The organism is Halorubrum sp. CSM-61 (assembly GCF_003781945.1).
In the GTDB taxonomy this organism is placed as follows: domain Archaea; phylum Halobacteriota; class Halobacteria; order Halobacteriales; family Haloferacaceae; genus Halorubrum.
Genome location: NZ_RJJW01000008.1, coordinates 110,911 through 166,891 on the forward strand (window position 1 = coordinate 110,911; position 55,981 = coordinate 166,891).

General features: G+C 55.2%; 45 protein-coding genes and 2 pseudogenes (1 of these 47 cut by a window edge). 21 read left to right on the top strand and 26 right to left on the bottom strand.

Going from position 1 to position 55,981, the window contains the following annotated elements; all coding sequences use genetic code 11:
• A protein-coding gene (locus tag EDM04_RS14390; protein ID WP_007992633.1) for an amidohydrolase family protein crosses the window boundary here: on the bottom strand, positions 1-664 show its 5' portion. 449 nt of this gene lie to the left of the window's left edge; the window shows 664 of its 1,113 coding nt (coding positions 1-664); it begins with the start codon at positions 662-664; the stop codon falls past the left edge of the window.
• 272 nt (positions 665-936) lie between these two features.
• On the opposite strand from EDM04_RS14390, the gene EDM04_RS14395 reads away from it, so the two are divergent.
• The 3 genes and pseudogenes from EDM04_RS14395 (at position 937) to EDM04_RS14405 (ending at position 2,882) form a co-directional block, all read left to right on the top strand.
• Positions 937-1,728, top strand: a complete 792-nt coding sequence (locus EDM04_RS14395; RefSeq protein WP_049897337.1) for an IclR family transcriptional regulator — start codon at positions 937-939, stop codon at positions 1,726-1,728.
• A pseudogene (locus tag EDM04_RS19175) lies at positions 1,727-1,865 on the top strand (aspartate aminotransferase family protein); the annotation flags it as partial. The gene EDM04_RS14395 and the pseudogene EDM04_RS19175, both read left to right, overlap by 2 nt.
• Before the next feature lie 186 nt (positions 1,866-2,051).
• Positions 2,052-2,882 (top strand): annotated as a pseudogene (locus EDM04_RS14405) (IS5 family transposase).
• 238 nt (positions 2,883-3,120) lie between these two features.
• Here EDM04_RS14405 and EDM04_RS14410 read toward each other — a convergent pair.
• The 5 genes from EDM04_RS14410 to EDM04_RS14430 all read right to left on the bottom strand — a co-directional run bounded on the left by EDM04_RS14410 (position 3,121) and on the right by EDM04_RS14430 (position 8,326).
• On the bottom strand, positions 3,121-4,008 hold the full coding sequence (locus EDM04_RS14410; RefSeq protein ID WP_241154934.1) for an apolipoprotein A1/A4/E family protein: 888 nt from the start codon (positions 4,006-4,008) through the stop codon (positions 3,121-3,123).
• 113 nt (positions 4,009-4,121) lie between these two features.
• Positions 4,122-5,108 carry a hypothetical protein gene (locus EDM04_RS14415; RefSeq protein ID WP_123623303.1) on the bottom strand — a complete coding sequence of 329 codons (987 nt, stop codon included), beginning with the start codon at positions 5,106-5,108 and terminating at the stop codon, positions 4,122-4,124.
• A 232-nt stretch (positions 5,109-5,340) separates the two neighbouring features.
• Entirely contained in the window at positions 5,341-6,315 is a 975-nt protein-coding gene (locus EDM04_RS14420) for a deoxyhypusine synthase (RefSeq protein ID WP_007997362.1), read from the bottom strand.
• A gap of 119 nt (positions 6,316-6,434) precedes the next feature.
• Complete coding sequence (locus EDM04_RS14425; protein WP_123623305.1) at positions 6,435-6,788, bottom strand: MarR family transcriptional regulator; 354 nt, start codon at positions 6,786-6,788, stop codon at positions 6,435-6,437.
• A 545-nt stretch (positions 6,789-7,333) separates the two neighbouring features.
• Positions 7,334-8,326: a hypothetical protein gene (locus EDM04_RS14430; RefSeq protein WP_123623364.1), complete on the bottom strand. Its 993-nt coding sequence runs from the start codon at positions 8,324-8,326 to the stop codon at positions 7,334-7,336.
• A gap of 1,074 nt (positions 8,327-9,400) precedes the next feature.
• On the opposite strand from EDM04_RS14430, the gene EDM04_RS14435 reads away from it, so the two are divergent.
• Positions 9,401-10,726, top strand: a complete 1,326-nt coding sequence (locus EDM04_RS14435) for an orc1/cdc6 family replication initiation protein (protein WP_050033705.1) — start codon at positions 9,401-9,403, stop codon at positions 10,724-10,726.
• 280 nt (positions 10,727-11,006) lie between these two features.
• The gene (locus EDM04_RS14440; protein ID WP_050033715.1) at positions 11,007-11,564 is read left to right on the top strand and encodes a hypothetical protein; all 558 of its coding nucleotides are present in this window, start codon (positions 11,007-11,009) and stop codon (positions 11,562-11,564) included.
• A gap of 16 nt (positions 11,565-11,580) precedes the next feature.
• Here the strand turns inward: EDM04_RS14440 and EDM04_RS14445 are convergent, their stop codons facing one another.
• From EDM04_RS14445 to EDM04_RS14465, 5 genes are all read right to left on the bottom strand, one after another.
• On the bottom strand, positions 11,581-12,372 hold the full coding sequence (locus EDM04_RS14445; protein WP_050033706.1) for a hypothetical protein: 792 nt from the start codon (positions 12,370-12,372) through the stop codon (positions 11,581-11,583).
• 15 nt (positions 12,373-12,387) lie between these two features.
• Positions 12,388-12,876: a hypothetical protein gene (locus tag EDM04_RS14450; RefSeq protein WP_050033707.1), complete on the bottom strand. Its 489-nt coding sequence runs from the start codon at positions 12,874-12,876 to the stop codon at positions 12,388-12,390.
• Between the two features lie 74 nt (positions 12,877-12,950).
• Positions 12,951-13,493, bottom strand: a complete 543-nt coding sequence (locus EDM04_RS14455; protein ID WP_050033708.1) for a hypothetical protein — start codon at positions 13,491-13,493, stop codon at positions 12,951-12,953.
• 19 nt (positions 13,494-13,512) lie between these two features.
• On the bottom strand, positions 13,513-15,330 hold the full coding sequence (locus EDM04_RS14460) for an SWIM zinc finger domain-containing protein (protein WP_123623306.1): 1,818 nt from the start codon (positions 15,328-15,330) through the stop codon (positions 13,513-13,515).
• A 65-nt stretch (positions 15,331-15,395) separates the two neighbouring features.
• Positions 15,396-15,650, bottom strand: a complete 255-nt coding sequence (locus EDM04_RS14465; RefSeq protein WP_050033709.1) for a hypothetical protein — start codon at positions 15,648-15,650, stop codon at positions 15,396-15,398.
• Between the two features lie 527 nt (positions 15,651-16,177).
• On the opposite strand from EDM04_RS14465, the gene EDM04_RS14475 reads away from it, so the two are divergent.
• From EDM04_RS14475 to EDM04_RS14495, 5 genes are all read left to right on the top strand, one after another.
• Positions 16,178-16,774, top strand: coding sequence for a hypothetical protein (locus EDM04_RS14475; RefSeq protein WP_050033710.1), 597 nt, complete (start codon positions 16,178-16,180; stop codon positions 16,772-16,774).
• A 434-nt stretch (positions 16,775-17,208) separates the two neighbouring features.
• The gene (locus EDM04_RS14480; RefSeq protein WP_123623308.1) at positions 17,209-17,403 is read left to right on the top strand and encodes a hypothetical protein; all 195 of its coding nucleotides are present in this window, start codon (positions 17,209-17,211) and stop codon (positions 17,401-17,403) included.
• A complete protein-coding gene (locus tag EDM04_RS14485) occupies positions 17,384-19,828 on the top strand; it encodes an AAA family ATPase (protein ID WP_164471145.1) in 2,445 nt (814 codons plus the stop codon). The genes EDM04_RS14480 and EDM04_RS14485 overlap by 20 nt, the downstream gene beginning before the upstream one ends.
• A 168-nt stretch (positions 19,829-19,996) precedes the next feature.
• On the top strand, positions 19,997-22,582 hold the full coding sequence (locus EDM04_RS14490) for a PD-(D/E)XK nuclease family protein (protein ID WP_123623312.1): 2,586 nt from the start codon (positions 19,997-19,999) through the stop codon (positions 22,580-22,582).
• Positions 22,579-25,428: an exodeoxyribonuclease V subunit beta gene (locus EDM04_RS14495; RefSeq protein WP_123623314.1), complete on the top strand. Its 2,850-nt coding sequence runs from the start codon at positions 22,579-22,581 to the stop codon at positions 25,426-25,428. Before EDM04_RS14490 ends, EDM04_RS14495 begins: the two co-directional genes overlap by 4 nt.
• A 32-nt stretch (positions 25,429-25,460) precedes the next feature.
• Here the strand turns inward: EDM04_RS14495 and EDM04_RS14500 are convergent, their stop codons facing one another.
• Both EDM04_RS14500 and EDM04_RS14505 read right to left on the bottom strand, forming a co-directional pair.
• Positions 25,461-26,156 (bottom strand): nucleotidyltransferase family protein, encoded by a 696-nt coding sequence (locus EDM04_RS14500; RefSeq protein WP_123623316.1) that lies wholly within the window; start codon positions 26,154-26,156, stop codon positions 25,461-25,463.
• The gene (locus EDM04_RS14505; RefSeq protein WP_123623318.1) at positions 26,153-26,827 is read right to left on the bottom strand and encodes a helix-turn-helix domain-containing protein; all 675 of its coding nucleotides are present in this window, start codon (positions 26,825-26,827) and stop codon (positions 26,153-26,155) included. The genes EDM04_RS14500 and EDM04_RS14505 overlap by 4 nt, the downstream gene beginning before the upstream one ends.
• Positions 26,828-26,993: 166 nt before the next feature.
• On the opposite strand from EDM04_RS14505, the gene EDM04_RS14510 reads away from it, so the two are divergent.
• From EDM04_RS14510 to EDM04_RS14525, 3 genes are all read left to right on the top strand, one after another.
• Positions 26,994-27,923, top strand: a complete 930-nt coding sequence (locus EDM04_RS14510; protein ID WP_123623320.1) for a hypothetical protein — start codon at positions 26,994-26,996, stop codon at positions 27,921-27,923.
• A gap of 941 nt (positions 27,924-28,864) precedes the next feature.
• Positions 28,865-30,295, top strand: coding sequence for a lamin tail domain-containing protein (locus tag EDM04_RS14520; protein WP_123623324.1), 1,431 nt, complete (start codon positions 28,865-28,867; stop codon positions 30,293-30,295).
• On the top strand, positions 30,292-30,591 hold the full coding sequence (locus EDM04_RS14525) for a DUF3006 family protein (RefSeq protein WP_123623326.1): 300 nt from the start codon (positions 30,292-30,294) through the stop codon (positions 30,589-30,591). Before EDM04_RS14520 ends, EDM04_RS14525 begins: the two co-directional genes overlap by 4 nt.
• Before the next feature lie 10 nt (positions 30,592-30,601).
• On the opposite strand, the gene EDM04_RS14530 is transcribed toward EDM04_RS14525, so the two are convergent.
• Positions 30,602-31,477 (bottom strand): hypothetical protein, encoded by an 876-nt coding sequence (locus EDM04_RS14530; protein ID WP_123623328.1) that lies wholly within the window; start codon positions 31,475-31,477, stop codon positions 30,602-30,604.
• A 470-nt stretch (positions 31,478-31,947) separates the two neighbouring features.
• Here EDM04_RS14530 and EDM04_RS14535 point away from each other — a divergent pair, with 470 nt between their 5' ends.
• Complete coding sequence (locus EDM04_RS14535) at positions 31,948-32,361, top strand: TRAM domain-containing protein (RefSeq protein WP_394338987.1); 414 nt, start codon at positions 31,948-31,950, stop codon at positions 32,359-32,361.
• Between the two features lie 225 nt (positions 32,362-32,586).
• Here the strand turns inward: EDM04_RS14535 and EDM04_RS14540 are convergent, their stop codons facing one another.
• Positions 32,587-33,474, bottom strand: coding sequence for an SDR family NAD(P)-dependent oxidoreductase (locus EDM04_RS14540; protein WP_123623330.1), 888 nt, complete (start codon positions 33,472-33,474; stop codon positions 32,587-32,589).
• 298 nt (positions 33,475-33,772) lie between these two features.
• Between EDM04_RS14540 and EDM04_RS14545 the strand changes: the two genes are divergently transcribed.
• The 3 genes from EDM04_RS14545 (at position 33,773) to EDM04_RS14555 (ending at position 34,932) form a co-directional block, all read left to right on the top strand.
• Positions 33,773-34,054, top strand: a complete 282-nt coding sequence (locus tag EDM04_RS14545) for a helix-turn-helix transcriptional regulator (protein WP_123623368.1) — start codon at positions 33,773-33,775, stop codon at positions 34,052-34,054.
• A 156-nt stretch (positions 34,055-34,210) separates the two neighbouring features.
• Positions 34,211-34,513, top strand: coding sequence for an AbrB/MazE/SpoVT family DNA-binding domain-containing protein (locus EDM04_RS14550; RefSeq protein WP_095638097.1), 303 nt, complete (start codon positions 34,211-34,213; stop codon positions 34,511-34,513).
• Positions 34,513-34,932, top strand: a complete 420-nt coding sequence (locus tag EDM04_RS14555; RefSeq protein WP_123623332.1) for a PIN domain-containing protein — start codon at positions 34,513-34,515, stop codon at positions 34,930-34,932. Before EDM04_RS14550 ends, EDM04_RS14555 begins: the two co-directional genes overlap by 1 nt.
• 66 nt (positions 34,933-34,998) lie before the next feature.
• Here EDM04_RS14555 and EDM04_RS14560 read toward each other — a convergent pair whose 3' ends face one another.
• From EDM04_RS14560 to EDM04_RS14570, 3 genes are read right to left on the bottom strand one after another with little or no spacing between them, the layout of a single operon-like run.
• The gene (locus tag EDM04_RS14560) at positions 34,999-36,042 is read right to left on the bottom strand and encodes a restriction endonuclease (protein ID WP_123623334.1); all 1,044 of its coding nucleotides are present in this window, start codon (positions 36,040-36,042) and stop codon (positions 34,999-35,001) included.
• Positions 36,039-36,725, bottom strand: a complete 687-nt coding sequence (locus tag EDM04_RS18845) for a hypothetical protein (protein WP_241154931.1) — start codon at positions 36,723-36,725, stop codon at positions 36,039-36,041. Before EDM04_RS18845 ends, EDM04_RS14560 begins: the two co-directional genes overlap by 4 nt.
• A complete protein-coding gene (locus EDM04_RS14570) occupies positions 36,725-37,066 on the bottom strand; it encodes a hypothetical protein (RefSeq protein ID WP_123623372.1) in 342 nt (113 codons plus the stop codon). The genes EDM04_RS18845 and EDM04_RS14570 overlap by 1 nt, the downstream gene beginning before the upstream one ends.
• Positions 37,067-37,924: 858 nt before the next feature.
• Between EDM04_RS14570 and EDM04_RS14575 the strand changes: the two genes are divergently transcribed.
• Positions 37,925-38,725, top strand: coding sequence for an SWIM zinc finger domain-containing protein (locus EDM04_RS14575; RefSeq protein WP_123623336.1), 801 nt, complete (start codon positions 37,925-37,927; stop codon positions 38,723-38,725).
• 12 nt (positions 38,726-38,737) lie between these two features.
• Here the strand turns inward: EDM04_RS14575 and EDM04_RS14580 are convergent, their stop codons facing one another.
• The 7 genes from EDM04_RS14580 to EDM04_RS14610 all read right to left on the bottom strand — a co-directional run bounded on the left by EDM04_RS14580 (position 38,738) and on the right by EDM04_RS14610 (position 50,639).
• The gene (locus EDM04_RS14580) at positions 38,738-39,910 is read right to left on the bottom strand and encodes a tubulin/FtsZ family protein (RefSeq protein WP_123623338.1); all 1,173 of its coding nucleotides are present in this window, start codon (positions 39,908-39,910) and stop codon (positions 38,738-38,740) included.
• Between the two features lie 186 nt (positions 39,911-40,096).
• Positions 40,097-40,456, bottom strand: a complete 360-nt coding sequence (locus EDM04_RS14585; protein WP_123623340.1) for a hypothetical protein — start codon at positions 40,454-40,456, stop codon at positions 40,097-40,099.
• Positions 40,457-41,951: 1,495 nt separating this feature from the next.
• Positions 41,952-45,671 carry an ATP-binding protein gene (locus tag EDM04_RS14590; RefSeq protein WP_241154933.1) on the bottom strand — a complete coding sequence of 1,240 codons (3,720 nt, stop codon included), beginning with the start codon at positions 45,669-45,671 and terminating at the stop codon, positions 41,952-41,954.
• A 470-nt stretch (positions 45,672-46,141) separates the two neighbouring features.
• A complete protein-coding gene (locus EDM04_RS14595) occupies positions 46,142-47,377 on the bottom strand; it encodes a phage integrase SAM-like domain-containing protein (RefSeq protein ID WP_095638103.1) in 1,236 nt (411 codons plus the stop codon).
• 22 nt (positions 47,378-47,399) lie between these two features.
• Positions 47,400-47,927: a hypothetical protein gene (locus EDM04_RS14600; RefSeq protein ID WP_095638104.1), complete on the bottom strand. Its 528-nt coding sequence runs from the start codon at positions 47,925-47,927 to the stop codon at positions 47,400-47,402.
• Positions 47,924-48,460: a helix-turn-helix domain-containing protein gene (locus EDM04_RS14605; protein ID WP_095638105.1), complete on the bottom strand. Its 537-nt coding sequence runs from the start codon at positions 48,458-48,460 to the stop codon at positions 47,924-47,926. The genes EDM04_RS14600 and EDM04_RS14605 overlap by 4 nt, the downstream gene beginning before the upstream one ends.
• Before the next feature lie 502 nt (positions 48,461-48,962).
• Positions 48,963-50,639: a transposase gene (locus tag EDM04_RS14610; RefSeq protein ID WP_123623342.1), complete on the bottom strand. Its 1,677-nt coding sequence runs from the start codon at positions 50,637-50,639 to the stop codon at positions 48,963-48,965.
• A gap of 154 nt (positions 50,640-50,793) precedes the next feature.
• Between EDM04_RS14610 and EDM04_RS14615 the strand changes: the two genes are divergently transcribed.
• The 3 genes from EDM04_RS14615 to EDM04_RS14625 all read left to right on the top strand — a co-directional run bounded on the left by EDM04_RS14615 (position 50,794) and on the right by EDM04_RS14625 (position 53,739).
• Positions 50,794-51,786, top strand: coding sequence for a hypothetical protein (locus EDM04_RS14615; protein WP_123623344.1), 993 nt, complete (start codon positions 50,794-50,796; stop codon positions 51,784-51,786).
• 216 nt (positions 51,787-52,002) lie between these two features.
• On the top strand, positions 52,003-52,386 hold the full coding sequence (locus EDM04_RS14620) for a hypothetical protein (protein WP_123623346.1): 384 nt from the start codon (positions 52,003-52,005) through the stop codon (positions 52,384-52,386).
• Between the two features lie 180 nt (positions 52,387-52,566).
• Positions 52,567-53,739 carry a Fic family protein gene (locus EDM04_RS14625; protein ID WP_123623348.1) on the top strand — a complete coding sequence of 391 codons (1,173 nt, stop codon included), beginning with the start codon at positions 52,567-52,569 and terminating at the stop codon, positions 53,737-53,739.
• A gap of 258 nt (positions 53,740-53,997) precedes the next feature.
• Here EDM04_RS14625 and EDM04_RS14630 read toward each other — a convergent pair whose 3' ends face one another.
• Positions 53,998-55,674, bottom strand: coding sequence for a transposase (locus tag EDM04_RS14630; RefSeq protein WP_123623350.1), 1,677 nt, complete (start codon positions 55,672-55,674; stop codon positions 53,998-54,000).
• Positions 55,675-55,981 lie beyond the last annotated feature (307 nt).

Consider the following 55,981-nt stretch of genomic DNA (forward strand, 5'->3'; position numbering starts at 1 on the left):
GAAGCGCGCGATCCATCGCCTGCCACGTCGACGGGAACCGCGTCATCATCGTTCCGGCGGCGTTGTGCATCTTGATCGGCAGTCCAGCCCGCTCACACGCGTCGTAAAGCGGGTAGTAGGACTCGTGACCGAGGAGTGGATCGACCGACCCGCTCGGGATCATCACCGCCGCGATGCCGTCCTCGTCAGCGCGACGTTCGACCTCTTCGGCCGCCTTCTGTGGCTTCTGCGGGGCGACGAGGGCGGCTCCGTACAGGCCATCGTCGGGGTCGACGATCTCGTCGAGGAGCCAGTTGTTATACGCCGTCGCGAGCGCGGCGGCGAGGTCGTCGTGGTGAACGGCCCCGAGATAGAGGTTCTGCGTGGGAGTGATTATCGCTTTGTCCCACTCCACGAGGTCCCGCCCCGTTTGGATGTCCTCCTTGGTGCGGACGGTTTCGGAGTCGGCTTTCCCGATCGTCACCGAGTACACCATCCCGTGGGCGGGATAGACGCGGCCGAGGTACCCGTAGTCGTCGCCCTGCTGGCTATTCAACAGCTCGTCGAACGGGCTCTCGAGGTACGGGAGGATGTCTTCTTGCCGCTCCGTCAGGTGGAAATCGGTGTCGACGATGACCTCCAAGTCGTCGATCGACCGGATCTGCCGTTCCGTGGTCGAACTCATACAAACCACATGGTCGATCGCAGTTATATACTCCGAGGCGATTCACGACGACGGAACGCGTCTTAGAGGAAATCTAACGGCTCCGTACGCGTTCTCCCTTCGTCGACCCCCGTGAGAGGGAACGTGTCCGGGACACACACCGATCCGAGCAGCTGAGGGCGAACGAGAAACGACGGGACCCGTTCGAAATGGTGTACTCTTTCGGGAAACGATATTCAGATCTGTTTCTCATTGGCGAAAATATTTGTGCTTGCCATACACTGGATCATCCGATGGAGAACTGGAAACCAGGCGGTATCGACCCTGAATCGAGAGGATCGACGATACAGAGTATAGACACGTCGTTCGCTATCGTTACGGCCCTCCGCGAATCGGACGGGGCAGGTGTGACCGAACTCGCCGAGAGGACGGGACTCTCGAAGAGTTCAGTCCACAAGCACCTCCGGTCGCTGATGAAACACGGTTGCGTAGTGAAGGAGAGCGAGGAGTACCGGCTCGGGCTTCGGTACCTCGATCTGGGCGCACACGTGCGGGAACAGTATCCAGGTTCGACGGAGATCAAACACAAACTCCGCGATCTCGCGGCGGAGACGGGAGAGAGCGCGCAATTCGCGGTCGAAGAGCGCGGCCACGCGGTCGTCCTCTACCGTGAAGTCAGTCACGGAGGCGTTTATTCGCGGGGTCGAGAGGGCCGCCGCTTCTGTATGCACCAGACGGCCGCGGGAAAGGCGATCCTCTCGTGCTACTCTGACCAGTGGGTTCGCGAGATCGTCGACCGTCACGGCCTCCCGGCGGCGACGCCACAGACGATCAGCGACGAAGTGGCGCTGTTCGACGAGCTCGCGGATATTAGGGACCGTGGCGTCGCGTTCAACAGCGAGGAGAGCACCGAAGGACTCCGATCGGTGGCCGTTCCCGTTACGGGACCCGACGGTGGCGTCCTCGGTGCGCTGGCCGTCGCGGGACCGACACACCGTCTCACTGGCGAGCGATTCGAGCGGGAACTCCCGGATCTCGTCCGAAGCGTCGTGAACGAGGTCGAGTTGAACCTCGCCCATTCGTGACGTCCCCGCGTTCGTCGGCGGGACGCGCGATCGAATACATTGAATCGCACGACCTCCTCGATCACGCAACGGAGATCGGGACGTATATCGGGTCACGGTTCCGGAGGCTTGCCGAGGATGTCCCCGAGATTTTCGACAGAGAATTCCGCGAGTACGCGAGAAACCTCCCCTTGAAGTGGGAGGAAATCACGGCGACAATATCATTCTTTAGCGTGATTGTGAGCCCGTTATGGTGTCGGGAACACTGGCTGTGTTGAATCGCCATACGGAGGCGAGGTAGGCCGCTAAATCAAAGGAGTTGAATCGGGAGAGTTCCGTTGACCATGACGCAAATCTCCCGCTTCATCGGGGAGGTTGTACCGGTTGCTCAAAGAGTTACTGGCGATGGAGGCGAATCCGCCGCCCCGGATGGTGGCGGCGGATTCGCCGACTACGCACTCGTTTCCCTTCACTGTCTGCGGATTTACCTCGATTCGTCGTACCGCATGACGATCGACCTGCTCAAAGAGATGCCACAAATAACCGGGGAGATCGGCCTCAACGCGGCCGATCTCCCCGCGCCGTCCACGTTGTGTAAGGCGTTCGACCGGATCAGCATGAGCGTGTGTCGAGTGCTGCTGCGCCAGTCGGCGCAGCTGCACGATCTCTCTGAACACGCCGCGATCGACGCCACGTTCTACGATCGCTCACCAGCTAGGCGCCACTACTGCCAGCGAATCAGCTACCGCGTTCAGAAGCTCAAAGTCACGAAACTCGTCGATACAGCGTCTCAAGCCGTCCTTGACGTTCACTGCTCAACGAACCGGGAGGGAAGTGACGCCGATCTTGCTGAGCAGATCGCCCGCCGGAATATGGGCGATCTGCGGTCTCTCGCGGCCGATAAAGGCTACGACAAGCAATCGCTCCGCGAAGGATTACGTGAGCTCGGGATCAGACCGCTGATCAAGCACCGCATCTTCGCACCGTACGACCACGCACACAACGCCAGAATCGACGATAATCACTACAATTAGCGCTCTATGACCGAAACTGTGAACTCGGCTGTGAAGCGCTCGCTCGGCTTCGCCGTGCGAGCGCGATCATGGTTTCGTGAGTTCCGCGAAATCGCGTTGATGTGTGTCGTCTATAACATCAACCGCTTCGTCAAACAGTGAATATCTACGCCTTATAGCGATTCAACACAGCCCATTGAGGATTCCCGGCATCTCGTTCAGGTAATCTTCGAGCTTCCGGAGTGGTTTGTTGATTTCCTGAGGGTGTCATAGAACGAGTAGCACACCAAAGAGCAGGGTGAATGCTGAGGTAGATGAGCTCAGCGACCCTGCAAGATGATCCTTCGATAGATTCGTTCTTTAATTCCGTGGAAACCGAGACGTTAGCGCTGCTTGATAGTCACTCGAAGTCATCAAGCGATGTTTGCTCCAACTTCTCCTGAACGTCATCTACGAACCCGTCCACCTTCCGTTGGAGCGCCTGTAAGGACTTCGAGACCACCCTCCATTCGTCTTTTCTCCCTGCCTGAACTTTCTCGATGTGTTCATCCAGTCCCTGCCGCTGGTACTCCGTGAGGATGGTCTCCGTGTGTGCTCGCAGCTCGTTTTTTAGGTTGTTATCGAGGTCAATCCACAGCGGGTGAGCATCCTCAAGGAGATCGTCGGCGTCAAACGTGTTCTGTTTGAGTGCGACGTGAACAGTGGATTGGAGGATGCTGATGGTGAACTGGCGGTAGTCATCATCACCAGTCCCCACGTCAAATGGGAAGTAGTCCGTTGGCAGACGGCGTGTGTTCGTGAAGATGGGAAATTCGTCTTGGAGATCAACGAGATTGAATTCGTAGTTGTCTAGCGTCCGAATGATGTACTGGTTCGCGTCCTCATCGAAGTGAACGACCGCAAAATCGTTCTCAGGTAGGTGTGGGTTTTCGTCGAGGTCTTCGAAGGATGAGTACGAGAATTCAGCGTCGAAGTCCTCTGTGGCATCGGCGGCGGAGACGATACCGCGAGTCAGCAGAACTTCGGGTGAGTGATGCATTGACTCATACTTCTGGTTCTGTTCCTGCTTAATGAAGTACGACTTACAGTCGATGATGATAGAATGGTTATGGGCGCGGCTGGTGAGAATCAAATCTGGATTCACCGAGTCGCCCTCATGGACGAAGCTCGGATCAATGATGTCAACGGTGTAGCCTAGGTTCCGCAGAGCGTCGGGGAACGTCCTGTCGAGCTGGCACAGCCCAATCCACGCATTAATCTGGAGGGTGTGATCGGAGAGGTTCTCCATCACACTCATTCTTCCACCTCCATTGTAGCGTTCGAGTCATAGTGCCGTTGAAGATTCGAGTAGATGCGGAGAGCGGTGTTCCCACATGCCTCGTCGCCGAGGTAGAGTCGTAGCTACTTGGGACAAATCTCAATCGTGTATTTGTCGTTATTGTGGAGATCTACGCCTTTTATTTTCCAGTACTGGTCATCGAGCTTGGTCTTCGCACCCCAGAGTCGAAGCGGGTTCTTCGCCGTAATGATATTCTCGATGAACTGCCGGACGTCTTCGATCTCGTTGTCCAGTTCGATCACGAGTGGGGTACCGTCCATCCCCGTCCCGTGTTCCTGAGATTCGTATGAGAGCCGGTGGTTCTCCTCGATCTTCCGCAGAAGCGTTGCGTATCGCTCCTTAATCTCAGCTACGGTGTCAAGATGGAGTTGGATAGAGTCGCCTCCACTAGTGGTGAACCGTCCGTTGTGGGTTACTCGCTCTAAAATGAACGAGCCGTTCACGTTCCGTTTGATGCCGACGCTGGAGAGGGAGAGGAAGCTGGATAGTTCGTCATGACTGTCGAGAATGTCGAACAGAGTTCCGGTTCCACGACCGCTACTGCGCACCGAGAGATCACCGAAGTCCAGCCTCTCGTCGATGTAGTCTTCGGAGAACACGTCGTCAGCGTCGTAACTGACGCCCACGTCGCGGAACTCACCCATGTCCATTACCTCACGCTGTTGCTCGATCGGCATCCACGTGTAGTCGAGTCCGTTGCGGACGCCGCTCACCATGTCTTGGACGACTTTCTTTGCGTCCTCAGATTCTTCGAGGGTGTAGAGCGTCCAGAATCGAGAGTCCTCGTGATCGAGGAAGAAGGTGTACTTGGTAGCGTTGCGTTGGATGATGAGTTCTTGTAAGTCGAAGTCTACCTCGCGAGCCTCTGTTATGTCCACTCTCTCGTGGAGTTCCTCCGGAGTGACATTGGACTCAATGAGGAAGGTCTTGAGCATTGTCTGCCCGGGTTGCAATTCTTGTTCTTCCACCAACTCGTCGTACGTACCCTCGATGGTGTGCTGGAAGACGTCGAAGAGGTCTCGTCTGCTCTGGATAGACGAAGTGGACATCAGCGTTCTCGTATTTGATCCTAGTTTACTAGGTGTGTTAGTAATTGGCAATCCACGGTGAAAGTGGATCCATTACGGCACGTGGGTGTTCTCTTGTTGGTTTGTGGAAGGGCTATTTAAATTCGTGGTGGGTAGGGAGAGACAACGCACAGTAACCCGCTTCTGGTCGTGATTATTGCGCTAATCCCCGCCACTCGATATCATATCAGACCCGCAACGGGCGTGTGAGAGGTTATTGTTTGAACGCTTTCGCCACAAGCAGTGGGAAGACAAGTGTAGCCTCTGCTTCCACTTGTGTGTAGTTCGTCTGGTTTTCTTTGATCTTCCCCCAAGAAACAGCCTCGTTCGGCGGTGCACCCGATAATGACCCATCACCCTCCATCCCCGTTGAAATATACACCACGTAATCCGCTCCTCCTCGAAAGAGGTTCGTCATGATTGCATGGTGTTTCGGTACTCCACCCCCCACCGCGATGAGCCCCGTCGAGTCCGCCAGCAGCCCATCTTCAATTAGCGAGTCATAGTCGTCCAAAATCTCAATACCCACTTCTGAATCGTACCCTTGACGGTAATAGTAGAGGAAGTTCCCGACCTCGGAGTCCGTCAACGCTGGACAGTACACCGGTACGTCGTTGTCCGCGGCCTGCTTCAGAACCGAATCCTCATCCTCAAGAGTTTCACCTAACTCGCGTGCGAACGACGTTGGTGTTCTCACTTTCTCCTCTGCGAAAAAGTCCTCAAAGAAATCATACAGATACTCTTCCAACCACACATACCGGTCAGAAGGAACGAAGAGATTCCCGAGCCGATTGATCCCACGCTCACGGAGCGATGCCTCGTCTGCGTCCCATTTTCCCATCTTGAATGGCTTTGCCGTCTTGATCACGTCCTCGGTCAGCGATCCAGACGTCGTAATAACTACGTCCACATACCCCTCTCGAACGAGATACGCGACGGTCTCGCGCAGCCCCGACGAGATGATGTTTGACGTGAACGTGAGGTAGACAGTGGCGTCCGCCTCCTGCATACGTTCGGCGATGTCGATTGCCTCTGCGAGCTGCGTCGCCTGGAACCCCGTTGTCCCATAGGCGTCGAGCATCTCGTCAAAATCAAATTCTCCACGAAAGTCGTAGCCACGAACATCCGGCGTGTCAGGTTCCTCATCACTCCCAGGAACGACGTCGCTGTGAGAGTCATCTTTGTCCATACTACTGGATAATCTGACGCCGGTTTGAAGAACTCGGAATCGGTCTCCAAGCCGTTGATGAAACCCTCAACAATTGAGAGTTGGTGACTAAGAGCCGTCAGAAGCCCTTGAGAACAGAGTCACTCTTCCTCGTACGCGAGGTTCATCAGCCATTGGGAGAAGGCGTCTGCCTGCGGATCGACCTCTTCCTCACCGATGAATGGCGAGAGCATGTCACCCGCCATCAGCAGTGAAAAATCACGATCAGATGCCGTTGGTTCGAGATAGTAGGTCCGCTGACCTTCGTACACCGTTTCCTCACGCTGGATCAGCTCGGCACTCTCAAGCCCTTCGACTAGTCGGCTTCCTTTCCGCGAAGAGACACCCAGCTCTTTCCAAAAGTCGCTCTGGTGAATCCCACCTGTCTCACGGACCAGTTCAAGACCCGCACGTTCGTCCTCCGAGAGATCGGCTTCACCCTGTGACGCACTCATATTCCAACAGCTAACGTGTATCCATTATAATCGTTCTTTCTGTCGCTAACACTCGTTATGAGATTGGCCGTGATTGCTGTGCTGATCAGGTCGATCCACCGGAGTGAATCCCTCAATAGTCCCCGGCAGAGTCGAACACGTCGGTGAAGTCCTGAAGAATATCTTGTGACGACTTTCCATCAGCACGAGATGGAATTGGATCCTCCCAGCATTCGACCTCGAGTGTTTGTGTATCCGATATCTGATGCGGATCAGTCGTCACGTTGAGAATTGCCGTGTGATAGATAGCAAGGAGTCGGTGATCATGGACACTCACGTGATCGATGCCAGCTCGATTCAGGACTGCTGGAATATCCGTGGGACTAGAGAGAGATACCGAGACGGTTGGAGAATCCGGGTCACCCATACCAACGATTCTCACATCAGACAGATAAACTACCTGTGCTGGAGAGCCTCAAGGGACTCGCGTCGAGCGTTGAGAAACACCCACGTTTGGGCCGACGTCGACCGTAACGTGTCTCACCCCGTCACGTCGCCAGACGGACTTATCGGTCGGCATTCGAGCGTGTGTGGTACGACTGTCCAGACTTGAATTCGGTCAGTTCCTCGATCCGCGATTCGAGCTCTTCGACTTCATCGCGGAGCTGGTCGGCGTCGTCAGCATCGCTCGCCGCAAGTTGGTCTTTCAGCCCTTGGAGTCGCGTCTCCTTGCGGTCTTCGTCCACCTCGGCTTTCCGAACGTACTCGGTTTCTTCAATCTCGTAGACGTCGCGTTCAGCGACATCAGTCACCTCGAGGGCGTCGTCAACCTTCCCGCGATCAACGCTCACCACCCGATCACGGTCGATCCCGGCTGATTCGAGCGTGTCCAGCACCTCCTCGTCATCTTTGAGCGAGCGGTTCGTCCGAGCCGTCCGCTGGACCGAGCCGTACGATCCCGAGACCGGTCGGTCGTGGTGGAGTCGGTCTAAGAGCGTGTCCGCGATCTCCTTGCGGAGGTCGTTGGCGTTCCGTTGAACGTCCGAGAGCAAGGTATACAGGTCGATGAGTGTCCCTGTCTCGACCCCTTCGAGCGCTGTAACCTCGTGGCGTTCCAGCGCGTCGACGAGCAACAGCGCATCCGCGTAGACATCGAGATCAGGTTCTGTCCGTTCGTCGGAAGCAGGCTCAGAGGACGGGCCCTCGTCCAGTAACAATGAGGTGGTTGGTGCTTCAGTCTCGATGATCACACCTCGGTCGTCGTTCACCTCGAATCGTGGATGGAGACTCAATACCGTCGGGTATGGATCCGCATCGGGTGGGAGTCGATCAAGGTCGAACCCATCGGTAGAGTCGGAGACACGTCGATATAGTGTCTCGAACTGGTCTTTTTGAAGCGGTCGCGACTCACCGCTATCTGAGAATCTGATGATGACACGGTGTTCCTGGACGCCAGTTATCTGAAACCGGTCGTTCGAGAGTGGTGTCCGGAGCGTCGCTCCTTCCGGGAGGTCATCTAACCGCTCAAGGAGATTGTGCCAGCTGACCCGAAACGACATATTCGTAGTGAGAGAGCGCGATGATAAATGTCTGAGGTTGTTGACAGAGATTATCGATGGATTCGTCATTGGGTGGTTATAGTCACTTTTTGGTTGTGGTGACGGAGGTGAAATATAACAGGAAGATACGACTGGGTCCACGGATTCAAGATATTTTACCACTAGACGCACCCCTCTGTCGACTTGTTCAACAAAACCACCTGTATATAGAGGGTCACCTCTATCGATTTGTTTCGCGAGGAGTTACCCATAGGAGATCGGTATTGAATTAGTGGAGAGAAGTTCTTTCCACGCCCTAGTGGGAGGTTTCCATTGCTGATCAAAATTGAGCATAGGACCACTCCTACACGTAGTCGGGGGATTCACCACGACCGTGTCCCTAGGACCACACACCCACCCCTATCGATTTGTTCTAACGAGAAAGAGTGGTGAGGTGGGTCAATCACGGGGGAGCCAAGGTGGATATGGTTAATCAGAATAATATCCTTCGGCTAAATCCATCTTTATAAATTCGATTCTGTTATAATTGGTGTGTAGAAAGGGGGTTGAACAAATCGATAGGAGTGGGTGTAGAGTAGTTAGTCGAAGAAATAAAAGGAGCAACAAGACATCACTCACCACAGTGTACAAGAACTCCGATCCTGGTCTTCGTCGCTTGGTTTCTTGACTTCTTATTTAATATCCTATTAGGAGGTGAATATAGCGACGAAGAGTGATTAGAACAAATCGATAGACGTGTGTTCTTCTATCTAGCTAGTAGCTAGAACTAGAAAGAAGAAAAAGAGAAGGTGGAAGAGACTCTCAATTTTGCCCCAAATCGTGACGTAGATGAGACGTTAGTCCAATCTGGAATTCTGTCACCCCTCCCTTCCTTGGAGGCTGGAACAAATCGATAGGGGTGAGAGGGTGTGTGGGTATTCTTTTGAATCGGTTGAGACGATAACCCCTAACAAATCGTCGGAGGTTACGGAGAGGAACAGCGTAAACCTCTAATACCGTGGATTTGACGGTCATACCGGCAGAAAAGAAATCGACAGGGGAATCTTTTAGTATTTTGGTAGAGTGGGTCCCAATATGCCCACGGATCCTGGTCCCGAGGGAACCTCCGAGTCCACGGGTTCTATCAAAGATCTCATTCTCGAGCAGGAAGAAGCCGCGAGTCTCATCAAGAACCGGTCGCTCCTTGAGCCGAACGAGATCGTCGACGAAGAACGTATCGTCGGTCGTGACACACAGCTCACCGATATTACTCAGCACCTTCGCGTCGCAATAAGTAACGAGCGACCGCCGAATCTTCTCCTCTATGGTCCTTCTGGAACCGGGAAATCTCTTATCATCAACGCTGTCTGTCAGAACATCGTCGAACTCTGCGAAAGCCGTGATATCCGGTTCGGCGTCATCCAGATGAACTGCCAGAACGTGGGAACCCTCGGCGCAGCTGTCTACGAACTTTCCCGAAAGGTGGCGAACGACATCGGAACAACTGTCGATGTCCCGGAACATGGAGTTCCAAACAAGAAAAAATGGCGCGAACTCTACCGTCTGATCAACGACCACTACGATACAGTTGTATTTATTCTCGATGAACTCGATATGCTCGTCGGTCGTCGAGATAAAGACGAGCCCGCTTTTTCGCGCCTTCTCTATCAGCTCTCTCGTGCTGGAAGCACCGACGAGATTACTGCCCAAGTCTCTGTCACTGCCATCACTAACGACACGAAGATGATGGAGAGTGTGGGAAGTCGCGCTCTCAGTTCCTTTACCCCTGAGGACGTTCACTTTAGTGACTACGACGCCGACCAGCTCCGGGAAATTCTCCGGGCTCGGGAGGACGCCTTCCACGAGGATACACTCAGCGGTGACGTCATCCCGCTTGCAGCTGCATTCGCTGCCCAAACCAATGGAGACGCACGGAAGGCGATCGACCTGATGCGAACAGCTGGGTCGATTGCGGAAAAAACAGGTGCAGACAAAGTCCGGGAGGAACACGTTCGACAAGCCCAAGATAAGGTTGAGAAGAACCGCGTGTTGGAGGTGACACGTGGGATTAGTACGCAGAAGAAGCTCTGTCTGTTCGCGACTGCAGCTGTGGCCCGTGAGGATGGAACTGGTGCAGCAAGGAGCCCGATTGGATACCGGGTGTATCAGTACTTGACAGGTACCCTAGATTCGGATCAGTACCACCAGGAGACGTACGTGAATAAGATGAAAGAACTCACGACGTATTCGTTGGTCGAGACAGAGCGGAAGAGTCAGGGACCACACTCGGGTAGCTACCTCGAGTTCACGTTTGGTGAGAATCCGGAGACTATCATCGAGACGCTCCGAGAAGATTCGCGGCTAGACGACGTCCACAATGACGAACTCCGCACCGTCGTGAATGCACAGCTCAATCAGTAGGGTGTTCACCGAACAAGTCGATAGGGGCGAGGGTGTTATCGATGACTCAGTTTTATCGGTGACAGGAACAAGTCGATAGAGGTGGGTCTACAGACTGTGGTGGTCGCTCACACAACAAATCGATAGGGGCGACTGTTTAGCATTTTGCGTTACCGATATTCTAAAAATCGTAGATGACGCTGGGATCTTTTGTGAATGAACGGTACTGTAGTCAACTGATCGAGGAACCACGCTATTGTCGTGAGGAAAACTGACACTCCCGCCTATGGAAGATACACGTATGACGAGCTACGTGTTTCGTGTATGGTTGCTCCCGAATCCGCCACTGGAGCTCGAACCCGACGAGGAGGTCTGGCGGGATATCGAAGTCGACGGGTCACATACACTAGCCGAATTCCACGAGGCGATCTTCGAGGCGTTCGAGCGTTGGGACAGCCACGCCTACGAGTTCATCACGCGCAACGAGGACGGCATCGCGCTCCGGAGCTACGTCCACCCACAGCTCTACGACGGCGGCCCGAGCTGGCGAGCGATGGACGACGCGGAGATCGACCGCTTCATCGATCAAGCCGTGCCCGACGACGCCTCCGAAGACGCCAAAGCGCGGTTTCGCGAGCTCCAGTCGAATCCGCCGCCGGAAGGTAACGCCGCCGACACCACGATCGACGAGTTAAATCCGGAAGAGCTGGGAGCGCTCTCCTACACGTTCGACATGGGTGACAACTGGGAACACTACATCGAACTCCAGGATACTCGCAACGCATCGTTGGACAGTAGCCCCGTGGTCGTCGACGAACAGGGGGACGCACCGTCCCAGTATCCCGATATGGACGAGTAGCGGGTGGTTGTCCCGCCTACAGTCGTTTTTCGTCAATGATGGCGGCGGTATCTGTCCCGGCGATTGTGTCGGATTCTGCCAGCAGGTCGTCGATCTCGTCTGGATCGTAGACCTCCTTGACGATGCAGTAGTACTGTGACGGCGTTCCGAAGTCGTAGACCATGCTGAGCCGATCCCCTTCTCGGAGCGTCGCACGTTCAGCGATGTCTCCGATCGTCACGCCACTCGCGTTCGTGTACGAGGGGTCGTCGATCTTCTCATACTGGTGGTCCGGGAGAACGTTGAGTGACGAGTCCAGATACTCGTCTTCGAGGCCGTACATCCGGAGATGAAGATCATCGAGCGTACTGAATCGACACACGAGCCGATCGAGTTCTGCTATCGTCGTTTCCGGCCGAACGACGATATCGTACCACTCCTCGCGAGCGCGACCCTTCTGCTTCCAGCGAAGACGGTAGCCGGTGGTGCCGATACGAGATTCTACCTCCATGCTTGCATCCTGTCTCAGCTGGTCGATCTCATCGAGTGTTGCAGCCCAGCAATACGAACAGATCTCATCTGGCGCATCGCTCTCGAATGCCGTCTTGTCGAGACCTTTCCAGTCAGCATATCGCGGTAAATCGATGTATTCACTCGCGGGTGAGCGCGTACTCCGATCACACAGCTTCTCGCCGGGCAACTCCTGACGAGGGGAATAGGTCGACCTGCCGACTGGTTCTGCTTTCAGGTCGACGATATGGTCGACAGTCCCTATCTGACTGACTTCGATAACAAATCGCTCCAGTATCTCCGTCTCTGAATCGGTCATGGTTTTGGTAGTCTGTTATTCGACATCACTCGGAAGGATTCCATACGTTCTGGCGACCGAGACGATCTCTTCGCGGAACTCCTCGAACTCCTCACCGTGCGAGTCCGCGAGTGTTTCCACCTCGTCAGAATATGCCTCGCGGATCGCTCTCGCTTCGGCCCTCCCCTCGACGGTCGGTTTCCAGAGGGTTGTCGTGCCATAGTCCCCTGATTCGAACGACGGCCCAGATCGCTCGCGTTCTCCGACACACTCGACTAATCCCCGTTCTTGCAGTGTTTGAAGCGCGGTTTCGACTTCAGGTCCGAACTCCGAATCCATCGAGAGAAGCTCTTCGAGTGGCGGCTCTTCGGATCCACCTTCTGTCGTGATTGCGTCGAGTTGCGTACAGGCTACAACGAGGTCGTCAGTCGTCTTTTCGACGCCAGCGTAATCGTGTTTGTATCGTCTGTCGTGGGTAGTGAGTTGATCGATGAGTAACCGCTCGATCCACGTCTCGGTTTGCATGTCTGTATCCTACGATCGGAATCAACAAAGCGTGTCGCACGAAGCTGCATGTCGGGACGAACAGCAGCCACCGATCAATCGAGTTTTGCCCGCTCTTTCAGCTCGCCGACTAGGAGATCGAGGATCGCTTCTTTGTCCTCCTCGGGAACGTTCCTGCCGTCGAGTTCGTCGAACTTCTCTTCCCAGTGATCTATCCACGACCCGAACACGTCCTCGAATGTGTCTTCTGGATCGTCTGCAGCCCTGACGTCCTCGATCCCCTTCTGAATCATCTCGTGGGGCCCTCCGGCTCCAAGCTCGGCTTCGAGTACCAGCCATGGTTCGTACTCGAAGGTCGAAGAAAGTTCTTCGATATGCCACGTCTCGTCGTTCAAATCCAGTTGATACTCCGTCACCACGTGAAACCGAGCTGGTGAGGCATCGACACCCGGCACACCCATGTCCGAAAGGTACACCGTCGGATGACGCTCGATCTGTAACGAGAGCATGTCATCTGCTTCGAACTGGAATCTGAAAGCCCGCTCTCTGATCTTTCCCAGTGTCAGCCCATCTTCAGGCAGGTCGATGTCACACTCGTCCAGCACGGTGAGAACGCGGTCTTTGGTAGTCCTATCCATTATCCTCACCTGGTTTCGACTACTCAGTGAAGCCCTCCAACAGTTCCTCGAGCATCGGGCGGAGCTTGTATTTCCGGTAATGTTCGTCTCGGAGATCTTCGACGTAGACACACCACTCATCGAGTTCACCGACAACTCGGGCGGCCTTTCCGGCAGTTTCCAGCCACTGGACGGCGTGTCGGTACCGTTGGGACTGTCCCTCCTCGATGATTGGCTTGGCTTGTTCCTTACAGGCGTCGATCGTCCAGTCTGGGTGCTCATCCCAGACTTCCTCGACGACCGGCTCCACGACCTTGTAGTCCGAAAATCGATCCGCGATATCGATAGCCGCCTCGTACTGCTCTGCGTACAGGAAGATTTCGACGTGCCGTCGCGCAACTCGCTGCGTCGTGTCCTTGTTCCGAAGCGATGTCACCAACTCTTCGCGAATAGTCATCCACTCCTCACCGGCGAGTTCCTCTGCCGCTTGGTAGGCCGCAAGCGTCGGCGAGGCTTCGAATGCGGCGATAGCCGCCTCCAAGGCCACCTCCGGTTCGTCGAGGCTGGCGGCTCGATCGCGGAGCCACTCGGCCAGCTCAGCTTTCTCGCTGCCGTCTAGTGTCAATCCGCGTTGGGCCACCTCCAGTGCTGCTCGGGGCCGATCATGGTTTCGCAGCGTCTGGGCTAGTGTGAGTGCTTCGTTCGGGGAGGACAAGTTGTGCCGGCCGTATTCGATCGCCTCGTCGATCCGTCCTTCCTCCACGAGCTTGGTTACGTAGTCATCGATCAGATCCGCAGCCTCCGCCAGATCCAGGTACTCCTCGTTGCGACCTTGGCGCTTGAGGACGTTGAGGTGAGCCCTGATGAAGTCCTCGGCGTACCACGGTGGATCCCCTCCCCAGAGGTCGGCATAGCCGATATCGCCCTGCATCGCTCGCTGAACCGGTTCGAAATCCCAGCCCCGTTGGGCGGCTTCGAGCGCGGCACTGTACGGCGGATGGTGTGTATAGCCTCCCATCTCCTGTACCCACGTCCAGAGGCGATCCTTCCAATCGGTACGCTCGACCTCCGAGAGGTCGGCGGTGAGCAGCGCCTCGGCCAGCACTCGGTCGACCTCGTCGAAGAACTCGAAGATCGCGTTCGAATCGTCGTACGAGAGCGCGAGCCACTCTTCGTCCATGAGTTCGTTGGCCAGCGGTTCGAGGATGTCCAGTGCCGTCTCGCCGTCGCCAGCCTCGACGGCTGTGCGTGCCTGATCGAGAAGGCCTCGCAACTTCTCGACGTCGGTTTCGGCTGCCTCGTACGGGTCGTAGGCGTGAGCGCTTCGCCCCTTAGTCGGTCCGAGAATGTTCTGTACCTGCTGGCGGATCGATTCGCGATTGATGTCCGGAGTTCGACCGTGTTCGCCATTCTCCGTCTCGTCTTCTGACTCGGCTGTTTCGAGTTCGGATTCGATCTGGGATGCCAGCTCCGGGCGACTCTCAATGAGGCTGGTGAGAACGTCACGGAGGATCTCGGGCTCGGCATCCGCGATCAGTTCGGAGATAGGCGGTCGCTGGTCGATCCCATCGGAATCGCGGACGTACGTCAGGAGAACGGCGACACGGTGCTTGCAAATCCCACCGTGATCGTACGGACAGGAACACGCCGTGTCAACGACCCCAGTTTCGTCGAGATCGATCCGCACCTGGTAGGGCTCGTACTGGCTGCCTTCAACCGCCGCTCGGATCGTCTCACCGCGCCGGACGAGCTTGACGACGGCACCCTCGGCGTAGTAGTTTCCCCCCCGGTCGTATGACTGGGGACGTGCCAGATCCCGGACTGCTGCCTCCGTGAGTGTCGGGTCGGGATCAACCATCGCTCGTATGGTATCTACGGATTAAACCCGTAGTAATTGTGGTGGGCGGTTGGGTGGCTGTGTGCCTACGAATCTGGAACCCAGACGCCTTTCACCGGCTGGAAGACGGCGTAGGCGTCGACATCCGACGTGTCGGTCGGATGAGCGGTGTGTAGCGTGAGTTGCCCCCTGCTCGTGTGTTCTCGGTTCTGTTCAGTTACCCACTCCTCTGCGTCCGCTTTCAAGTCGAAGGCGAGTCGACCATCCTCATCGAAATTCGCCTCCGCGAGTGGTGTCTCGCGAAAGACCGAGTCTTTGATTTCCACGATGTAGTCGACCATAGCTGTTCGTTCGCGGTAGCTCTCCTTTAGAATTCCCCGTGCTGAACAGATTAGATCTCTGCCAACCGTACAAACCGTATATGGAACTGACGCTCGAACATCTCCAGTCTGAGCACCTCGATCCGCTTCCGCTCTTTCAGTCCGAAGAAGCGACACTCTGGCACATCGACACCACACACATCCGGACGTGGTCGCCGACGATCACGTCAACGCCAGACTCGCCACAGCCACGATCTGGTCACTCGACGAGGATCGGACATACGCCCTGCTCGTGCTCCGGGAGAAGGTGGAGTGACGAAGCGATCCCAGAATTACTGCGCTATCTCGCTACCCATCTACATGGATCGGATACGGCCGTAGCGGAAACGTTCTCCATCGGGGTGTTCACGGCGACTGCGGTCAGGTCGCCTGCGGGCCGGACCGTCTGGTGGCGTGAAGACTACGTCGACGACACCGCCGGGTGAGGAACGGATATCCTCTCGAAGGCCGACCCGAGGAATTACGCCGCCATCCAACCAACAACGCTTATGGATCACACTCACGAGGCGTTCGCTGACGCACTCTCCTCGGGCGACACCGAGCGCGTGAATCGGGCGATCGACGAAATCGAAAACACCGAACTCGAGGAACGAGCCGCCCTGTTCGACGAGTGTTTCGATATGTGTCTCGACCTCTACGAGGCCGACGATGGATACCAGCGACAGTCCGTGATTCGCTTTGCGGCCAGTCTGTATCCGCGCTTGGCCTATCGAACGGTCGGTGCGGACCTCACCGACGAGGCGTTACCGGGTGAGTGGACGCTCGAGGAAATCGCGACCCACCGCGAACGATTGCGGGACCTCTACGCGGACGCGCTCCGCGACGACGACGGCCGCGTGCGACGCGCGGCCGCCAAGGCGACCAAGGAACTGGCGCTGACCGCCGAGATGCTTGAAGCCGAGGACGAACTCTGGTCCATGATGGACGAACTGGACACGCTCGCCGAGGAGTGTGCAGACTCGAAGCGAAAACATGTCGAGCAGGCCTACGAGAACGTCGCCTTTCACGCGGAGAAGCCGTTTTCCCTACTCCCGGACGGGCTTCGGAACGCGCTCGAAGGCGACGACCACAGTAGTGGACGGTAGCTCACTCGAACGCTCTTGTGTAGGACATTGTTGATAGCTTGCTGTCTTGCGATTTCGGTCTATCCCGGGTGAACTCTATTCGGCTTAGAGAGACGTTCAGATCGGTGGTTGTGGCTACTTGTGAAAATACCGTGACCGTATCAACAATCTCCTACGGAAGAGCGATGAAGAATTATTCCGACTTCGAGAGGAGGGTGTATCTGAATTGCTTGCTGCCACCAAGGAGCCTATTTCTGAATTAGAGCAGCGCTCTGTAGCCAATACAGCTCTCAATAAATTCTTTGAGGCACGTGATCTTCTTCCTATTTAAATCAGATACAAGTGAGAGAACTCATTCCCCTGCTATACTGACCTGTAACATTAGTGGTGATCTATAGTATATCAACGATCTCCTATTGCCAAGTTATTTAATTATGTTTTTTATATCATAATCTATGGTAGATGGAGGTCGAGATTTGGAGCAAGAAATTCAAGCATCGTTTTCTGAGAAAATCTCGGATGAGGATTCGGTTCCAGACGCGGTTGCTGACAGATTAAATGAGTTGGAGCTAGCGGGTGAACTCACGGAGAGTGCTGAAATCAAAGACGTGATCGATGAGGAGGTTTCAGATGCAGATTCAGAGTATTGAGGTAGAGAATTTTCGAGGGATTACGAAGTGGAGCGATGAGGACATAAATGGTCAAAATGTTAGAATTCTAGGTCCAAATGGTTCTGGGAAGAGTTCAGTCATTCAAGCCATTGAATTCCTTTTGACCGGCGATATAGACCAACTTCGGGGGCGTGGTAAGCAGCGGGTATCTTTCCGAAAGCATGCTTCCCACATCTTGGCAGATCCAGATGAGGCAGTTGTTCGTGCAACTGTCGAGGAATCCGGAGAAGGCCAAGTACGTGTTGAACGCTCAGTGGGAGATCCTGACCAACTAAATGTAATAGAGCCAAGTGACAAAGATCAGCCACCGGGATGGTTACAGCAACAGATGGACATCGCATCTCTTGGTTATTCGATTTTAACAAGGGATAGGCTCTTACAGTTCATTTCAATACCGGAAGGAGAACGTGGCGATAAACTAAACGAACTATTTCAAATTCAGGATATCGATGACAAGCGAACCGCACTAAAGACTACATACAAGAACTATCAAGATATAGTTACTACACGTAAAGAGGATAGTAAAGATGCTGAAAAAAGATTTTTCCAGTTATTCAATGGTGAAGTGTCCACGTTAGAGAGAGCGCTTGAGATCGTTAACGAACACAGGAAGAACCAGCAAGTGGACACGGTTGACTCACTAGACGAAGATCTGACAAAAGGACTATCTATAGAAAAAGTAACAACACCGGCTCTTCTTCAGCCTGGTACTCAGGAAGTTCTAGCAGACATTGACGATTGGATTCACCACCGCTCCTCAGAACTGTTTGATATTGAAAAGGACTTGCGAAGAGATGTCAAAAACGTTGAAGAACAAGAGCATGCTAAGCGTGATCTTGATACAGTTGACCTCATTTCACGTGGGAAAGACCTGATTGAGGAATACGAAAATCAGTGTCCACTATGTTTGAAAGAGTGGGACAGTGACGACTTACAGTCACATCTCGAAGACCGGCATCAACGTATCCAAGGTCTTCAATCACTCCGAGATAGCATCACATCAAAAAAGTCCGAACTAAGTACATCTCTCACGAGGTTTCAAAGTTTGTTAGAGCAGCTTGTGGCTGATATCGACGATGAACATCCCGAAGAGGCGACAACTTTCAACAAGGTCATTTCCGACATTGAAGAGTGGGAGTCAGACTTACAGACTGGATCCATGTCTGGGGTACCAGAAACACCAGAAGGTGCGGAGTACTCAATGCCACAACTATTCCCTGACAGACTAACTAAAGCTGTAAACCAGTTACAATCGAAGTCAGCCTCAAGTGGATCTACTACCGGACAACAAGATATTGAGTTCCTATCCCGAGCAGACGACCGTTACGAAACTGTAATTAAAAAAGAGGCTAGTTATACAGTAGCAAAACGCCGAAAGGAAGTCGCGGAACTGGTTTACCAAAACTTCTTGGATGCCCGTGAGCGGGTATTAGAGACTGTTTTTAACGAGATTCGTGATAAATTTGAGGATTACTATTCACAGCTGCACTCTGATTCAGAAGCAGAAGATTTCAATGCCCTTATCGAACCTACGGACACTGGTGTCCGTTTTGAAGCCACATTCCACGAAGAGGGCACACATGATCCCGACGCAATCCATAGTGAGGGGCACCGTGATAGCATGGGATTAGCCCTGTTTCTAGCAATATCCCATGTTGGGGGTGAAGCGATGGATATTCTGCTTTTGGATGATGTCGTAATGTCGATTGATTCGGGCCACCGTTCTGACATTGCATCCTTTTTATCGGATGAAATATCAGACAAGTATCAAGTTTTGATCACTACACATGATAAAACGTGGGATAGACATCTTACCCAAACGCAATCCTTTAACAAGCAGGTCCGTTTCTCTAAGTGTTCGTTAGAAGCAGGCCCTCTCCCGGTTGGAGACATCAGCAATCCCTGGGAGCGCATTCAGCATCATATCGACGAAGACGATGTACCAGCTGCAGCAGCATGGATCAGAAAGACAGTCGAATGGTTTTCGCGAAAATCATGTCAGCACCTAGAAGCAGAAGTCCCATATCATGATCTGATCGAAGATGATCTGAATCCAGGATTCATCTTTGGAAAAGCGATTACCACCTACCGAAGTCGCTTAGAAGATGGTCAAATCACACAGAGAACCGACTGGACTCAGGATGAGATCGATGCCGAAATAGATCGCCTCACCGATACCCTTCGAGATCGACAGCGTCACCTCCAATTTCTCAATTCTAACATCCACCATAACGAGCCAGAGGCGTCATTCTATACCGGAGAAGAGCTAGCCCACCAGAGAGAGGTGTTTAAAAAGGCATACGAGATACTCTACTGTACCGACTGTGATAGTTGGATCAAACAAGGTGACTGGGGAGTCTACTGCAAATGTGCGACTCGTGTTGAGGTAGAGCCCAATCACTAATTTAAGTCTCATTATACTCCTCAGTTAGATTCATTAGAAAGATTTCATCAGTTTCGCGAAGAAATACTTGAGGCGGTGGAGGATGTAGAAACAGCTCTTAAGAATCGCTGATAATCAGAATATAGTATCCTAACAAAGATTTAACCGATACCGACGACTCCACGTGTTGTGCCATTTACCCGCGCAAAATCATCACGTCAACTCTACGACGAAGTCAAATCGTACGACCGAGTGATTACTCCAGATGGACCGCTCGCGAGTGCCCTCAACCGCCAGCTTGATCGGTCACACCTCGGTCCGTTTGCTATACCCCCACGTCGCCTTGCGGTCGGTCGCCGGCAAGAATCTGAGGACCGACTCGCGTTCCTCGGCATGATCACAAATGAAGATATTTCGTGGAAACGGTGCGCCTACGCAGTCGGGAATATCCTCCAGTGTTGGGAACACCAAGGATCCCACGAGGCTATCTTCGAGTACGACGCCTACATCGACGAGGCTACCGAACGCGCAGTTGAGCGAATCGGTGATCTTGAAACGGCATCGATGAAGCTCACAAACGACACTATCGAGTCAGATCTCGATGTGGTCGTCGTCGAGCCGAAGATGCTTACCCAACTCGAACGAGCGTATCTGCCTACTGAGTACGATACGGTCAGTCTCTTTGCCGACACAGAGTTTGAGCTGTCGCCGTTTCGCATCCATGATTCACCGACAGCGATCATCGAAACGGTGGTGAATGGGGTCACCGAGACAAACGCCGAAAACGTCGGGATTGTCCTCGATCAGGAAAGCGAGTACTCACCACTCATTGAGTCCGCCCTCGAGGCAGCCGACATCCCATTTTTCGGCGGACCAGGCTTTACTGATCGCAGCGAACACCGCTTGTTCCTTCATCTCCTCCGGACTGCTCACCGTGGAACTGACACTCGAATCAGCGAGATTCGATCGCTGCTGACAGCTTTTGACTGCGATGTTACCGACCGTGAGGCGGACAAGCGGCTCCACGAACTCGATGATGGTGACCTTTCGTGGCTGATCGACTTCTGTCACGAGATTCAGGAGTACACGTTTTCGGACGCGCTCTCGGCGTTCGAACACCGTGCCGACGACACGCTTGATGCCTTTCGAGCGGAGCTAAATGAGCTTGGCATCGCCGACGAGCCCGTTACGGAGGCGCGCCTCGACGAGCTGTCGTTCTATCTACAGACGTATGAGGTACCTGTTGACCGGGATAACGAAGGCGTCCTGCTCGCTGACGCGAAGTCGGCATCATTCGTCGGCCGTGAGGTCGTCTTCTATCTAGGCCTCGATGACCGGTGGACACATTCGGCACCGCGTCGTCCGTGGGTTGATCAGGAAGCTCAGTTCACGCGGAATCTCAAGAGCTTCCAGTTGCTGTTACAGAGCGGGAGCCAGCAACACTATCTCGTTCAGGATGCAACCGGCGGATCGCCGGTTACCCCGTGTCTGTACTTCGAAGAGCTCCTTGAACGAGAATACGATCGTTTCTCAGAACTGCCGTCTACCACCCATCAACTCCGATCTGAACCACATGATGGGGCTGTATTCAACACAGAGTCAGTTGACGTGTCTCCTGAACCAGTCGAGACGATCAGTAAGTCGAGTCTCAACACCTACGTGAACTCACCGCGAGATTACTACTTCAGCCGGATCGTCGACGGCCCAGAGAAAGAGTATCTCACTGAAGGCAACCTGTTCCATGACTTTGCGGAGTTCTACGTCACCCATCCTGCGGTCGTCGACGACGCGGCGCTGACAGAAGTCGTTGACCTCATGCTTGATGAAGTCCGTCCGCTGATCCGCTCCGTTGATGAACAGACTCGCCGCACTGAGTACCGTGTTAGCCTCGAAACAATCGTCTCGTACCTCGACGACAACCCCTCGAAAGACGGAGCGTTCCTTACACCCTCTAGCAGTACTGAGAACGCTATTGCCGACTACTTCGGGTACGATATCGAGTCGCCGGTAACTGAACGCCGGTTTGTTGATGAGGATCTTGGTATCAACGGAATGATCGACCTTGTCCAGTCGCAAACCGAGCTGCTGGATTACAAAAGCGGGAGTGAGAACGACGCCAATTCAATTGTCCAAGACGCCGCGATCGACGAACCATCCGACGAACCGGATTTCCAAGCATTGCTATATCTCACCTACTGGCGCTCACAAACGCCCGCTCAACAGCTCTCGTTCACGTTCTTTTACGTCACTGAACTCGTCGACGACGCCATCGCCGGTGACGTCGATATCGACGACGCGCTGACGACAGTGACATACTATCCCGGATCTCTCACAGATCACGTCCGAACAGAGGAGTTCTTCGAGTACCTTCGTGAGGAGGGGGCGAACAAGTGCCAGAAAATTCTCTCGAAGATCGACTATCAGACGTACGCTGCTCTCTTCGATGCCACACCACTCGTTGAGACAACTGACAGCGACGAACTCATCGAGTCAGAGTTCGGCCGGACGATGATTAAACGACTCGAGGCAGAGATTGGAGAGTACAAGTACGTAAAGACGGGGAGCAAACAGGTTATGCGGGAAATCGCTCGGCAACAGAAGGGTGCGTTCTTTGAACCTGACCTGGATGCGTTTGAGTCGTTTGTTGAGGAGCGACTGACAGAGCTCAACCGACGTCGTACAGGTGACGAGCCGTTTCCCATTGAGGGACTTGCTGGCGAGCCGAATTACCGGCGGGTGGATAATCGTGATTTGCTCTTGGAGGGTGACCAATGAGCGACGTTACACCAAACCCGGAGCAACGCGACCTCATTGAGTCAACCGACGGCCTGTACATCGTCGACGCTGGTGCTGGCACCGGGAAGACCTTCACTGTCACCCGGCGGTATGCGAACATCGTCGATCAGGACGGGATCGATCCGTCTGATGTCCTGTTGGTAACGTTCACGAACAACGCAGCTGAGGAGATGCGCGACCGGATTGTGCGGAACACCGAGTACGGTATGCGGGAGCTCTCGAACGCCCCGATCCAGACGTTCCACTCGTTGGCACACGATATCCTCGACGAACACGGCCATGATGCTCCGACATATCTCGGCGTGGAGGAGACGATCACCGGCTCGACGCGGATCATCGAAGACGATATCATCGAACAGGCGCTGTTTCGAGAGTTTATCGGCCAGTTCATCGACTCGCACCCTGAGTACAACGAGTTCTTCACAGCGATCTCAGAAACGACAGAACTGCTCGATCTCATCAAAGAGCTTTCTGCGAAGGGTGTCTTTCCCACCAAAACCGGCTGGTACCGCGACGGTGAATCACACCTCGACGGTGACTTTGCGGCGTTTGAGACGCTGTTCGCCGATATAAATCAACCTCGAAACGGTGGCAGCAAGCAGTCGAAGCTCCGGTCGAAGCTCAGCAAATATGGGAAAGAGAAAACCTACCTCCCAGAGGCACCTGAGAGATGGGAGCTTCGCGGGAACGCCAAACAGATTCCAGCGGATGTCGCTGGACGCGTTTTCGAGGACGATCGAACAGCACTCAAGCAGTTCGTTCACGATGTGTATCACGCCTACCTTGAGTTTGCGCTTCGACGGAACTACCTGAACTTCGGGTTCCTTCAGCTGTTTGCGTTCGTCCTTCTGTGTGAAGACCACGATCTTCGAGAACGACTGGGCTACGAGTATGTGATGGTCGACGAGTTCCAGGACTCCAGTGAGATCCAGTTCAAACTCATGCTTCTTCTGGCCGGCACAGAGAATATCTGTGTGGTCGGTGACTGGAAGCAAAGCATCTACAGCTTCCAATACGCCGACGTCGACAACATCCGCGAGTTCGACGAGCGACTCGACCGGTTCGCCGAAGAGCTGAATCGGGACGCAGATCGCGTCACATTCCCGACGACGACAGCTGCCAGCAAACAACTGACACGGAACTACCGGTCGACCCAATCTATCCTAAGGTTCTCGACACAGGCGCTGACGGCTCGTGCGACGAACAGTGAGTTACTCGATGTTGAGGCAATCTCCGAGGCGGTCACACGGTTGAAGGCGGACACAGACCATGACGAGAGCCGTATCGAGGCGCTCACGAGTGAGGATGAACACGAGGCGATTCTCGCGAAAATCGACGACATCGTCGACAATGATGACTACGCCGTTGAGGGTGACGATGGCGAGTACCGCGCGCCGACGTACGGTGATATCGCCGTTTTGACCCGGACTCGCGATTTCGGCCGGGACCTACTCGACACGGCAAGCGAATACAACCTGCCGATGGCCTACGAGGGAGGGATCGAAGTCTTCCGAACCGATGCTGCGAAATTGCTGTTAGCGTGGCTCCGCATCCTCGAACGTGACGCCGACCGTGGTTGGGCACTCGTCTTAGAAGAGGCCGGATACACAATCGACGAGGTGAAAGCGATCACCGATCGCGGGGCGTACCCTGAAGCGATGGTTACCTTCCGTGAAAACCTTCGGGAGATGGAGACATTCGGGGGTGTCGCCCGTCGCGTGTTCGATCGGTACGACCGGAGTGGTCCAACCGCGGACGTTGTCCTTGACACTATTCAGTCGGTCCACGGGACGACAACGTTCACTCGTGGAGAACTCATCCAGTTTATCGAAGCCGCGATCGAAGAGGGCAGCACCCATGAGGTCGACGCTGGTGCGGGAACGAATGCGGTGACTGTTCAGACGATCCACGCAACGAAAGGGCTCGAATATCCGATTGTCATCCTCGCGAATATGAACACGAACAAGTTCCCATCAACCGGTGGCAGCGGGAGCGATATCGCGTACACAGACCCAATCGGACTCCGACAGAGAAAGGTGTACTCTGAGGAGGCTCACGATGTCCCACACGTCTACGACAACTGGCAGACAGACGTTCTCAATAAGTGTCTCTCCCAGAACTACGATGAGGAACGCCGACTGCTCTACGTGGCTATTACGCGTGCTGAGAGCCACGTCATTCTAACCGGCGGTGAGAATCCAAATGTGTTCCTCGACGAACTCCCCGTTAATATCGAAACAGTCGACCCAGATCTGTCGTCCTTCAGCGCAGTAGACAACGAGTCTTCACCGTTTACCGTTGACATTCCGGATCCTGATGGGCCAGCAAGCTACTCCCCGCATACGTTCATCGACGATGCCGTGTTCGAAGGAGACACCGGTGGTCGAGGGATAGAGTTTGGCTCTGAAGTCCACGAGTTCGCAGAGCGGTATGTGCTCGGTGAGGCTGTCGACACCGGGGACAACCCTGATAAGGAGAATGTGAAGGAATTCTTAGACTCACTTGACGGCAAGAGGAAAGCTGAGATCGACGCGTTCCTTCCGTTGACTGTCGATGACAAGGAGGTGACGATCGGCGGGATCATCGACTTGCTCCATATTACGCCTGACCGGGTTGATATCATCGACTACAAAACTGACCTCACGACCCACGCCGAAGACGAGTACGAGAAACAGCTCAGTATTTACTACCACGTCGTTGCCGACCAATATCCAGATCGGTCGGTCACTGCATCGATTTTCTACACCAATGATGGTGACCGGCGGGGGATCACCCATCTCAGCAAATCAGAACTCAAAGACCTGGTCCGAACACACCGTGCGTGATTCCTTCCACTCCTAACGAGGTCCCGACCACTTCACCTCAGGTGGTTAATCTGTGCAGACAGATACTCTTGGAGAGCGGTGACCGTTTCTTCTGAGACAGCTGAGGCCCCGAAGTCACTCCGAAATCCGTGCTTGAGTTCGTCGCTCTCCAAGATATCCAGTCCACGCTCAAGTTGCTCCCGTAGGGCATTGTCGTCTCCTCGCCGCAGATGGGGCGTGACAGCGTTGAGGTCGATCTCTTCAGCCACTGCCAGGACGTCTCGGAGGTCCGTTTCTCGGCCACTGTGGAGCTTTGCCGCCACGAGGACGGCCCCATCGATGACTCTGCCCGTCGTCGTCACTGTGCCCCCGCTCACCTCCTGTTGGTGGCTGTGGTCGTACAGGTAGTCGAATGACCACTGTGCCTCCGTCTGGCGACACCCGAGTCCGTTTACTAGGAGATCGAAGCCGATCGGCTGCTGCGGCGTGAGCCGCTTCTCGTACTCGATTACCTCGGTGTCGTAGAACCATTCCTTGGCGTGGCTGTCCGTTTCCTCGAATCCCTGCTGTTCGAGGAACTCGACGAAGTCAGCCTTGGAGTCCGGCGCGACGACGATATCGAGGTCCGTGGAGAAGCGAGCGTTGAACGCTGAGACAGCGTAGCCGCCAACAAGAACGTACTCGTGGCTCTCTTGGGTGAGCTCTTCGAGCAGTTCGATGAGCGCGTCACTTCGGTTATTGAAGCTCATGGCTGTGCCCGTTCGGTCTCTCGATACGTGACGCCGAGGTCGAGGTCCTCGTACATCCGATCGAACATCGCCAGCGCCGACTGGAACTGGGCGTAGTTCTCGCGCATATACTCGATTGTCTCGTCTCTTGGGATCACTGGGTACCCCTCGACGTGTTCGATGTCGAGTGACGCGCGTGGTTCAAGGACGATCTGCAGCGGTTCGTTCAACTCCTCTCGGGGCTGTCGCTCGAATGCGGTGGGAAGGTCGAAGGACTCAAAGAACGCCCCCCAGGCGTCGACATCCCGCTCACGGACGGCTAGGAACAACGGATAGTCGTTGGGCTCGCGACCGACCTGGTAGCCGCCCTGAGTCCACACGTAGACGGCGTCGATCCGCGCAAACGCGAACGGCCAGTCACCGAACTGTGGGATGACGTAGGCCTCTTCGATGGAGGGTGGACTGATGCTGGCGCTGGCAGCGACGAACTCGAGCGCTGCGTCGCGTACGCGCTCGTCGACGACAGTGAGGCCGTCGTCATAGGAAACGTAGCCTGCGTCTTCCAGCCGATTGACGGCCTGTCTCACTGTCTCGTAGGGCGTATGGAGGTGTTGAGCGACACGGCGGATGGAGTCACCACTCTCGATGGCGAGGATAATCTGCGCCGCCGTGTCGTCGAGCACTTCGTACATCTGGTAGTTACCGGTAATACGGTAACAGACAAAAATCTTACTCGACTGGCGATAATGACGATCTCTCCATCCGTCTCGAAAGTCGTCTTGAGCCCTGAAAAAACGAAGATAACTGAGATCACCACCCGCCGGTACGCTTTTATCAGAACTCTGAGTCGGCTTTTTTATGCTCACCACACCGAACAGGGGACAGAGACAAATTGACGACGGGACGGTTTCCCAGTCAGCGCTGGATCTGCTGTACGCGATTGGCGAGTGGTACAACGGCGCTGAGTTCCATCGGGATGGGCAGTTGCTCTCGATCGCGACCTCACAGCCGCCGAAGCTTCAGACACTCATCGATTGTGGCGACAATTTTTGGGACTACCGCTACGCAGACGCGTTCGATGAGTTAGAATCTCTCGGCTGGGTTCGCGGGAGTGAGGACCCTGAGTGGATCCTGTCCAAGCCCGTGAAGTGGGCTCCGACGCGCCAAGGTCGGGCGGCGATTGGTGATTTCTTCCGCGAGGAGTTCATCGAGAAGTACAAAGGAATCATCCGCTCTGACGGCGGGCTCGTCGGGTACTTGGACGAGACGCTGACGCACCGGACGGGCGTGGAGCTCTGTCACTTTGCTGGTGGACACCCGATCTCTGCAATAGGAGACTTCAAAGATCACCCGTGGGAGAATATTGTGATGTACCCAGGCAATCGCAGACACACTCGACCGGATGTCGGCACCGCCAACGAGTGGACCAGCTGGGAAATCATCACCAGCCACGACGATCTCGTCGAGACCGCCGAGAAGTTGATGCGGATTCGCGGCCAGTACGAATACGTCCGCTGGCTTTTCGACACGCGAGAGACTGCCTTCCGTGTGCTGTCGTTCTTCCACGAATCGGACCTTACCGACATCCAGATCGTGAACGCGCCGTACGATAATTCCGAGAACTACTCACTCCAGACCGGTCGGGACTTTCTTAAGCGAAGTCGCGAGGACGATAGGTACTGCGTCAACGGCATCGACCAACTCGAAACGCTCCAGTCCCTCTGGGATCAGAAAGAGCACTTCGCCCAGACCTACAACCAGAAACCGCCGATCGAATCCACTCTGTGAACTACCCTCTCCTACTCGCTCACGGTTGAGGCTATTCGCTCCTTGAGAGATAGGCTTCCTGCTTTCAAGACGCTCTTTGTGGACATAACTGTGTCCGTAGGGAGCGCGATCTCCACAGACGTTCCTTCGGAGTGTCTCACTCCTAGTTGTCAACTACCCCACCCTACTTCGCTCAGTCTCTCGACTTCGCTCGTTGAGAGAAGGGCTTGTCCGTGAGATCGGCCTCGAACCTGTCCGGGTGGGCGGTGAATTCGAATCGGGATGTCCGCGAGTTTGGAGAGTGACAGCACAGTCTGACTGCCCTTCTTGTCGAGCTTGAAGCCAGTCTGACTGTATTTCATATAATTGTCTATTTCTCGGTTCTTCCAGACTAGACCCTGTTCCGGAATCCAGTTTTGGGATAGGAGGGGGTGTGGGGGGGTCTATGAATAATGGAAGCGGCCGAAAAGGTGGGGGTGGGGGGTCCTGGAATTATGCCGCTCGACCGCGTCAAACCACGATATCAGGCTCGTGAGTCTCTCATAACCTCAAATCCCAAAATCGATCTTTGAAACTTAGGGTTTTTTATAGGATACACGCGAACAATATCCGCGATGAGTTTCAATCGGGTTGTGTAGTGAACAACACGATTAGTATATGACAGAACCACATCTCCGTGAGATCTGAGTCGGTCTTCTCCCGATTTCTGTGGTGGTGGCGTCTCTCCCGTGGAATCGTCCTCGTTTTCTAAGTCACATCTGCCGAGAGGGTGGTACCTTCTCAGCCCGTTCCATTATTCATAGACCCCCTCCCCCACCCTTATCCATCTTTGTTCTGTTTCGAGATATCTCCCGGTCAGATTCTCTCAAAATATTCTATCGAGGATCTGTGAGTTAGTGTGAAAATACGACCTTATCGAGAGAGTGGCGTAGCTTTACACCCCACCAGTGACGACTGTGACCATGGAATCGCCACGGAAACTCACTACTCTTCTCATCATCGCTGGGATGGTTGTCCTCGCCGGTTGTGCCGGCGGGGTCCCTGGTGATCCAGCCCCTGCTGATACGGAACCAGCCAACGGTTCGTCAACCATCACAACCAACGGGAGTGTTGAGGTCCACTACGTCAACGTCGGTCAATCAGTTAGTACGCTCATTACGGGCCCAAACGGTGAGACGTTGCTCGTCGATACGGGCCACTATAACGACGACGGCGAACACGTACTAGCGTATCTCCAACGTCACGATATCTCGCGGATCGACCACCTCGTAACATCGCATAGTGACGCGGATCACATCGGTGGAAACGCCGCGATCATCGAGTACTACGAAACAGAAGCCGACGGGATCGGCGCAGTGTACGACCCCGGTATCGCGTCAAGCACACAAACCTACGCCGAGTATCTCGACGCGATCGAAGCACACGACGTGACACTGTACGAAACGCGCGAAGGCGACACGATCGACTTTGGTGATGTCGACGTCAATGTTCTCGGACCACCGGACCCGTACCTCGAAAACGAAGATCGCAACGAGAACAGCATTGTCCTCAAGCTCAGCCACGGCGAAACGAGCTTCCTGCTCTCAGGCGATGCCGAGGACGATCAGGAAGCATACCTCGTCGACAAATACGGGTCAGAGCTGGAGTCGACAATTCTGAAAGCCGGCCACCACGGCTCTGCGAGCTCGTCAAGTGGAGCATTTCTTGATGCGGTCGATCCGCAAGCAGTCGTAATCTCGAGCGCGTATGATTCCCAATACGGACATCCCCACGAGGAGGTCCTCGAACGACTCGCTGAGCGTTCACACCCAGCGTATTGGACCGCCACGCACGGCAACATCGTCTTGACTAGTGACGGACAGACCGTTACTGTCCAAACCCAGCGAGACGCCCCGACTGATCCGAGTACGCTCCGTGAGGGCGATCCGATCGACGTTGGAGTGCCTGACGCTGTTAGTGACCGTGCCCGCATTGAGAGCGATGGGACAACCAGTATCGACACCGGCAGCACCGACACTCCCGACGAGACGGACAGCGAGACTGATGAGACGACGGCTGAGGCTGGCCTGACAGTCGCCGAAATCCACGCGGACGCGACTGGTGATGACCGAGACAATCTGAACGACGAATACGTTGTCTTTGAGAACACCGGTAACGAGACGCTGGATCTGTCTGGCTGGACGATCGAAGACGAAGCAGGCCAGAGGTACACTGTTCCCGAGGGGTTCGAGCTTGCTGCCGGTGATACCGTGACACTTCATACAGGGAGTGGAACGAGTACAACTACTGAGTTGTACTGGGGTTCTGGGTCGCCGATTTGGAACAACGACGGGGACACCGTGATCGTCAGTACTCCTAACGGGGAGCGTGTCCTAGAGGAGACATATTCATGACTGATCTAGTTGATCTGAAAGACGGCGAATACACAGCCGTTGTGGACTCAATCGAAGATGGGTTAGCCACCGTGTTTTTCGAACGCGATGGCGAGGAGGTAGGGAATGCTGTCTTGGAAGCTGATCGACTCCCTGAGGACGGAAAACATGCTGATGCGATCCTCACAGCCACCGTCGTCGACGGCGACTTGGAGACAGTACAGTACGAACCCGAGCAGACCACGAAGCGATCAGACGCAGTTCAGAATCGGTTTGATCGGCTCTCAAAACGACCGCCGTCAGAAGAGGACTCGTAGGACCCTCAGGTTACGTCACAAGGTGGTTACCCGGTTTCTTAGTCCATTGCTGGCCGACGTACTCCGCGATGAGCACGAGTACAGTAACGATCATGCCGGTCGCAAACCCTGTTCCATGAGCAATTACGCTGACAAATCGCCCCGTTTCATCTAGTTGGACTTGGAATAACTGCGAAAGGAGTACGACCACTACTACACAGCCAACTACGATAGGCAGGAGTCCATCACGCTGTGACCAAGCCCATGCCCGCCACGTCGGAATTTTAGGCCTGTTTCTGGCAATCCCGATTCCGATCGCGGAGGCAACAATCGTACACAGGACGACAGCTACCGACGGAGACAACACAGCAGACGTGAATGTGAGCGCGGAGAGCGCTCCGAGAACAATTGTTCCAGTCGTCGCCACGCCAGCGTCGTAGCCATACCTAGCGGTCGCTGTGCGTGCCAGTGAGACGTACAGCAATCCACCAAACGCACTCACGACGCCGGAAAATCCGCGTGCCGTCGTTGCGTCCGCAACGAGATTCCACTGGACCTTCAGCAGCCAGTAATCCACGAGCTTTGTCATCGGCGGTGCGAGCACAAGACACCCGACTACAGCGAACCAGAACGGACGTCGACGCGTCCATGTCATAGAGAGTGCGTACGCTGATGCCATCACGATCGCGTACCACGTGACGCTGGACGCTAGATGCGAAACGCTATCGTGGAGGATTGCCGCGGTCCACGCCGAGACAACAGTGGGCTCGCCGTACGTGAACAGGAACTGCGAGCGGAGTGCTTCGGGGAGAAGGAAATGAACAGCGACGAGGACCCCAACTACCCCAGAGAGAATGGCAATCTCCATCGCGTCGGTTGAGGTTCGGGCTCCCTGTCGTCGAGACATTCACGCTGGGTTGACTAGGAGCAAATAAAAAGGGACAGATCGGTCCACTCGTGGGGGGCCAAATATTCGGAAGTTGGATAGCGATCGAGCATAATCTTAACCAACAAAAATTGAAGGTGAAAAGCGCATGTTGGTTAATCGTGCTGGTGGTCTACTCCACCGGAAACCTGGTGCGTTTGGCCCGCAAAGCCGCCAAAAGCTTAGGTTCAAGCCGGGTGATATTCATTTGGAAGGGACTGTCACACGCTCCTTCCACCCCTTCGCATGAACGCTGATGAATCGCCCCTCGGTCGGTGCCCGAAATGTGGTGAGGACATATCCGAAGCATGGATTCTCGTTGAGTACGAGAAGGACGACGGCACAGAGGGCGTGTGGACCGAGTGTCCGGCTTGTGAGGACGTTGTAGCCCCGGAGTAGAGAGACAGCAGAGTAATGTGTGATTCGCCGCGTATGCGGTGTACGGTCTACAAATGGATATCTCAGATCAACTTCAGTGTCTGTTCTCAGGGAAAGTCGAAGAGCGTAACGGATCATATATGATTGAGATACCGGAACAAGAGCTCCGCCTGGGGAACCTAGAGGCGGACGAAACGTACCGTATCGCTGTGTTGCCGTCACCCACGACCAGCGACCCCACCACTACTGACACCGATCCACAACCCGAGCAGGCGTCACAGACGCCCCCCGTCGAGGAAGGAGAGCAACGCACCGTCGAAATCGAAGATATTGGCGATCAAGGCGATGGGATCACCCGTGTTGAGCGCGGGTTCGTCGTCATTGTTCCCGACACCAAACAGAGTGAGCGTGTCACTATCGAGATCACTGATGTCCGCGAGAATGTCGCCTTCGCGGAAGTTGTCGATCGCGTCAGTTACTACGAGTAGTTTGAACCGTTCAATCTCTTTGTCTGTGGGCGGGATCGCGTGAGCGATACAGGAGATTCACTTATGTTGGCCCGTGGGATTTGTGCTTGCTCTCGACGAAATAGGACACTTCACAGAGGAAGTAGAATGAGTACAACTATTGAGTTGTACTGGACTTCTGCTGCTCCGTTGTAATACAATAACGAGGATACCGTGATCGTCACCAATGCTAACAGTGGGCGCATCTTAGTTGGTGCTAGACGTCGGCCAGTCGGATGTAATGCCGACCAGCTCGGCACTCATTCGCCAGAGTCGCCGTCGCACCGTTTGGTTCGTTGCCTCGGGTGCAGGATCTGTGGGACCATCGCTGCCGATATATTGGCCACTCATAGAGCCGTACGTCGGCTCCACCAAGAGCGTTTGGAGGCGTACGGCGGCTGCCTGTTTTGAGGTGGCGACACCCGGAACCAACCCCGCGATCCGAACCAGCAGTCGCGTTCGGAGCGACGCCTCGCGGAACAGGTCCGTCGACGGAACGAACCCCGGATGAACGCAGTTGACTGTGACCGCTGAGTCACCTGAGAGCCGGTCATCAAGTTCGACCGTGAACGCGATGTTCGCCAGCTTCGAGCGGGCGTACGCGTCGAGTGAGTCGTACTCGTCCGTCAGCTGTAGGTCGTCCAGATCGAGTGTTGCCCGCCGATGGATGTCCGAGGCAGTAACGACAACACGCGGATCAGGTGCGTCACGGAGATGGTCGAGTAATTCGTATGTCAGGAGGTAGGGGGCCAAGTGGTTCACCGCGAGCGTGATCTCGATTCCGTCTGGACTCTCACGACGTGACCCAGCCGAGAGTCCAGCGTTGTGAGCGAGGACATCGATCCGATCGTACTCGCGTTTCACGGTTGCTGCGAGGGACCGGATGGTGGATTGGGAGGCGAGGTCAGCCTGATGGAACTCGATTGTTCCGGCAAGGTCTTCGGACTGTTCTGTGAGGGTGGCTCCCTTCGACTCGTCGCGGCCGACGACTGCGACGGTCGCACCTCGTTGTGCAAGGTTGACCGCTGCCACCCGTCCGAACCCGCTTGTTCCGCCGGTGAGAAGGATCGTGCGGTCGGAGAGGTCGTCGGTCATACCCCGTTTCGACGTCGACGGTCCAAAAGCGCGAGGAGCACATACATGGCACCGATCACGCGGACGCCGTCGGTGAGGTGTTCGTTCCACTCCACCGACTCCGGGTCTTCGTACACGAGCGGCCGCTAAATACTCTTAACCAACAGATTGGAGAGTAAGAGTGCGTGTTGGTTAATTCAGATATTATGATCTCCTGAGCTACTACTCTACTGTGTTCGATGCTGACAGAGAAGCTATCATTGGAACATCATTTCGAAGATCAGTAGTTATTTCAAAACTTGAATACGTTAGGTGGAGTATGTATGATCTCACGGGCTTTCAACGCGACTTGCTGTACGTAATTGCCGGCCTTGATGACCCACACGGGCTCGCAATCAAAGACGAACTCGAGGACTACTACGAAAAAGAGATCCACCACGGTCGGCTCTATCCGAATCTCGACACGCTCGTTGAGAAGGGACTTGTCGAAAAAAGTCAGCGCGATCGACGAACTAACGAGTACACCACCACTCGTCGAGGCACCAGAGAGATCGAGGCCCGAGCTGAATGGGAAGCCAGGTATATTGACCACGACGCGTGATCGAACCGCTACGTTCGAGGACTGTTTGACTCTAGTACTTCACGTCCCTCAAAAGCCGAACCAAACTTCGAACTCGACTAAACACCCGACAGAGGAGCAACAACTGTTTGCCAATAAAAAGAAAATTTGATTATGATCGAGATCTAATTATGAACTATGAGTAAGACAGAACAGTCAAATAATTCTGAAAAAGAGATCGTCGCCGTCACTAAGCACGGCCAGGCGACCATCCCAAAACGGTTCCGCGAGAAGCTCGGGATCGAAGCGCCTGGGAAGGTGTTGTTCCGGGAAACCGAAGATGGAGAGGTGATCGTTGAACAGGTCCGCTCACCGAGCGAGATGCGCGGCTTTGCCGCCCGTAGCGAAGCGAGTACGGACAAGCCTGCGTCCGAGATCCTCAAAGAGAAACGCGACCAGGACCGGAAAGAACGTGACTCGCAGTTCTCAACTGAAGAGTAATGTCGGTTCCTGACCGCGTTGTCTTCGACGCCGAGCCACTGATAGCACACGCCGACGATGAACCAGGCAGCGAGATTGTAGAAGAGTATCTCGACGCGGTCGCAGTCGAGGACACCGTCGGCTACGCCAGCTACGTGAATCTCGCTGAGATCCGGTACACAATCGCCCGAAAGTACGACCGCGACACAGCCGACGAGTATCTCGACTGGCTGACTGATCTCGGTATCAAAACGGTAGATGTCGGCGATACTTGGACGGACGCCTCGGAGTATACGCTCAGGTATAATCCTGCGCTTGGCGACTCGTTCGCGCTGGCAACGGCTGAACATGTCGACGCGACGCTCTTCGTTGGCGGTGACGACGATTATGACGATGTCTCCGATATCCCGATCGAACGATTCCGCGACGGTTCCGCGTAGGCACCCGTTCGAAGACCTCCAAATCGGTGTAGTTGACGGAGAACTGAAAAGCCATGAACTAACTATTCAGTGGCCGGCTGCGGGATGCGTATCGTCGTCTTGATCGGTATCAATCGGTTCGTAGTCGTAGTCCATCCCCACGGGAGTGAAGCCAGGAACGTAGCTAAACCGTTTGCCAGGCTCTCCGTAGAACATCACGGGGAGAGTGCCTCGACCGTCACGAGCGTTGTACTGTGGAGGCCATTCGTTGAGTTCAGCAGACGGCTTGTACACGTGAGGCGCAGGAAGCGCACCCCGTTCAAGATCCCGCAGATCGAGGACCCGAACTTCGAAGTGGCGGGCGAGCTCCTCAGCCCGAGCTGTGATATCGGTCGTATGACAGAGGACCGGCATGGCCCGGCAGGCAAACGCAATCGTACACAGCCGGAAGATCGTCGACGGCGTGATCGTGTCGCTCGTCCAGTCTTTACACTGAGCGACAATCCAATCAGTCGGCTGCTGTTGTTTTGGCTTCCGCTTGGCGACGACATCGACCTCGAGACCGAACAGGTGCTGGCGCGTCTCTGCTTGATACCCCCACCGCATCAACGCGCGTTGGAGTTGATACTCAAGCCATCGCCCATCGCCAACCCCACGCCCAGCCACGTCTACATAGACAGATCGGTGACTGGAGAGTTGCTCAGGCAGCGTGGAGTTGTCCGTCGACCCCTCAGAAAGTGCGTCCTGAAGGATGACGATGTGGTCTTGAATCGTTTCGAGTGTTTGCTCGATCGAATACTCTTGTGAGGAGTGGTCGTACCCCTGAATGGAGAGATCCTCAAGCAGCCGATCGAGACGTAGTTCGATGTGATACAGTACCTGAGCAGGGCCATCCCACGTCACCACCTCATGATCGCCTTGGGACAGGGGATGCTCTGTATCCGCGAGCTGTCGACGGATCGCTTTGAGCGCGTAAAGCGCGAGGAACAACCGCCGCCGTGTGGTGACAGCTTGGACGGTCGTAAGTGTCTCCTCTTCTGAGAGAGCGTCCCGAAGGGTCTCGATCGTGTCGATGAGTTGGGTGAGTTCACGATCGAATCCCGGTGGAAGCGAGAGTGGTTCGTCCGTCATTTGGAGAGTGGACTAGGGGTGAAGTGCTGGCGAGTCAGCGCTGTCTCTGAAAGCGGGAGGAGCGTTGGCTGTCCGTGAGTGCGAAGATGGTGGTAGAACTCGTCTGTCGTCGCAGGATACCACTGTGGGCTATCGCGCTCCCGGTAGCGAAGTTCGTCGTCGACAGAGACGACTACGCCCTGTTCGGTTGTGGCCGTCTTCGCGAACACGAGCGCTGGTGGATCCGGGCGCGCCCAGCTGTCACGGATCCACTCAACCATCGTTTCAAGCGGTGTCGGGTCGACAGGATCAGGGTACCGGGCGGCTGCTGGCGCGCGTATCGCGACGTCCTCGACACGGTCGCTACCACAGGAGCGCCACCCCGTGCCAGTCCACTCGAGTTCACGGCGTGTCCAAGACTCGCCTGTGCTGTCGGGTTCGAAGCGGAGGCGATGCGGTGGCGCACTCGGTGGGTTCCATTGAAGCAGGCAGGCACCGTCGTCAGCAAGCGTGAGGTCATCGCGACTGCGGTGAGACGCGAACAGTGCGGCATCGATCTGTGCCTGTGCCCGCCGGAGAGTTGCGAGTGGATCGCCACCCGGCATCGAAACGACGTCGTCACCATCGTTGACCGCTTCGAACAGCCGGTGGAAGTTGGAGTCGATCTCTCTGAGCGTCTCCAGTTCACGCTGGGAGTCAGCCATTAGGCGCCCTCCGAGTCCGGCTTGTAACACGCAGTCTGGAGTCGGCGGATGTGTTCGGCGAGGGGTTCGGTCGCGTCTGTCGGAGAGACGGACTTCGATCGGTCATCAAACGCGATTGCGCCGCATTCATCGAGCGTCTCGAGATGCGATTGGGTCAGCGAGATGTAGACTGAGGTGCGTTCGTTGCTCCTGATTTTACTGGGGTCAATCGCATTCTCAATGGCGGCGATTTCGACGGCCAGATCACCTGCGGTAATTGCTCCATGCGACTGTGAGAGTGAGAGCAAGACGCGCCGGCGACGACTGTTTGAGATTGCGTTGAACGCACGGTCTGGATCCATCGGGATGGCGAACGAGGTCGGATCGTCGGTGGCTTCGGTCACTTAGACCGACCCCACGATGACTGTTCGACCGGCGTTTCGCTGGCGACGGTTCGGTGGGTTACTGGAACTGGGCTGTACAACGCGGTGTGTCAGTGGGTCAGTGTCGAGTGAGGCACTCTGGGAAACAGAGTTATCACTCCTGGCCCTATTTGGGTTGGTTGCTGTCATTGGCTGGCAGCACGACTCCTCCGGCGCTTGGACGCCGGAGGGTTCCGTCAGGAATCGTGCGTGTCGTGCGTGAGTTGTGGAGAACTGCTTGTAACTTTTATATGAGTACCACAAACTAGGAGTCGGTTATTTGGCCATTTGAGGGCCTCTACAGTCGGAATTACCTTGTATTCTTAATCACCTGTTAAACTACGCTCCATCCACCACCGGTGGGTAAAAACAATCCGTCACTGCGGCGACTCTTCTCTATCTACTCAATAGACGGAGTAGGCCAAGTGAGTCAGGCCTGATCTCGAGCCGACGCACAAGCGTAGCGACTCGAATTTGACATGGTCGAGGGGAGGTGTTGACAGCTCCTCGACCACAAGGCCGCTGACAGCGCCGTGAGAAACAGTTGACTGCCCAAATGTGGAAACGGACTCGGTCATCTACCAAATGGCACAGCGGGTCCAGCAGGCGAGCTCACCAACGGTGGTCGAACACCAGCAAGTGGTGGAAGTCTCCGATATGTTTCCACGATATCCTCACTCAAGTATTCGTTCGTGCTCGTAACTGTGGAAGACCTCAAAAGAGACGCTTTTGAGAGGTGGCGGCCACAAGTGTGACAAGAGTATCGAGATCAGTAGAGTGATTTCGGAAGGGCTCCGCATGAATGTCGATACAGAAACCATCCAGGACCGATGTACCGATCCCGTGTTTGAGCGGGGACAAACCTATCGCAGGGAGGGACGGATCCAGCAGCTCGACCGGTTCGACGATCTCGTGTCAGCCGTTGTCAGCGGATCGAACCCGTACGACGTGACTATCAAATTCAGTGGCCGAAGTCTCGAGACTCAGTGTACCTGCCCATACGACGGCCAAGGCGACTGCAAACATATTGTTGCGGTGCTCCTAGCTATCGCAGGTGACCCGCCAAAAGATGAGAGTGAGCGTATCGAGGCTCTCCTTGCGGACGTCCCTGTCGAAGAGCTGCGTGCATTCGTCCACGAGATTCTTGCCACTCACAGTACGGTCCGAGAACAGTTTCTCGCGCAGTTCGGTGACGAACACAAATCGGTCGATGAGTATCGACAAGAGATTGAACACTTATTCGAGCAACACGCCGATCCGGTTGTATTCGAAGCGATCGACTTCTCTCGATTCTTCGATATTGCTGAACAGTACCGTGAGCGCGATCGATACCTCGCCGCTACGACTGTCTATCGAGCAGTGTTTGAGGAAGTGGATGAGAATTTCAATTGGATCGACGGTTCCTACGACCACTACGCACAGACGCTCCAGACCGCTCTCGATGGATACATCGACTGTATCTTGGCGACTGATCCCAACCCTGAGGACTTCGAGACGTACGCGGGTGTTTTGGAAACCCGGGCATCGACAGAGTCAGCAATCAACAGCGAGCAGTTCCGGCGAGCACTCGACGATCTTGAAGACCAATATCGCGAATAGACGACCACAATCTCAAAACAGTGACTCCAGTTCCCCGTCGCTATCCATCAACTCCGAGAAACGGTCCTCACTCTCGTCAGTGATCTCCCCGAGATTCTGTTGCGCTTCGATTGCGACCTGCTGGAGCTCTTTCACGCGCGGGACGTTCGTCACGCCGCCGAGCAGTACGAGCGCTGCGACCGTCCCTTCTCCACGCCGCGGATAGTCACCACCACGGACCTCCATCGAGCCGGTCTGTTCTTCGAGCCACTTGCGACCGTGCTCAATACCCTTCCGGTTGAGATACTCTGGTGGGCCGGCAACCACAAGCAGCGCCCGCTCCGTGCCCTTCACTTCACAGGGCAAAGTGAGTCGACCCAGCGTCGCCTTCCGGACGAGACTCGTGATCCGGTTGGTCGCCTCTGTACTGTCGATCCCAGCATTCGAATCGCCACGGAATCGCGAGAGCAACCCCTTCCGCTCTGGTTCGTCCACCTCGACGTCGGCATAGCCTAGCGAGGATATCCCGCCGCCTTTGAGTGTGTTAATGATCTCCGAGGAGTCGACCACACTCTCGGCGATGTCGCTTCCTTCGGTTATCTCGCCCGCACTGAAGAGAACGCCAAACCGCTGGACTAGCTCCTCGTTGATCGCATCGAACCCTTCCTCAACGGATTCACCCGAACTGCGCCACGCGTCGTTGTCGAACAGCATGAGGTTGTCCACCTCATCGACAAACGTCTTGAGAGACCGAGCGGCGTTCAGAGTGTAGATCCCACCCTCGTTGCTGCCGGGCAGAATACCGAGTCCGTACACAGGTTCGGTGTAGATTCGCTTGAGGTTCTTGGCGATCACGGGTGCCCCACCCGACCCCGTCCCGCCACCAAGCCCCGCAACGACGAGGAACGCATCGATCTCGTGGACCGGCACCTCGTCAAGCGCTCCTTGGATCTCGTCGATATCCTCCTCGGCCACTTCTGCGCCCAACTCGTTATCTGCGCCCACGCCGTGACCCTTCACTCGCGATTGCCCGATCAGGATCCGGCGGTCTGTCGGGAGGTGGTCGATTCCTTGGAGATCTGCTTTCGCCGTGTTGACGGTGATCGCTCCCCGAACGATATCAGCGCCTGTCCGTGCGTCGTAGGCCAGGAACTCGTCGACCACCTTCCCACCCGCCTGTCCGACCCCGATCAATGCGAGTTTCATGTGAACACACCACGTGTAGATACGCAGGTCGGACTGATAAAGGTTAGAAGCTCGAAAATATCGGGAAGAGGATGATACCACACGAAAAGCGTCGATACCTCCCATGTGGTCTCGGTCGTGAGATAGAGTGCGAGTACAGTTCTACATCCTCTGGTGAAATTGTGTGTCGTGGTTTGTCGAGTTCCCTTACTCGTTGTAGGGGTGGGTTTTCGTGTCGTGGTACCAGCCGTCGCCACCGAAGTATGGATGTGGTGTGACGAGGTCAACACCGGTCGTTCCTTCAGGCAGTGGCATGTTCCCAATCTTCTTACTCTGTTCTGCTATCTCTCTGCTGAACTCCATGTTAGAGTTGATACCAAACTCTCGAAGCATCCGCTCCAGCTTGATGTTGATCTGCTCCATCTTGATCCGCTGGTGGCGGTTGTTCACACCTTCTCGAAGGAGCAGTTCATGTGCTCGTGTTTTGGGGATGTCGTGGTAGTCTGCAATCTCATCGATGAGGTCCGCTAATTCGTCGGCTACGTAGCCGGAGATTTTCGTCGGCATCGCGATGTCTCTCGCGTAGTGGGTAATCAATGTGTCTGGTGAGTAACAAGGATTGATAATCAGTAGACATCCTCAATAACACTAGGGACTAGTCATGACTCTCCTAGCAGCGAGTGTCCTCACGCGATTCCCAACCGGACTGTGGAGGCGGTCATCGCTACCCGCCTGGTTGTATCTGCCCTGCCCGCAGCTCGTTGTCTCTGCCTGTCCCCACACTGAAAGTGAGTGGCTGTGTTGACGCGACTGTCTCTACCGGACGTCGGTCGTCGTTCCTCCGTGGGTGTGCCCGCCGGGATGATCTACTCGCTTGGTTGCGATAGCCACTCTGTCCGGACGGGCCACCTCCCGATCGGCGTCTGTCTCAACTTCTGACCGACTCGTCTCTCCCTTGCTAATTCAGTATCTGATTTCTGATACACTCTCTGCGACATCTCGCCCGATCTCATCTGTCTCTCCCTACTTCTTGGCTCCGGCCCGTCTCCTCGCCACGCGACCGACCTTCTGGCTAATTTGCTCTCAAAGCCCCTAACATTGTGAATTCACGGAACCTAACCACAGGGGAGGAGAGGCATATTAGAGCATCTCTAAAGCTCTCTCAGACCCTCAGAACCCAACCAGCGGGATTATCGGATAGGGTTAGTTAATGAAGAAACACCTCTATGAGCTTCCCGTCTTGTCATTATTTCATATATCAACAAACAAATAGTATTCATTACAAAGTACCCCAACTCGCTTCCAGTCGTGTCATTATTAGCTGTGTTTTTGGATTCAACGGTGTTCATTACAGAAGGGTCGCATCTGCCCACCGTCTGGTCATTATGGAATTAATGAAAAAATACGCCTAACCCGCCCCCGTCTAGTCATTAACTCTTGTTGTCGGAAGTGTCAATATGTTTGTGAGTGGCATTTTCTGTTTCATTACAATATGCCTGTATTTGGCTCTCGTCGTGTCATTATTGATTTCATGAACAGCTCCCGATTCTACGGTGCAGTCTTGTCATTACATCTTTGATGAGATTGGGCCGGACTCTTGGATCATCAAGAAATTGGTTAATGATAATCTTCCTAATATCGCCCCCCGTCTTGTCATTAAGGGTTTAATGAGGAGAGGGTACTTTCGCGGTCCCGTCTTGTCATTAATTAGATTCTCTACCCAGCTATTGTCTTATTTATTATATATGGAACGATTTCGTTTGTGTATCTGGGTCTGAGAATTGACGCTCGGTGGTCCTGTCGCGTGGGCGGTATCCGCACACGATACGATCTGGGTCGCCTTTCTTCGTTAGTTTGTTTTGGTCTCTGCCAGATGAGAGTTCGTTGTATTAGTGATGGATGAAGCTTCTCAGAGTGTGGGTGAAAACAATTCTATGGCCCCAGATTGTTGTTCTAGATGGTCACAGATTGTGGTCTACACGGCCCTAGTTGGCCGCGAGATATTGCCGAGACAACCGTGAGATATTGCCGAGACGACCGCGAGATATTGCTGAGGTAGTTGCTAGTCGTCTCCTAGATCCTTTCTGAGTTTGTTGATGCCGAAGATTTTCTGCGCGCCATCTGCGTCGAGTTCGCCACTGACTTTCTCGAAGTTGTCTGATTCTCGTGCCTCAATATAGCCGAGCTGACCAGTGAGCGACGACAGCAGCTTCCGCATCCCGTCGACATCTTTAACGACCCAGATGGCGTCGGCATCTGCGTCTCGGAGTTTGAAGAAGTCGTCTACGACGTGTCGTCGCTTCTCCGGAGACAGCTCAACTTCGATGACTTTGTCCCGATCGTCGGGAGATTCCTCTGTCGCCTCGACGTAGAGATCGAATTTGAGTTCGCTGCCCTCAGGGGTGTAGTACATGTATGTCTCGTAGCCGAGCCCGTCGTAGTATGCGTCAATGAGCTTGACGCCGACTCGATGTTCTGGGCTTTCCCGACCGTACTCACCGCCGTCTCGCGGCGCGAGATTCTTTCCTGCGACGACGGTGGCTTCGTCTGTCGGCCAGTAGTACGCCTGTCTGTTTCCGAGTTCGAACTTCTCTAAGAACCCCCACTCGATGAGATCGGGTGCCGTCTCGCTGTACGGGAGGACCTTCATCGAGTCCTTGATGTGGTAGCCATTGAGCCCGTCTGTGAGAGCGTCGAAGACCATCCCGAGGAACGCCGCGTGGTCGTCTGTGAACTCCTCGGAATCTTCCGGAGCTTCCTCTCCATCGTCCGAGTCTTCGTCGTCATCTCCTCCAGATTTCACGCCGCTGTCCATGTCGATCGCTTCGTGCTGCCGGTTGACGCAGTGGCGATCTCGGCTTCTCTCACGAACCATATCCGCGCGAGAGCTGACGTTGAACGGTCCCGCGCTGTGCCCTGGCGGGATGGGAAGTGGTCGGAGCGTGAGTATCTCTGGCTTCTGTTTGTGGAAGCCCGTCGACGGCAGCTGGACGATCCACTCCCCTCGGCGGAGCCCTGCGATGCGGTCTTTGATCTCGTCGTTTTCGAGATCTTCGTGGAACAGCGACTCGGCTAAGAGGTCGTCCGTCGCGACGTTGCCGATGATCTTCGTGTTGATGTTGTTCAGGATTTCCTTGTACGCACGTCGGTTATCCTGCGGGTTGTCCCCGAGAACCTGCTCGGGATACTGCATGATGAGCCCGAGCGAGAGGTTGAACTCACGCCCTTTCGGGAGGAGTTCTCGGTAGACGATTTCGTTGCGAGCGATGTTCGCAGACTCCTCGATGATGACGTTCGTGATGTATTCATCATCGTCTGGCGTCCAGATGGACTGGGCCGAAGTCCACAGGTGTGAGAGGAACAGGACCGTGAACACTTCGCTGCTGGCCCCGCGCAGACTCCCCGTGTCGATGAGGACGACCTTGTTCGAGTTGAGGATGCTCTTCATGTCGAGCATCGGAATCTGCTCTTTGTTGTACCAGTTGGTGTCCTCGTTCCAGTACTCCTCGTCGACTGTGTACGACAGCATATCCCAGATGAAGTCGCGCTCTTTCAGCTTCCGGATCCGGTTGAGGACCGCGTCGGTCGTGTTCATGAACTGGCGCGCGTCCTTCTCAAGGTGGGATTCGAGGATGGACGTCACCTGCGTGTCGACCGTTCGCGGGATGGCCTTGAGAACCGTCTCGTAATCCTTGTCGAGATCCTCGACCTGCTTGCCGAACTTCTGGAACTTCTGTGCGGCCTCCATGAGTTCGCCGATAGAGAAGTAATCCTTCCCGTGTTCGCTGTCGAACAGCGCCTTGATCAGGTTGGTGAGGATTTCGTTCGCGACGAACGCCTGCTCCACTGTTTTCTTCCCGAGGACGAATCTGAGCAGCTGGAAGTAGTGGTCGATGATGTCCTGTTTGGCTGTCTCTCGTGCCCGTCCTGCGCCCTCTGTGAGCGGTCTGAGGTCGAAGAAAGGCATCCCCGGAACCATCCCATCTGCTTCCGGGATTTGGATGTATTCGACCTCGGAGACGTTGCCGAACAGCGTCCGGTGACACCGCAGGTAGTTCTCACACATCTCGCCGTCTTTGGGATCGATGAGGATTGTCGGCCCCTCGAGACTGTGGTGGGTGGTGAGCATGTCGTTAATCGTCGCGACCGTTTTCCCGCTCCCAGTCGTTGCTGCGCGGATGTAGTGCTGGGTGAGATGGTCTGCCGATAGCGACAGTGCGTCTCGCTTCGCGAGGTGGTCCCACCACTCGTTTTTCTCCTCGATGGCGCTGATTTTCTCTGGTCCCTCAGAGTTATCTCGGAGTGCTGTGACGGCGTGACCGATCGTCATCCCGGTCGAGAACTCCTTGAAGACTTCTTCGTTCGGGGAGGTGAGCGGGGACTGAGCCGTCGGTCTCCCACCGGTTCCGCCCCGACTCGCTTTCGGGAGCGTGTCGATTGACGGGACCGTGATGAAGTTTGAGAGCTCGTCGATGTTACAGACGAGGATGGGTTTTCGCCGCGACCAGGACTCAAGCCCGTTGGGATAGGTGATGCCGTGGTGGAGCATCCGCTTGTACTCAGGTTCGTTCGTGCCGAGGTAGTTCCCCTCGATCGAGTAGAACTTCCCACTGAGCTGGTTGAGCGAATCTTGGAGATTCCGGGCGCACTCGGTGTCTGATGTCGCCGCTCGGAGCGTGACGTTGTACGTGTGAGATGGGTCTTTCAGGTCGATCTGTCCCATCCGTCCCGTGCCTGAGCGGTAGCCTGCTGTCTGAGAGTCGTGGATTGAACCGCCGATTTCGTGGGGCGTATCACTACGATGGCGCTCCTGTCGCTCTTCGTCAGAGACGCCAAGGACCCCGTCGAGAAGCGTCCGAAGGACAAGGCCGCCGGTCGTGTGGACGCCCTGTTTGAGGTTTCCTTTCTGGCGTTCGGCCTTCGGAGACCAGTCTGCGCGTGGCTCGAAAACCGCTTGAAAGACGACCGAGCCCTCCGTTTGGATGATGGTTTCGAGGAGATTGGAGAGTGGCGAGCGTTCGATCGTTTCGTTGTCGAACGATGAGAGCGTCGTCATCCAGTCTCGTCGTTTCTCCTCAACGCCCTCCCAGCGAACCATCTCGGGGACATCATCGAAGACGTTCGTGATGTCAAAGTTTTCCCGTCCGAATTCGAAGTTCTCTGGATACTGCGATCTCGTAGTGCTTTCGAGTCGGTCACAGGTGACTTCGCCACGCTCTCCCGGCCCGATGAAGAACTTGAACTGGACTTCATCCTCGGGCTTGTAGATGATGAATTCGAAGTTGGGGGAGGATTCGATGAAGGGAATATGGAGATCCATATCAAGCGGGAGCTTCCGTCCGTTGCCAGATCGATGGAGTCCGTACAGTTCTCGTTTGACCGTCTCTGAGTTCACCTCCTCACGGACCGGAGTTATCTGAATGTATTCTTGTTCGGATTCGATCTGTTCGATGAAGTCTTCCGCTTCGTCACCGTTGAGTTCCCCACTAAGTTGGGGGTCGGCAGATGACTCATAATTTGCTGGAAGTTCCGAGAGTCTGGAGTCAGGAGAATTGTTTGAGGCGTCCTCGAAGATATCGAACTCGCCTTCAGATTTCTTCGGTGTGGGACTTCCTTCCTGCCTGTTAGATGGATCATTTGGCGCCGAGGTTCTGCTGTCGACACTGCTGTCAGAACTCTCATTCAAGGGATACGGCTGGTTTTCATAAGGTTCCTGTGGACCGGCGGGTCCTCCAGGTGATGGAGGATCGCCTTTCCGGTGATTGTCTTTTTGACTCACCATAAAAAATTCGACACAACCGGGTTAAATGAGTCTTTTGGGGGGGTGCTGAGGCAATATTCGGGCTAGAATTTAACCAACAGGGAACTGACATTCTAACTCAATATCCCTCTACTACTCAGAATGAACAATTCCGGGATCAAGCCCCGAGGCACTCGACCTGCTCATCTGTAGATCATGGTTCGTGTAACACTCAGTCGAATCTCTTTCCGTAAGTGTCGATCACTCGCATCTCCATGACTTGATGCGGTTCAGTGATATGAAGAACGCTGCCGTGGTGGTTACGAACGCAACTGATTCCTCAGGAGAATCCTACGGAGGAGCAATCGTCGACCACTCGGTTCCGTTCCGTCTCCAGATCTAGAAGACCTTGGGCGAGAAGCGTCGTATAAAGCTTGTCGATGCACCGAACCTCAAGCATGGGGAAGTAGGGCTTACATCGAACAAGGGCAATTCGTCTCGGAGTAATCCCCTCATCGGTCGATTTCTTCCAGAGCTTCCGTAGCGACATCGCCCAATTCCCCGGCCTCGATATGTGAGTAGCGCTCTCGGACCATCTCTTCGGAGTTATCGAGATAGCGGGCCGCCACCGTGTACCCAAACGCGCGGACAAGTACTTCACCCATCCCACGACGGCCGCCGTGCGGAGCAAGATAATCGTGTTTCGGATGGTCGATGTCGATCTCTGCGTCATCCGAGAGCCGTTGGAGAATCGACCGTGCGCCGTCCGTCGTAATCGATGGCGGCCGAAAATCCTCATCAAGCGCTAGCAGTAAGTCGCGAGCGTACTCCTCACGGCGCTCAGTAATTGCTTCTAGGCGTTCCCCTCGGTCGGCTAGCTCATCCTGGACGAGCCCTGCGAGCGTCCGTTGGTCGAACGTCGGAAACACCGGCCAGCGCTCCGTCGGTGGGTCCATAAGTCGACGATAGCTCCGCAACGGCGAGATCACCGGGTCGGGGAGACTGGCGGCGTCCCACTGCTGTTTTTTCCGGTAGACGTCCATGCTCCCGTCCTCGAGCGAGAGGTCCTCCCAGCGGACGCCGCGCCGGCGCGGGTCGTTCGGATCCCGGAGGAGTTCCCCCACGCGGACGGCCGTGTACGCGAGGACGAACACCAAAGCCCGGTCACGAGCCGCCTTCAGCGCCACATAGCGCGCTCGCTGCTTGTCGGGGTGATCAGTATCCTCCGAAAGTGTCGTGTACGCTTCGACGGCATCGCGAGCCCGTTCGTCGACGTGGCGGGTGAGAGCGTGGCGCTGTTCGGACGTCCAGGCCTGCTGGTCACCGGGCTTGCGGCCGTCGTCCTCCGGCAGCGGCGCCATCGCGCTCGCCCGCTGCGCGTAGTGCGCTTCGAGATACCCCTCATTGACGCACCAGCCACACCACGCAGAGATATAGCGATAATAGGTTTGGACGGTGTTCTGTTTGAGGCCACGGTCACCAGCGAGATGCCGGGCGTACTCGCGGAAGACACGTTCGTCGAGATCGTCGAAGGTGGGATCACGATCGACATTGTCCGAGACGATTCCTGTCCAGTCGTCGCCGCCGCGGTCGCCAGCGGCCCACTCGGAAAACCGCTCGAGTTCGCGTGCAGCGTTACGTCGGTAGTTCCCACCGTCGCCACCGCGGCCCTTCCCCTTGTCCTGGAGGTAACGTTCGAAGCTGTCGTCAAGAGCGTATTCAGACTGGGAAGACCGATCGTCGATCATCGGTCTTCACCTCGTTGGTGTGTTACCGGAATTCGTCGGCTGTGATCATTTCGAGATATTCGACGCTGACGTACCGAAAGTCGATACGGTCGCTGAAGCCATGTTGCGGAAGAAGCGTCTCGGCGGCTCCTCCTGCGGGTTTGTCGGTCGTTAAGAGCACAACGTGATCGGCCCGTCCAGTGTCGAGTAGTTGGGCAACAAGTCCGACGAGTGCCGTATCCGCTTTCTCGATGCTGTCCTCGTCGCGGTCGGTCTCGCTGGCGATGAACCGACGCGTTTCGTCCATTACCGTCGAGACGAGTGGGTTGGCGTAGTCGAGCTCGTCCGCAACAACGATCCAGCCTTCTTCGAATCCATCGGGATAGGGTATGTTTCCGGAGGGATATTCGTCTGCAACAGGATCGCCCCCGAGTTCCTCGTAAACGCGCTGTGGGATCCGTAGCGAGACATCGGCCTGTCGGAGAGCTCGACGAAGCCGTTGAAATTTGTTGTTGTCCGGTCCACCACACCGAACGAAGACGCCAGTATCGGCGATATAGACCGTTGTCATGTAGCCGCGTCGGCGTACTCGGTGGCAACTGGTTCCAGCGCTTGGAGGATAATCTCAGCTTCAAGCGGAGAGAGGTCAAGTTCCCGGGCTGTGATTCGATGGTTGACTGTCCCGTCGACGTACTCGTAGGCATATTCAAGTGCGACAGCAAGGCCGTCGAGGCCATGGCGCTCAATGTAGACGTCGATGTCTGTGTCCTTCTCGCGGCGGGCAACAGCGGCGATAAGTGCTGGCGTGATTGTTTGGGTCTCGCCGTCGGCCGAAAGCGTGAGGGCGATTGACTCAGCATCGTATTCGTACGGGCGCTGGTCGCGAGTTTTCTGTACTAATCCCGCTGTTTCGAGGTTCTGGACGTAGTCGTAGGCAGTTCCCTGCGGGATCTCGAGCTGGTCGAGGATCTCGGAAACAGTGGTGGGGCCGTGCTGCAAGATGTAGGCGTAGATGCGGGCGAGTGCGGGAGTTTCGAGAAGGTCGGCCACCGTCTGGAGCTGCTGAATGGGTGGCTGGCCCGATTGGGGAGGTGATTGCGCCATCTTGGTTATGAATTATGGATAATTCATGATAAGGATTCCGGCGACAGATTGGAGTTCGCAACAGATCCGAGACAGGCTGGGGGACAGCCGCTAGTAGCGTCTCTACCCCGGGGGAAGCGTCTTTCTGAGCCGATTGTACCATTCGTGCTTCTCCGACGGCGGCGGGGTACTTCAAAGTGGTCGTGATTATCCAAGTAATCACGTTCAGACGCTTATTTGCCTAAAGTTCCGAATTCTGGCGGTAGTAGTGTTAATAGCCAAGAAACTGGATTCATAAATTATATATCGCTATATCAAAACTGAGCCGGTTTGGAAGTTGAGACTACGGCGGCTATAGCACGCTGGTATGCACGATATCAGCCGAACCACCGAACTTGACACGGTTCACACTCGGGTCGGGACACCACTTCCAGTTAGTATCTCAACTAGAACTGCGTATTTGAAGAGATCAGAACAGCGCTGCCGCTCGTTACCCCTGTTCTCACTGGCTCAATATCAGCGATTACCCGACTCCAGTTTCCTTCTTCAACAGTGTGAGCGTATTGTCCGCAGTCACAATCGGAGAATGCTCGTACTCACCCGTCAACTCGACTTGCACAAGGAGGTCGACGGCCCGCCAGATTGAGTACAGCAGACAGGCGAACGCAAAGTAGAAGTATCGCAGTACGAAGTTCTTCGAGGTTGTCGCGGCCATGAACCGCTTAATGCTCCGATAGCCGCTCTCGATCTCCCAGCGATAGCCGTACTCACTCAGCAGTCCCACATTACCGTTGCACATGAACACCGAATACTGCCGGTGGTCAGTGTGCTCAGAATCCTCGTTTCGACGGTACACGAGCGTCGTCTGGTGCCACTCATTCTTGCCCAAGTGGAGCTTACGGTCGTTCACGTATCGATCTGTCTCACTCTTCAAGAGCCGTTTCGCCTGGGCTCTCTCGCTCGTGTGCATCCGCTTTGGAACGACGTACGTGAGCCCGCGTTGGCTAATCATCTCCAAGACGTGTTGGCTGTCGAATTCTCTGTCCATCAGCACGCTGTCGACGTGGACGAGGTCCTCAGCCGAGTCAAGTAGATCTTCGACGATTTCGAGCCGACTCTCGCCACGCCGCACCGGCCTTGCGTCTAAGACAATCGGGACCGCATTACCGACGAGCTGGACGGTCGCCCACTGATAGGCGTATTCGTCGGTCTTCTCTTTTGTCCCGATGATCTCATCCTCGTGACCTGTTCTATCACCGGTGAAGGGCTCAGCTTCAGTGATGTCGATGGCCACGATTCCGGCTCGGAAGAACTGTTCTGTCTCCGCGACTTCATCCAGTAGCCGTTTCACGGCCTGACGGTACATCTCACGAATCTCCTCAATGGAGAGGTCACGAATCTGATCACGATGGGCGTGCCCCAGCGGTGTCCGACTACGCGTCGACTCGTAAATGAAGCTCCGAGCCCCCTCATTGGCAGCTAAGTTCTCGCGGAGGCCGAGATAGGTCTGTAAGTCCCAGTAGGCATTCTCGTGGATCTCACAGCCCTCTCCACGATCCATCGAGAACGCCGGAAAGACAACGCGACTGACGTGATCCGTAATCGTTCCCGCCTGTTCCAGCACGGTCTGCTCGTCCGGATCGGAGTCTCCGGTACTGTCTCCTCGCTGAGGGAGCGTCCTGTCCGGGTCACGCGGAACGCTCACACCCGCGTTTTGGGCATTGATCAGGGCCGTCCGGGCAGCCGTCTCAACCGTCTCGCGTAACTCACCCGTGAAGCGCTTGTGCCAGCTACGCCAGAGCGTCGACTGATTCGGAACGCTCTCGAGTCCGAGTTGCTCACGCAATTCAGGGTGGCACTCGAGGAATTCGACGAGTACTGTCTCGTGGTCCCATCCGTGGAGTTCTTTCAACATGAACACTCGAAAGAGGGTGTCCATCTCGTAGCTCGTCGATCCCGCATAGCGGTCATGGGTCTCGAATTTGAAGTAAGCGAGCGGCAGCGAACAGACGAACTTTTCGACCGAGTTGTGGCTCTCGTGGCTGAACCACGTCTCAGAAATCGTCCGAACATCTGATTCCAGTCCCGCGAGCGACGTTCGATCATACAGTGGTGTCGAATCATACGCCGGCCACTCAACGTACGATCGCTGAGCGATACGTCGAAAGATCGTTCGACGAGACTCGGGAGTCGAAGCCACTACGAGATACTGACTCGGACACGCAGAAGTCCTCGTCCATCTCGATAAGAGACATCGAGATTGGGGAAGGTCGGTACTCGCTAGGGGAGAGAGATTAGTTCCGCAATCCGGTTCCAGGGGGAACACATTTCCTCCACATGCCTCTAGTCGGACTATGGCTCACGAGTGCGACGATTGCGGGGAGTCGTTCGAGACACTCACTCGTCTCCGACTTCACGACTGTGGCGATGTCCAATCGGACACGTTCTCAACCTCGACCGATTCGGGGAGGTCTAAATCTGACTCATCTCCAACCGAAAAACGGAACGAAGCGGTTGCCGAACTCGATAACCTGCTTGATCGTTTCTCTGACGGTGACGTGGATGCCCTACACTACGCAGTCGTCGAATTCGAAGCAGCACTCTCGACTGCAGTCGAGGAAGATAGCAGTGGAGACACGTTTCGGGACGTGTTCTGGCCATACTACGAGCGCGTCAGCAACGAACTCGACGATGCAGCGAAAGTACACGGTTGGCCATTCCTTGCGGATGTAATCGATGCGCATGAGCCCACTGAGAAGGACGAATTTCCGCTCGTCACGCCCACAATAGCAAACGCTGTCGGGCGATATCTCATTCGAACGCGGATAACCGATGGTGTCGAGGCGATTCCGGTCAAGGCACTCGAATACCTGAACACTGTCGCGGTCAACGCTCCCGAAAGCGACGATGTCGCGCGCGAGGAAGTCCATGCCTATGGGTGGGGAATCGGACATCCAAACCACTCGGTCGTCGACCAGCTCCACGCCCGTACGACTGAGGACATCTTCTCCGTCAACCCAACAGTCGAACACGCCTTCTACGCTGACCAGTACGCTGCCGTCGACCTACTCGAACAGCTGGTACGAGACGAATCGATCAATGGGACGCTCCCTCGCGTCACCCGTGACGATATGCCATATCGTCGATACCTGCTCGACTGCGTCTACGGACTGAAAACAGACAGCCACTGGCCGGGGATGCCACGGTACTACGACTGGTACGATGAGTTGGATTACGCCTTCGAACTCGACGAGACAGTCGAACAGCGTATCCGAGACCTCGTCGAAGAGATGGGCTTCGATTCCGATCTCTCGAATGACTGGACGTTCCGCGATCTCGGTATTTGAGGGAATTAACAGTACGCTTTCCTCGCCGCCCGCCATACTGGCTGGTACTGGCGTTCAGCGTCACGTAGCACGTGCTCTTCAAGGAATAAGAACTCCTGGCTCTGTTGGAATCCTTAGAAGCTGATGATTTCTACCCGGTTCCGATCAACACAGGAGATTCACGGATCGGTCAATACAGAGAAACAACTTATCATCCAGCCAGCCGTGCTCTCCGGTATGAAGTCTTGGTCCTCGGCGTTAATCGGTCTCGGAATTGGTGCCGTGCTGGGCTATCTATTCGGTATACGGCGTGGAGATTGGTGGATTGGGGGTAGTATCGCAGTTACGTCATCAATCGCAGCGTACGGGTTTCTTGCATATCCCCAGTACCGATTCAAATGGTCTGGTCCTCACTCGAAATTCTGGTACACTCTCTTCAGCGTGCTTGCCCCGGTGATAATGCTCCTCACGCCAATTAGCCCGCTCCTCCCGGATGACCTGCCGATAGTGGCCCTCTTAGGGAGTATCTGGACCGGTGGCGTGTATGCTGGAGTGGCACTCGCACACGAGTCTCCAGACACTACTGATAACGAAGCACCATCTTCGTCTCCCAGTGGTTGACGCTCGGTACGCAGTCCTTTCTAGCGGGTGTTTCATGCGCAAAGTAGTGAATAGAATATGTGGGTCAAATCTATCCTCAGAGATTCTGAGTAGTTGTGACAGTGCAATCACTCATCCTACTATTTTGATTTAGCACCAAAAATACCAATAGTAGCCAGCGTATTTGTCGGGATGCCACTAATGGAGCGAGATAATTTCGACGAGACGGCTCCCGGTGAAATCGTCCCCACGACGACACCGAAGGGGACATATTCGGCATTCCGCCCTGACCCGCTCCCCCCTTCAGTTAGCACTGAGCAGCTCATTACACCGCTGGCGGAGGCGACACAGGCACTTGGTCGACTCCACGGTATCGGCCCACGTGTCGGCTCAAGAGAGATCCTAATCGAGCCGTTCATCCGAAAAGAAGCGCTGGAATCCTCGCAAATCGAAGGCACACATGCGACCCTCTCAGACATCTACGCCTATGAGGCTGGACAGGAGGCTCTCATCGACGAAGACAGACAGCAGGGTACCCAAGAAGTCGTGAACTATCTGTACGCGCTGACACACGGATTGGATGCGATCACAGCTGGCGATCCAATCACCGTCGAATTGCTATGCGAGATGCACGACCGGTTGCTTTCGGGTGTCCGTGGGGATGAGGCTGACCCAGGGGAACTCCGTACGACTCAGAACTTCATCGGCAGTACGCCATACATCCAAGACGCCAGGTACGTGCCGCCGCCACCGAACGAGATCCCAGACCTTCTCGAAGACTTGCTCGAGTATGCGAACCAAGAGACGAATCTGCATCCACTTCTCCGAATCGGGCTGACCCACTACCAGTTCGAGACGATTCACCCGTTTCTCGATGGGAACGGACGACTCGGGCGGCTATTGATCAGTCTCCTCCTACAACGTGACGGTCTCTTGCCCGAGCCGTATCTCTACCTGAGTTCCTATTTCAACGCACGGCGGTCAGATTACGTTGATCATCTCCTGGCAGTCAGTCAGCACGGTGAATGGGAAGAGTGGCTTCTGTTTTTCCTGCGTGGCGTACAGTCGCAAGCGGACGAGGCCCATCAGCGGGCCAACCTGCTAGTCGACCTACGAGAAGACTATCAACAGCGCTATCAGAGCGAGCGGTCTGAGAACATCCTCGAACTGGTGATGCGGCTCTTCGAAGATCCGTACCTTGACGTGAATACGGCGGCCGAGTGGTTAGATGTCGAATACAGCACGGCCAACCGACTGATCGGACAGCTCGAAGATGACGGAATACTCGAAGAACTCACCGGGAAAGACCGGAATCGGTTCTACCGGGCGAGCGAAGTCTTCCAAATCATCAACAAGCCGATCGACCAACTCTGAGCCACTGAGCAGAGAGGGCTTGAGGCATATGCATTGAGATGACCGGCCTCAACTACTGTCGCGCCTTTGGAAGTTGAGACTACAGTGGGTTTAGCGGGTCTGTGATGCGTGGTTTCAACCGAATCGATGAGTGGAGACCGCTTCAGAACGCTCTCTGAACGACTATTCTTGTTGAAGTTCCTACTATATGGGCGATTTTCTGCAACTTTCGGTAGCGTTGCCACTCAGACAACGCTCTATCACGGGTAGAGCACCGTACTACCCGATTCCGGTCTCCTTCTTCAACAGCGTGAGTGTATTATCGGCAGTCACCATCGGTGACCGTTCGTATTCTCCAGTCAACTCGACTTGGACGAGCAGATCGACCGCTCGCCAAATCGAGTACAACAAACTGGCAAACGCGAAGTAGAAGAACCGCAGTCCGAAATCCGTCGAGGTTGTCGCGGCCATGAACCGCTTAATTGATCGATAGCCACTCTCGATCTCCCACCGATACCCATACTCAGTGAGGAATCCACCGCCACGGTTGGACATGAACACCGAGTACTGCCGGTGATCGTCATGCTCGGAGTTCTCTTTGCGTCGGTAGATCAGCGTCGTCTCGTGCCACTCGTTCTTCCCGAGATGGAGCTTTCGGTCCGTTTCGTATCGGTCCTGCCCCCGCTGGAGCAACCGTTTAGCTTGGGCTTTCTCGCTCGTCTGCATCCGCTTCGGGACGACGTAGGACAGTCCACGCTGGCTGATCATTTCCAGAATGTGCTGGCTGTCGAACTCTCGGTCCATCAGGACGTTATCGACGTGGATGAGCCCTTCAGCCGAATCCAGCAAGTCCTCAACGATTTCCTTGCGTGACTCACCTCGTCGAACTGGCCGCGCATCGAGCACAAGTGGGACAGCATTACCGACCAGCTGGACTGTCGCCCACTGGTAGGCGTACTCGTCGGTGTTCTCTTTCGTTCCGAGAATCTCGTCCTTGTGCCCACTTCGGTCACCCGTGAACGGGTCAGCTTCCGTGATATCGATCGCGATGATTCCCGCTCGAAAGAACTGCTCTGTCTCCGCGACTTCATCCAGTAGACGTTTCACTGCTTGGCGGTACATCTCGCGAATCTCCGCGATCGAGAGGTTACGAATATGCTCGCGATGGGCGTGCCCGAGTGGTGTCCGATCACGCGTTGACTCGCAAATGAAGCTCCGAGCCCCCTCGTTGGCAGCCAAGTTCTCGCGGAGACCGAGATAGGTCTGTAAGTCCCAGTAGGCGTTCTCATGGATCTCACAACCCTCACCACGGTCCAATGAGAACGCCGGGAAAACGACGCGGCTGATGTGATCTGTGATCGCTTCCGCCTGTTCCAGTACAGTCTGACCGTCTAGGTCGGACTCATCGGTGTCGTTACCTCGTTGGGGGAGCGTCCGTTTTGGGTCACGCGGAACGCTTACACCCGCGTTCTGGGCATTGATCAGGATTGTCCGGGCGGCTGTCTCAACCGTCTCACGCAACTCACCCGTGAAGCGCTCGTGCCAGCTGCGCCACAGCGTCGACTGATTCGGAATTCTATCGAGCTCGAGTTGCTCGCGAAGTTCAGGGTGGCACTCGAGGAATTCGACGAGTGCCGTCTCGTGGTCCCATCCATGGAGTTCTTTCAGCACGAACACTCGAAAGAGGGTGTTCATCTCGTAGCGCGTCGACTCCGTGTAGCGGTCGTGGGCCTCGAATCTGAAGTAGGCTATTGGGAGTGTGCAGATGAACTGCTCCAGTGAGTCGTGTTCGTGGTGAGTAAACCAGACTTCCGAGACGATTTGAATATCCGATTCTAATCCGGCGAGTGAGGTTTGATCGTACAACGGCGTCGAATCATAGACTGGCCACTGGACGTACGGCTGTTGAGCGATTCGTCGAAAGACCGTGCGCTGTGACTCCCAGGTCGCAACCACTACGAGATACTGGCCACGACCCGGCCAAGAATCCGTCTAACTGATCAGTATAGAGGATCTAGTTACCGCAGCTGTCCGGCGACCGAGCGGTCCGGAGGACCCGGAAGGTTGCCGGTTCGCTCGCCGAAGGCGAGGCCAAGAGCCGACCATCGGGAGGCTCGCAGGCTTTTGGTCGAGCTTTTGCCAAGGAGCGAGCAACGCGAGCGACTGCAGCAAAAGGTCGGTGTGCGGGAGAGTTTAGCAGGAGATTCGCTAGTTACTACCCCGAAAGAAACTGTGCGTGAACTTTTCTATGACACGCTCGCAG

Coding starts and splice junctions, on each gene's coding strand:
- EDM04_RS14395 (WP_049897337.1), top strand. CDS start 937: ATGGAGAACTGGAAACCAGGCGGTATCGACCCTGAATCGAGAGGATCG.
- EDM04_RS14410 (WP_241154934.1), bottom strand. CDS start 4,008: ATGGAGAACCTCTCCGATCACACCCTCCAGATTAATGCGTGGATTGGG.
- EDM04_RS14415 (WP_123623303.1), bottom strand. CDS start 5,108: ATGTCCACTTCGTCTATCCAGAGCAGACGAGACCTCTTCGACGTCTTC.
- EDM04_RS14420 (WP_007997362.1), bottom strand. CDS start 6,315: ATGGACAAAGATGACTCTCACAGCGACGTCGTTCCTGGGAGTGATGAG.
- EDM04_RS14425 (WP_123623305.1), bottom strand. CDS start 6,788: ATGAGTGCGTCACAGGGTGAAGCCGATCTCTCGGAGGACGAACGTGCG.
- EDM04_RS14430 (WP_123623364.1), bottom strand. CDS start 8,326: ATGTCGTTTCGGGTCAGCTGGCACAATCTCCTTGAGCGGTTAGATGAC.
- EDM04_RS14435 (WP_050033705.1), top strand. CDS start 9,401: ATGCCCACGGATCCTGGTCCCGAGGGAACCTCCGAGTCCACGGGTTCT.
- EDM04_RS14440 (WP_050033715.1), top strand. CDS start 11,007: ATGACGAGCTACGTGTTTCGTGTATGGTTGCTCCCGAATCCGCCACTG.
- EDM04_RS14445 (WP_050033706.1), bottom strand. CDS start 12,372: ATGACCGATTCAGAGACGGAGATACTGGAGCGATTTGTTATCGAAGTC.
- EDM04_RS14450 (WP_050033707.1), bottom strand. CDS start 12,876: ATGCAAACCGAGACGTGGATCGAGCGGTTACTCATCGATCAACTCACT.
- EDM04_RS14455 (WP_050033708.1), bottom strand. CDS start 13,493: ATGGATAGGACTACCAAAGACCGCGTTCTCACCGTGCTGGACGAGTGT.
- EDM04_RS14460 (WP_123623306.1), bottom strand. CDS start 15,330: ATGGTTGATCCCGACCCGACACTCACGGAGGCAGCAGTCCGGGATCTG.
- EDM04_RS14465 (WP_050033709.1), bottom strand. CDS start 15,650: ATGGTCGACTACATCGTGGAAATCAAAGACTCGGTCTTTCGCGAGACA.
- EDM04_RS14475 (WP_050033710.1), top strand. CDS start 16,178: ATGGATCACACTCACGAGGCGTTCGCTGACGCACTCTCCTCGGGCGAC.
- EDM04_RS14480 (WP_123623308.1), top strand. CDS start 17,209: ATGGTAGATGGAGGTCGAGATTTGGAGCAAGAAATTCAAGCATCGTTT.
- EDM04_RS14485 (WP_164471145.1), top strand. CDS start 17,384: ATGCAGATTCAGAGTATTGAGGTAGAGAATTTTCGAGGGATTACGAAG.
- EDM04_RS14495 (WP_123623314.1), top strand. CDS start 22,579: ATGAGCGACGTTACACCAAACCCGGAGCAACGCGACCTCATTGAGTCA.
- EDM04_RS14500 (WP_123623316.1), bottom strand. CDS start 26,156: ATGAGCTTCAATAACCGAAGTGACGCGCTCATCGAACTGCTCGAAGAG.
- EDM04_RS14505 (WP_123623318.1), bottom strand. CDS start 26,827: ATGTACGAAGTGCTCGACGACACGGCGGCGCAGATTATCCTCGCCATC.
- EDM04_RS14510 (WP_123623320.1), top strand. CDS start 26,994: ATGCTCACCACACCGAACAGGGGACAGAGACAAATTGACGACGGGACG.
- EDM04_RS14520 (WP_123623324.1), top strand. CDS start 28,865: ATGGAATCGCCACGGAAACTCACTACTCTTCTCATCATCGCTGGGATG.
- EDM04_RS14525 (WP_123623326.1), top strand. CDS start 30,292: ATGACTGATCTAGTTGATCTGAAAGACGGCGAATACACAGCCGTTGTG.
- EDM04_RS14530 (WP_123623328.1), bottom strand. CDS start 31,477: ATGTCTCGACGACAGGGAGCCCGAACCTCAACCGACGCGATGGAGATT.
- EDM04_RS14535 (WP_394338987.1), top strand. CDS start 31,948: ATGGATATCTCAGATCAACTTCAGTGTCTGTTCTCAGGGAAAGTCGAA.
- EDM04_RS14540 (WP_123623330.1), bottom strand. CDS start 33,474: ATGACCGACGACCTCTCCGACCGCACGATCCTTCTCACCGGCGGAACA.
- EDM04_RS14545 (WP_123623368.1), top strand. CDS start 33,773: ATGTATGATCTCACGGGCTTTCAACGCGACTTGCTGTACGTAATTGCC.
- EDM04_RS14550 (WP_095638097.1), top strand. CDS start 34,211: ATGAGTAAGACAGAACAGTCAAATAATTCTGAAAAAGAGATCGTCGCC.
- EDM04_RS14555 (WP_123623332.1), top strand. CDS start 34,513: ATGTCGGTTCCTGACCGCGTTGTCTTCGACGCCGAGCCACTGATAGCA.
- EDM04_RS14560 (WP_123623334.1), bottom strand. CDS start 36,042: ATGACGGACGAACCACTCTCGCTTCCACCGGGATTCGATCGTGAACTC.
- EDM04_RS18845 (WP_241154931.1), bottom strand. CDS start 36,725: ATGGCTGACTCCCAGCGTGAACTGGAGACGCTCAGAGAGATCGACTCC.
- EDM04_RS14570 (WP_123623372.1), bottom strand. CDS start 37,066: ATGGATCCAGACCGTGCGTTCAACGCAATCTCAAACAGTCGTCGCCGG.
- EDM04_RS14575 (WP_123623336.1), top strand. CDS start 37,925: ATGAATGTCGATACAGAAACCATCCAGGACCGATGTACCGATCCCGTG.
- EDM04_RS14580 (WP_123623338.1), bottom strand. CDS start 39,910: ATGAAACTCGCATTGATCGGGGTCGGACAGGCGGGTGGGAAGGTGGTC.
- EDM04_RS14585 (WP_123623340.1), bottom strand. CDS start 40,456: ATGCCGACGAAAATCTCCGGCTACGTAGCCGACGAATTAGCGGACCTC.
- EDM04_RS14590 (WP_241154933.1), bottom strand. CDS start 45,671: ATGGTGAGTCAAAAAGACAATCACCGGAAAGGCGATCCTCCATCACCT.
- EDM04_RS14595 (WP_095638103.1), bottom strand. CDS start 47,377: ATGATCGACGATCGGTCTTCCCAGTCTGAATACGCTCTTGACGACAGC.
- EDM04_RS14600 (WP_095638104.1), bottom strand. CDS start 47,927: ATGACAACGGTCTATATCGCCGATACTGGCGTCTTCGTTCGGTGTGGT.
- EDM04_RS14605 (WP_095638105.1), bottom strand. CDS start 48,460: ATGGCGCAATCACCTCCCCAATCGGGCCAGCCACCCATTCAGCAGCTC.
- EDM04_RS14615 (WP_123623344.1), top strand. CDS start 50,794: ATGGCTCACGAGTGCGACGATTGCGGGGAGTCGTTCGAGACACTCACT.
- EDM04_RS14620 (WP_123623346.1), top strand. CDS start 52,003: ATGAAGTCTTGGTCCTCGGCGTTAATCGGTCTCGGAATTGGTGCCGTG.
- EDM04_RS14625 (WP_123623348.1), top strand. CDS start 52,567: ATGGAGCGAGATAATTTCGACGAGACGGCTCCCGGTGAAATCGTCCCC.